Genomic DNA, 56,717 nt, shown 5'->3' with positions numbered 1-56,717 from the left:
ACAGCCGGCCGTCCGCGAAGAGCGGCGCCAGTTCGTCCCACTGGGTCTTGGTGTAGCCCGGCCGGGACATCCACCACGCACCCCACCCGGCGCCGACGACCTCGACGTTGTTCAGCAGGAGGCGGTTGACCTTGACCGTCGGGATCTCGCCGCCGGTGAAGCCGATGACCACCAGGCGTCCCGCGGGGGCGAGCGAGCGGATGCTGTCGGTGAACCGGTCGCCGCCGACGGGGTCGATCACCACGTCGACGCCCCGGCCACCCGTCAGCTCCTTGACCCGGTCGCGCCACCCGTCGACGAGCACGACGTCCGTCGCTCCCGCGGCGCGCGCGACCGCGGCCTTCTCCTCGGTGCTGACGACGGCGATGGTGCGGGACGCACCGAGCACCGGGGCCAGGCGCAGCGCGGAGGTGCCGATGCCGCCGGCGGCGCCGTGGACCAGCACGGTCTCGCCCTCGGCGAGACGTCCACGCTCGCGGAGCGAGAAGTGCACGGTGAGGTCGTTGAAGAGCACCCCGGCGCCCGCCTCGAACGAGACCCGATCCGGCAGCGGGAACACCAGATCCGGCGTCGCGAGCACCACCTCGGCCATGCCGCCGCCGATGCCGGTGAGCGCCGCCACGCGATCGCCCGCGGCGAGACCGGATCCGTCCGGAGCGGAGCGGACCACGCCGGCCACCTCGCTGCCGGGCACGAACGGCAGGTCGGGCTTGTACTGGTAGAGCCCCCGGGTGAGCAACGCGTCGGGAAACGCGACGCCGGCCGCGTGCACGTCGATCAGCACACCGTCGCCGGTCGGTTCCGCGATGTCGGCGACGGACACCGCGTCCGGCCCGTCGAGAGTGGTCACCTGTACTGCGCGCACGCCGTGGGTCCTTTCGTCGGGAACTGCTCTACGCCCTCAGACAACCACACGCGTGCCGAGCGTCACACGCGCGCCGCGTCGAGCGCCCGCACCACCGGCACCACCTCGTCGACCGGGACCGGTCGGCTGACGAAGAAGCCCTGCACCGCGTCGCATCCCCACTGCCGCAGCATCTCCAGCGACTCGGCGTTCTCGACGCCCTCGGCCACCAGGTGCAGACGCATCCGCCGCGCGAGGTCGACGGTGGAGGCGACGATCGCCCGGTCGACCTCGTCGTCGACGATCGAGGCCACCAACGACCGGTCGAGTTTCAGTTGCTGGACCGGCAGCCGCGACAGGTACGCCAGGGAGCTGTAGCCGGTGCCGAAGTCGTCGATGGACAGCGTCACGCCGAGGGCGCGCAGAGCCGTCATCGTGATCACCGAACGCGTCGGGTCGGTCATGGCGGAGGTTTCGGTGACCTCCAGAACCACCGCCGACGGCGGCACGGCGTGCCTCGCCAAGGCCTCCGAGACCTGTTCCGGCAGAGTCGAATCCACCAGGTTCCGCACGGAGAGATTGATCGCGACGTCGACATCCAGCCCCGCCGACCGCCACCCCGCGCAGTCCTCGAGAGCCCGATCGAGGACGAACGACGTCAACACCCCGATGACCGAGGTCGCTTCGGCCCCCGCGAGAAAATCGGCGGGTCCCAGGAGGCCGTCGTCCGGATGACGCCACCGCAGCAACGCCTCGAGACCCGACACCCGACCCGACCGTAGATCGAGGCGCGGTTGGTAGAACAACTCGAGCTGGCCCGACCGCATCGCCACCTCGAGCTCGCCGAGCCGGCGGACCCGGTTGGCCTGGTCGGTCTCCATGGTCCGGTCGTACACGGCGACGCGCGGGTGTCGACGTTGCGCCTCCCCGACCGCGGCGTGCGCGCGCTGGATCATGCCCTCCGCCGTTGTGATTCCTGCCCCGCCGGTCCCCGACCCGTCGCACGCACGGAGTGCGACGCCGATACTGCAGTCGACGGTGACCCGCATGTCGCGCATCTCGATCGGCGCGGTCACCGCCGCGCGCACGACGGCGGCGAGTCGGGTCGCGGACCGTTCGTCGAGCGGGCCGGCGACGACGGCGAACTCGTCGCCACCGAGACGACCGACCACCGACCCGGGCGGCACGGCGTCCGACAGTCGCGCACCGATGATCTTCAGCATGCGGTCCCCGTCGGTGTAGCCGAACGTGGCGTTGACGTCGGCGAACCCGTGCAGATCGACGAGCACCAGTCCCACCCACGGGTCGGTCGCGAGACGGCGGGACAACCGCCGCTCGAGCTCGTTGCGCGTCGCCAGGCCCGTCACCCGGTCGGTGGTCGCGGATTCGCGCAGGGCCTGGGCCTGGCGGCCCAGCAACTGCAGGAACATCCACACCCGCACGGCGCCGATCGCCACCATGATCCCGGTGGCCACCACCGCGACCGAGCCCCAGTCCGACGCCGGTACCCCGCGGGCGAGCTGCACGGTCATCGCGACCGGAGTGAGGGCCACGGCGAGGGTCATCAGCGCGAGTCGTGACAGTCCCGTGCTGCGCCGCGAGAAGGTGGGCTCGGGCGGCGGGCTCTCCGGCCGCACCGCCGCGGCGGCGAAGAGCACGTACGCCGTCAGCCACAGCATGTTCAGCACCAGGTTCAGCGCCGGTCCGGCGCTCCACACGTAGGAGCCGTAGTCGGCGATCACCATGATCGCCAGACCGACACCGAGCAGGACGAGGGTGACGGTGGTGGCTCGTCGACGCAGGAAGATCGACAGGACGACGACGAGCACGAAGACGTCGATCTCGGTGTAGAAGAGCCCGAGCCAGACCGACGTGGGAGTGTCCCCGAACTGCGCCGACACGACGACCCAGGATGCGAGGCCGATGCCGGCGGTCATCATGGCGGCGTCGAGCACGTCGACGGGGGCGACGAGACGGCCGAACAGGTCACGCGCGACCAGCAGCGCCGCCACGACCAGCACGTACCCCACGACGTAGCCGGCATCCGCCCACGACGGGAAGGGGGCACCGCCCTGCGTGTTCTCGAGAATCCCGGTGTAGACGTCACCCGCGGTCCAGGCGGTCAACCCGGCCGCCAGGAACCACCACGGTGTGGTGTCCTTCTTGAAGCCCGCCCGGATGCCAAGGACCACGGCGATCACGGACGACGCGGCGACGAGGGCATAGACGGCGCTGGCCACCGGGCCGGGGGCGAGGAGGCCGTACGAGAGCACGACGACGGCGCCCCCGATCAGGACGCGTGTGGACCAGAACGACGTCATGGACCACCTCCCGGCACCGAGCAGTGCTGCCTTCCCGTGACCTCCGACTCGTTCATTGTCACCACGAACCGCCCGTTCCGCACGTATCGGCCCCACCGAAGTTGGTGAATCGTCGTTAACCGAATACGGTACGCTGCGGATCGGGCATCGAACGAGAGGGCGACGCGGGTGGGCCAGAGGAGCGGCGGCACCGAGACCGAGCGTTCTCGCCTCAAGGCCGAACGCCGCAGCAACCTGCTCGACGCGGCCGCCGAGTTGGTCGCGGCCCGCGGCTACCACGGGCTCCGCCTCGAGGACCTGGGCGCCGCCGTCGGCATCAGCGGGCCGGCCGTGTACCGCCATTTCCCCAACAAGGAAGCCGTCCTGGTCGAACTGCTGGTCGGGGTGTCGGAGTACCTGCACCACGGTGGCCGACAGGCCGTCGGGGAGCCCGATCCCGTCGCGCGCGTCCGCGCCCTCGTCGACTTCCACCTGGAGTTCGCGCTCACCTCGCCGCGCCTGATCGAGATCCAGTTCCGCGACCTCGCCAACCTGCCCGACGACGCGCGGCACCGCGTGCGCTCCCTCCAGCGGGCCTACGTCGAGACGTGGGTCGGCGCGCTCCGCGACCTCGACCCGTCGCGGTCCGAGGAGGACGCCCGCATTCGTGCGCACGCCGCCTTCGGCCTGCTCAACTCCACCCCGCACTCCGTGGGTCGCGTCCCGACCCCGGTTCTGGAACAGACCCTGTCCACCATGTCGTTGACAGCCCTGGGCGTAACCGGCACCACGCCCCCGGCCACCGCGCACCCCACCGCCCCACCCCCATCAGAAGCGAGGACCACGCCATGACCGCACCGACTTCCCCCACCTCCGTCATCGTGGCGGGCGCCCGCACGCCGGTCGGTCGGCTGCTCGGATCGCTGTCCACCCTCTCCGGGTCCGACCTCGGCGGCGTCGCCATCGCGGGCGCGCTCGAGAAGGCCGGCATCTCCGGCGATCAGGTGCAGTACGTGATCATGGGCCAGGTCCTCACCGCCGGCGCCGGCCAGATCCCCGCCCGCCAGGCCGCCCACGCCGGCGGCATTCCGCTCACCGTGCCTGCCCTGACCATCAACAAGGTGTGCCTGTCCGGCGTCGACGCCATCGCCCTCGCCGACCAGCTCATCCGCGCCGGCGAGTTCGACATCGTCGTCGCCGGTGGTCAGGAGTCGATGTCGCAGGCCCCGCACATGCTGTCCAGGAGCCGCACCGGCTTCAAGTACGGCGACGTCACCCTCGCCGACCACATGGCCTACGACGGACTGCACGACATCTTCACCGACCAGGCCATGGGCGCCCTCACCGAGGACCGCAACGCCGACGAGAAGTTCGTCTCCCGCGAGGACCAGGACGCCTTCGCCGCTGCCTCGCACCAGCGCGCCGCCGCCGCGTGGAAGAACGGCGTCTTCGACGACGAGGTCGTCCCCGTCACCATCCCCCAGCGCAAGGGCGACCCGATCGTCGTCACCGAGGACGAGGGCATCCGCCCCGACACCTCTGCCGAGTCCCTCGCGCGCCTGAAACCGTCGTTCGACCGGAACGGGACCATCACCGCCGGGTCCGCGTCGCAGATCTCCGACGGCGCCGCCGCCGTCGTGGTGATGAGCCGCGCCAAGGCAGAGGAGCTCGGCCTGACCTGGCTCGCCGAGATCGGCGCCCACGGCGTCGTCGCCGGCCCCGACTCCTCGCTGCAGTCCCAGCCGGCCAATGCCATCGCCGCTGCCTGCGCGAAGGACGGCATCGCCCCCACCGACCTCGACCTCGTCGAGATCAACGAGGCCTTCGCCGCCGTCGGCATCGCCTCCACCCGCGAACTGGGCCTGGACCCGGAGAAGGTCAACGTCAACGGCGGCGCCATCGCCATCGGACATCCCCTCGGCGCCTCGGGTGCCCGCATCGCCCTGCACCTCGCCCTCGAGCTGCAGCGCCGCGGCGGCGGCACCGGTGCGGCCGCACTCTGCGGCGGCGGCGGCCAGGGCGACGCCCTCATCCTCCGCGTTCCCGCCAACTGACGCCCCCTGCGGGGTCGGGCCGGGGGACTACTCCTCCGACTGACCCCGCAGGTACCGGCCGAAGTGCGGGACGGTGAACCCGATGGACCCCCGCTCGGCGGAGTAGATCAGGCCCTTCTTGATCAACCCGTCGCGCGCGGGGGACAGCGACGCCGGTTTGCGACCGAGTTCGACGGCGATGCTCGCCGTCGACACCGGCCCGTCGTCGCCGGACAGTTCGGCCATCGCCCGCATGTACTCGCGCTCGGCGGGCGTCGCACGCTCGTAGCGCGACCCGAAGAAGCCGACGGCCAGTTCGTCCTCCGCGGTCGGGGCGGCCACGCGGACGTCGTCGGCGGTGATGGGACTGTCCGCGGCGTGATCCCAGGTGGCCTTGCCGTAGGCCTGCACGAAGTAGGGGTAGCCGTCGGCCGCCGCGTACAGCGCGTCGAGTGCCTCCGCGGTGTACTCGACGTCCTCGCGCTCGGCCGGGGCGATCAGGGCCAGATCGGCCGACGCGCGATCGAGTCGGTCGATGCGGTGGTACCCGAACAGCCTCTCGGAGTAGCTCTTCGACGCCGACAGCACGGCGGGCAGATGCGGCAGTCCGGCCCCGACGACGATCAACGGAGCCGCGTCCTGACTGAGTTCGTGGCAGGCGCCGCAGATGGCGGAGATGTCGGCGGCGCCGAGGTCCTGCATCTCGTCGATGAAGATCGCGATACCGACGCCGACGTCCCGGGCCAACGACGCCGCGTCGAGCAGCAGTTCGACGAGGTCGATCTCGATGTCACCGGTGTCCGCGCGCCCCTTCACCGCCGGCGCGTCGATGCCGGGCTGCCACTTGTCCCGCATGCCCTTGTCCTGCGAGGCCCGCAGAGCGAACGACTTGAGCACGCCGAGGAACTGCTCGACGCGGTCCGGATCCCGATGCGCGACAGCGATTTCTCGAACAGCCATGTGCAGCGCGGACGAGAGCGGACGGCGCAGCTCCTGGTCCGGCCGCGCCTCGATCTTGCCGGTCCCCCACCGCCGCGAGATCGCCGCGGATCGAAGGTGGTTGAGCAGCACGGTCTTTCCCACACCGCGCAGTCCGGTGAGCATCACACTGCGTTCGGGGCGACCCCGTGCGATGCGTTCGAGCACCACGTCGAACGCATCGAGTTGCTTCCCGCGCCCGGCGAGCTCGGGCGGGCGCTGGCCGGCACCGGGGGCGTAGGGGTTCCGCACGGGGTCCATGGCGTGACGGTAGCAACCTCGGCAGGTCTTTCTGGCTCTCTCTAGCGCGTGTCCTAGAACCGTCGATAATCGGCAAGCGAGGGCGCGCCTCTATCCTGCGGGCATGGAGTGGGTACTGGTCGCAGCCGGATTGGTGCTGTTGACGGGCGCGGGAGACCTTCTCGTGCGCGGGGCGGTCGGCCTGTCGCTGCGCCTGGGGGTGTCCGCCCTGCTCGTGTCCCTGACCGTCGTCTCGCTCGGCACCGCCGCGCCGGAACTGGTGGTGACCATCGAGGCGGTCCTGCTCGGCACACCCGAACTCGCGCTGGGCAACGTCGTCGGATCGAACATCGCCAACGTGCTGCTCGTCCTGGGTGTCCCCGCCGTGATCGCCGTGATCCGCCCCGCCGGCCGCGAGGCGCGGACGAGCTACGGCCAGATGGTCCTCGCCACGATCGTGTTCGTCGCACTCTGCGCGATGGGATCGTTGACCCTGCTCGGCGGCGTCGTACTCCTTCTCGGACTGGTGGTGGTGGTCACCGCGCAGATCCGGTCGGCGCGTCGCGGACCGACCGACCCGTCGGACGGCGACTCCGCCGAGGACGCCGTCCGCTCCGGACGGCGGTTGGCGGTGTACATCGTCGCCGGACTCGTGGGGCTTCCCATCGGTGCGAACCTGCTGCTCGACGGAGCCACGTCCATCGCGCGCGAGGCAGGTCTGTCCGACAGCGTCATCGGCCTGACGCTCGTCGCCGCGGGGACATCGCTTCCCGAGCTGGCCACCACCGTCGCGGCTGCGGTTCGCGGCCGCTCGGACGTCGTGATCGGCAGCGTCGTCGGCTCCAACCTGGTGAACATCGTGCTGATCGGCGGAACCGTGGCCGCCGCCGGTTCGCTGGCGGCGGGGTCGGTCCCGGTCGATCTCCATCTATTGCGGCTGGACCTCTGGGTCATGCTCGCGGCGGCCGTCCTGCTGATCCCGTTCGTCCTGCTCGGCCGGAACCTCACCCGCACGTGGGGAGTGACGATGACCGGCGCCTACGTCGCCTATCTGGTGGTCCTGCTCTAGGGCCCTGCCCGTCACGGCGGATGTTCCGACGAATTTCCCTTGCCGTCCATCCCGCGTCAGACCTACCATCGGGGTATGTCGCGCATGCTCGTAGTTCGCCGCCGCAGCGGGGTCTGATTCGGACCGACCCCTCGCTGCGGGTCGAACGAGCGCCCGGTCGGTCCACCTCCCTCTCTCGGAAGTGAACCGATTCCCATGAGCATCAGCGCAGACATCCCCGGCATCGCCTTCGCCACGTCGTCCCACTCGGGGACGCACAACGCCCCCACGGCCGTCCGTTTCGGCTCGCTGCAGATCTCCGGCCGCCGCGCCGGCCGCGCCGACTACACCCTGACTCTCGCCGTCGGCGACGCCATCCTGCGGGACACCGTGCGGACCCACGGGCCGGCCGACGCCGTCACCACGCTGCTGTACCGCGCCGGTATCCGGCTCGAGATCCACGAGTTCCACCAGCGCACCACCGCGGCGGGCGTCGTCACCGATCTGCGCGCCCAGCAGAATCGCCGCACGGAATGGGCCACCGGCATCGGACCGGACTCGGCGGAGTCGACGGCTCGTGCTCTCGTCGCGGCCGCCAACCTCACGGCGTAGTTCTCAGCCTCACGGCGTAGTTCTCAGCGCCCCTCCGCGAACAGTCGGGCGAGGGCCTCGTCCCACTCGCGATCTCGGCGTTCGGCGTAGCGGCGGGTCGCGGCCCCGCGGATCGTGAGAAGGACGATGCCGGCGGCGGTGAGCACGAGCACGGTCAGGAACGCCCCGGCGACGACGGTGTCGGCGTGGCTCGGGGGCGGGGCCACGCGGTTGCCGGCGGCGTCGACCGTGATGGAGACGTCGGTGCCGGTCGGCGTCCGGGGCGGCACCGCGACCGTGCCCTCGTGCTCGCGGCCGTCGAGCGTCCACGTCGCGGGCGTCGCCAGCGAACTCGAGGCGCCCGAGGTGACGTCGGCTGCGGTCGTTGCCGACGGCGCTTCCGCGGTGGTGGTGGCCTCGACGGTGCGCAGGTTCGCGGCGGCGGCGTCGGCCGACCGAGCCAGTTGGCCGTAGCCGAAGACACCGAGAACGACGGCGAACGGTACGACCAGCAGGAACAACGTCAGCGTCGTGCGGTGCACGCGGGCCTCGGCTCGGTCCACGGGCCGGACCAGAGGATTGTCGGCGGCGTGCACCGGGCGCATCTGTCGGCTCCTGCGCTTCTGCATGTCGCTCATGGTGGTTCCCTTTCCCCTCCGCCGACCCCCGAGCCGCCTTTACCTTGACCTTCGGTGTTCCCCCTACGTTCGGTGTGCAGTCCCCCCGCGGACTGTGGAGTCGCACACGCTGCGGGACCGATAACTGTTACCGTGTGTCATAGGAAATGCTCGACGAACGAGAGTCCACGGAAAGGTTCCGCGATGCCGGCCACCGAGCGATCGACCGTCTCCCGCCCCGGCGTCGACCTGGCGGTGTTCGTCACCGGTCGCCGCGACGGCCCGACCGTCGTCCTCATGCACGGGTGGCCGGACACCCACGAGTTGTGGACGCACGTCGTCCCGCTGCTCGCCGATCGGTTCCGGGTCGTCACCTACGACGCCCGCGGCGCCGGCGCGTCGACCACCCCGCCGCGCACGCGTGACTTCCGCCTGCCCGAACTCGCCGCCGACCTCCGGGCCGTGATCGACCACGTCTCACCGACCGCCCCCGTGCACGTCCTGGCGCACGACTGGGGCGCCGTCGAAGCCTGGGAAGCCGTCGCCGAGGCGGACGCGCCGACCCGCATCGCGTCGTACACCTCCGTGTCCGGGCCCAACCTGGACCACCTCGGCCGATGGACGCGATCCCGGCTGCGCAGGCCCCGCCCCCGCGGCGTCCTGCAGGTGCTCGCCCAGATCCGCGCCTCCTGGTACACGGCCACCTTCCACGTGCCGCCGCTGGCGCGGGTGCGGATGTGGCGGATGAAGCGGAAGGGCTGGACCCGGTTCATCGGGGAGTTCTCCGGCGTGCCGGCGTCGATGGCGGTCGAGTCACCGACCCTGCTCGACGACGCCTGGAACGGGCTGCGTCGCTACCGCGCCAACCTGATCCCGCGCCTGCTCCGCCCGCGGCGCCGGTACGTCGACGTCCCCGTCCACCTGATCGTGAACATGCGGGACGCCGCCGTGCGCCCGTTCCACTACGACGACACCCATCTCTGGGTCCGCGACCTCTCCCGCACGGACCTCGACGCCGGCCACTGGTCGCCGCTCTCCCACCCGCGAGACATCGCCCGCATCACCACGACGTTCGTCGACAGTGTCGAGAGCGCGTCGACCGCAGGTCGCCGAGCGGAGCCGGCGAGACTCGCCTCCCGCTAGGCCCCGTCGACGTAGACCCAGCGCCCGTCGACGCGGGTGAAGGTGCTGGTCTCCGTCAGCCGACCGGACCGTCGGCCGTCGCGAAAGTCGGCCTCGAACTGCACCGTGCCCTCGGTGTGGAACGGGCCCCCGGCCGTCGTCGAGAGGACGTCGAGCGACGTCCACACCCGACCGTCGTCGAGATCCAGCGTTCTCGGCCGGGTCGACGGATGCCACGTCGCCAACAGGTGCGCGACGTTCCCCGTCGCGAAGGCGGTGAAGCGCGACCGCATGAGCCGCTCGGCCGTGGGTGCGGCGCGCGGGTCGGCGAGGACCGGGCCGCAGCACGCGGACATCGGCCGACCCGAGGTGCAGGGGCAGGGCTCGGGCGGGCCGTTCACGGACGCCATCCTAAAGACTCGATGCGGTGGGTCGGGCAGGACCACAGGTCGATATATCAATTTCTCGGACGAGGACTAGAGTCCGGTATACGGCCCGACAGACCCCGGGGCCCCGACTACAGTGGCGCCATGACGCTGTCGGACAGTTGGGCCAGCAAACAGGCCACGGTCACCCGAGTGGGGGCCGCCGAGGCCGTGCTGCGCGAGCTGCGCTCGGCCATCGAGGGCGGTGAGCTCGGTGTCGGCACCCGCCTGCCGTCGGAGGCCTCCCTGGCCACCCGGTTCGGCGTCAGCCGCTCGGTCGTGCGCGAGGCACTGCGCTCCACCACCGCCCTCGGGCTGACCGAAACCCATACCGGCAAGGGCACATTCGTGGTCTCGACGCGTGTCGAGGCGGACGCCGTCTTCGGCAATCACTCCGCCGAATCCCTGCGCGAGGCCCGCCCGCACATCGAGATCCCCGCCGCCGCGCTGGCCGCCGAACGCCGTTCGGACGACGACGTCGACGCGTTGCGCGAACTGCTGCGGCGCATGGAACGTGAGGCCGACCCCAAGGAGTGGGTGCGCCTCGACGGCGAGCTGCATCTGCGCATCGCCACCGCGAGCGGGAACGACGTCTTCTCCGCCGTGCTCGCCGAGATCCGCGAAGCACTCGCGGGCCAGTCCGAGCGCGTCAACCTGCTCCCCGACCGGGTGACCGCCTCGAACGCCGAACACCGCGACATCGTCGACGCCATCGCGGCGGGGTCGGCCGATGCCGCGTCGGCCGCGATGAGCCGACACCTGCGGCGGGTGCAGGACGCGTTGGGGCAGCTCAGCACACGCTGATCGGCCGGGTTGACGTGATACCCCTGGGGGGTACCCTGGAGGCATGACCACCACGAGCATCACCGTCACCGGCATGACCTGCCAACACTGCGTGAACGCCGTGACCGAGGAGGTCGGCGCCCTCGACGGCGTCACCGGAGTCACCGTCGATCTCGCCACCGGCCGGGTCGACGTCGAATCCGCCGCCCCCGTGCCGGCCGACGCTCTCGCCGCCGCCGTCGACGAGGCCGGGTACGAGATCGCGCCGTCGTGACGACGACGCCGACGTCCCCGGCCGTCGCGCCCGTGATCCGCCTCGACATCGGCGGCATGACCTGCGCGTCCTGCGCCGCTCGGATCGAGAAGAAGCTCAACCGACTCGACGGCGTGACGGCGACGGTCAACTACGCCACCGAGCAGGCCGTCGTCGAGACCGCCACCGCGACCACCGACGAGTTGGTCGCCACCGTCGAGAAGGCCGGTTACACGGCGACCGTGCCGTCGCCCGATCCCGAGCCGGACGCCGAGTCCGAATCCGCGTCCCCGCCGGCGGCCGACCCTCTCCGGACGCGCCTGGTGGTCTCCACCTGGCTCACCGTGCCCGTCGTCGCCATGGCGATGGTTCCCGCGCTGCAATTCGAGTACTGGCAGTGGCTGTCGCTGACGTTGGCCGCACCCGTCGTCGTGTGGGGCGGCCTGCCGTTCCACCGCGCCGCCTGGACCAACCTCCGCCACGGCGCCACCACCATGGACACCCTGGTGTCGGTGGGCACTCTCGCCGCCTTCGGCTGGTCTCTCTACGCGCTGTTCCTCGGACACGCCGGGATGCCGGGGATGACCCACGCCTTCCGGTTCACCGTCGAGCGGTCCGACGGTGCGGGCAACATCTACCTCGAGGCCGCCGCGGGCGTGACCACCTTCCTGCTCGCCGGTCGCTACCTGGAGGCGCGCTCGAAGCGCAGCGCCGGCGCGGCCCTGCGCGCCCTGCTCGACGTCGGGTCCAAGAACGCCACCGTCCTGCGTGACGGGCGCGAGACCACCGTCCGCGCCGACGACCTGGTGGTCGGCGACGTCCTGGTGGTGCGTCCCGGCGAGAAGATCGCGGCCGACGGCGTCGTCGCGGTGGGCACGTCGTCGATCGACGCGTCGGCGATCACCGGCGAGTCCGTCCCCGTGACGGTCGAGCCCGGCGACGCCGTCACCGGCGGCACCGTCAACGTGGGCAACGCGCTCGAGGTCACGGCCACCCGCGTCGGAGCCGACACGGCCCTGGCCCACATGGCGCGCATCGTCGAGGACGCGCAGAACGGGAAGGCCGACGCGCAACGGTTGGCCGACCGGGTCTCCGCCGTGTTCGTTCCCGTCGTCATCGCGATCGCCGCGGCCACGCTGCTCGGGTGGATGCTGCTGGACGGCAGCTGGTCCGCCGCGTTCACCGCGGCCGTCGCGGTGCTGATCATCGCGTGCCCGTGTGCCCTGGGTCTGGCGACGCCGACCGCCCTGCTCGTCGGCACTGGGCGCGGTGCCCAGCTCGGCGTGCTCATCAAGGGTCCGGAGGTCCTCGAGCAGACGCGCCGGGTGGACACCGTGGTGCTCGACAAGACCGGCACGGTCACCACGGGCGTCATGACGGTGCGGTCGGTGGTCACGGACGACTCCCTCGGCCTCGACTCGGCGGCGGCCCTGCGCCTGGCCGCCGGAGCCGAGTCGCGCTCCGAGCATCCCGTGGCGCGTGCGATCGTGCGCGCCGCCCGGACCGTGCCGGCCGCGACGAACGTGGAGAACCTGCCCGGCCTCGGTGTCCGCGCGACGGTGGACGGTCGCCGAGTCACCGTCGGTCGGCCCGACCTGGTCGGCGGGCTGCCCTCGACCCTCGCCGACGCCGTCGCCGCAGCCGAGACCGCCGGCGCGACGGCCGTCGTCGTCGCGGTGGACGATCGGCCGACGGCCGTCGTCGCCGTGGCCGACACGGTGAAGGACACCTCGGCCGACGCGATCCGCGGACTGCGAGATCTCGGCCTCGAGCCGATCCTCCTGACCGGTGACAACGCGGCCGCCGCGCAAGACGTCGCCACGCGCGTGGGCATCGACCGCGTGCTGGCAGGGGTTCTGCCGGAGGGCAAGGTGTCGGCGATCGCCGATCTGCAGCGCGAAGGCCGGGTCGTCGCGATGGTCGGCGACGGCGTCAACGACGCGGCGGCTCTGGCGACGGCGGATCTGGGGTTGTCGATGGGCACCGGCACCGACGCCGCCATCGAAGCGGGGGATCTCACGCTGGTGCGCGGCGATCTGCGCACCGCCGTCGACGCCGTCCGCCTGTCCCGCGCGACCCTGCGGACCATCAGGACCAACCTGTTCTGGGCGTTCGCCTACAACGTCGCCGCGATTCCGCTGGCCGCGGCGGGCATGTTGAATCCCATGTTCGCCGGTGCGGCCATGGCACTGAGTTCCGTGTTCGTGGTGACCAATTCGCTGCGCCTGCGCCGATTCCGATCCGCGGTGACCGAGCGGTCCGTTCCCCCGGCGGAGGGTCCGACACGGGACTAGTCTCTCGCGCATGACCGTGATGCAGGACGGTGCGCGGCGAGCCGCGGCACCCGGCCGAGCCGACGAGTTCATGACCCTCGCCGAGCCGCACCGGCGCGAGCTGCTGGCGCACTGCTACCGCATGACGGGGTCGATCCACGACGCCGAGGATCTGGTGCAGGACACGTTCGTCCGCGGATGGAAGGCGTACGGAAACTTCAAGGGCGACTCGTCGCTACGCACCTGGCTGTACCGCATCGCCACCAACACCTGCCTGACGTCGCTCGAGGGTCGCTCCCGCCGTCCCCTGCCGTCCGGACTGGGCGCGCCCTCGTCCGACCCGTCGGACGAGTTGGTCGAACGTCACGAGATCGCCTGGCTCGAGCCGTTCCCCAGCCGGGATTCCGACGACGATCCGGCCACGGCGGCGGTCACCCGCGATTCCGTGCGGCTGGCCTTCGTCGCTGCGCTGCAACACCTCTCGGCTCGGCAGCGCGCGGTGCTGGTGCTGCGCGAGGTGCTGCAGTGGAAGGCGGCGGAGGTGGCCGAGCTGCTGGGCACCTCCACTGCGGCGGTCAACAGCCTGCTCCAGCGTGCCCGCGGCCAGATCGAGCAGATCATGCCCAGCGAGGACGACGTCGACGAGCCGGAATCACCGGAGACGCGCGAACTCCTGCAGCGCTACGTCGAGGGCTTCGAGACCTACGACATCGACGGCATCGTGAAGCTCTTCGCCGCCGAAGCGGTCTGGGAGATGCCGCCGTTCACGGGCTGGTACCGCGGGCCGACCGACATCGGCGGACTCATCTCCACCAAGTGCCCGGCCACGGGGCCCGAGTCGATGCGCATGGTCGAGACCGTCGCCAACGGTCAGCCGGCCTTCGGGCTCTACATGCTCGGCGAGGACGGGGTCCACCGCGCGTTCCAGCTGCACGTCCTCGAGATCGTCGACGGGCAGGTCGCGCACGTGACGTGCTTCTTCGACCTCGACCTGTTCGAGCGTTTCGGGCTGCCCGCCACCTACCCGGGCTGACCGTTGGACCCGGGTCTCAGGCCACTGCGGCGTGCAGATGCTCCTGCGCGAGCAGGCGGTACGAGGCGAGACGCTCCTCGGTGTCGTCGATGCCGCTGGCCACGATGACCTCGTCCACTCCGTAGCGGTCCGCGAACTGCGTGATGTAGCTCGACGCCTCGGCCGGCGTACCGACGGCGGTGAACTTGGTCATCCCCTGGATCTGCCGCCCGGCCGGCGAGTCCATGATGAGGTCGACCTCCTCCGGCGTGAAGGTCTGCCCGCGGCCGACCATCTGCACCACGCGTCGGCGGATGCCCTGCTCGAGCAACTCGTGGGCCCGCGCGGCGCTCTCGGAGACCACGGCGTTGACGCCGGCGATGACGTAGGGCTCGGCCAGGCTCGCCGACGGGCGGAACGTCTCCCGGTACACCGAGACGGCCTCGCCCAGAGAATCCGGGGCGAAGTGCGACGCGTTGGCGTAGGGGAGGCCGAGGTGAGCCGCGAGCTGCGCGCCGAACAACGACGAGCCGAGGATGTAGAGGGGGACGTTCGTCCCGGCTCCGGGGACGGCCGCGACGCCCGGGACCCGGCTCGTGCCCGCGAGGTACGCCTGGAGTTCGATGACGTCCTGCGGGAAGGTGTCGGCCGACGAGGGATCCCGGCGCAACGCCCGCATGGTGTTCTGGTCCGATCCCGGTGCGCGGCCGAGACCGAGGTCGATGCGGCCCGGATGCAGGGTCTCCAGAGTCCCGAACTGCTCGGCGATGGTCAGCGGGGAATGATTCGGCAGCATCACACCGCCGGCGCCCAGGCGGATGGTCGACGTGTGCGCGGCGACGTGTGCGATGACCACCGACGTCGCCGACGAGGCGATCGAGGGCATGTTGTGGTGCTCGGCGTACCAGACCCGGCGATAACCCGATTCCTCCGCCGCCTGCGCCAGCGCCACGCTGGCCGCGAAACTGTCGGCGGCCGTGCGGCCCTCGGCGATATGGGCGAGATCCAGAACGGACAGCGACACGACCACGGCGATACACCTTTCGATAGCGACTTCTCGGGGTTGCAACCGCGGGGGTGTCTCCGTTGTTCCCCGGACCTACCGCTCGGTTCCGACGCCCCCGAATCGCCGACGACAAACCCGCTCTCGCATTGTTCCGGGCAGCATGGATAAACTCCGGGTCGGAACCGTATTCCACCCGACCCGTCCGACCTGTCGGCCCGTCGTGGTCGGTCTCGGTCGGGGAGTTTCCATCACGTCGAACAGAAGGGCCGTCATGGCGAAGCAGGTCTACGTGGAATTGGTCGACGACATCGACGGTTCGCCCATCAAATCAGGCAAAGGGGAAACCATCGGATTCGCCGTCGACGGCGTCGATTACGAAATCGATCTCGGCACCAAGAATGCCAAGGAATTCCGGAAGCAGCTCGATTACTGGACCGGCTACGCCACCAAGTTGAACGGGCGCACGAAGAAGGCGAGCGCGAAGAAGGCGGCGTCCACCACGTCGACCCGAGATCCGTTGCAGACCAAGGCCATCCGGGAATGGGCGAGCCAGAACGGATACACCGTCTCGGCACGCGGCCGCATTCCCGCCGACGTCGAAGAGGCCTACAACGCGGCTCAGTAACCTCGGCGACTCCGCCGGTGCCGCAGAACGAGGACGCGTCCGATCAGCCCGAGGGTGACCACGGCCGTGCCCGTCGCGACGGAGGCCGGCGGCAACGTCACCACCAGCGCACCGCAGCCGAGCAGCCCCACCCCCTGGAGAATGCGGGGATACCGCCGCGCCGTGCCGCGTTGCCGCGCCGCAGCGATATTGGCCACCGCGTAGTAGAGCAGCACCCCGAACGACGAGAATCCGATCATCTCGCGAATATCGACCGTCGCCGCGAGAATCACGATCACCGCTGCGATCGCCAGGGTGGCCGCCCGCGGTGTCGATCGCGCGTCGTCGATGCGCGCCAGCCGTGCCGGAAGGTCACCCTCCCGCGCCATGGCCAGGGTGGTCCGGGAGAGTCCGGCGAGCAGCGCCAGCAACGCACCCGAGGACGCGAGGACCGCGGCGCCCCGCACCGCCGCGTCCAGCGCCGGGTGGCCGAGCTCGGCGACGGCGGCCGCGAGCGGAGCCGGGGACCCGGCCACACCGTCGGCCCCGAGAATGCCGAGCACGGTCACCGCGACGGCCGTGTACGCGATGATCACGACCACGAAGGCGATCACGACGGCCCGCGGGATGGTTCGCGCCGGATCACGCACCTCCTCACCGAGGGTGGCGATGCGGGCGTATCCCGCGAAGGCGAAGAACAGAATCCCTGCCGCCCCCAGCAGCCCGGCGGGGCTCGGGCCGCCCGTCGGGACGACGGCGGCCAGGTCGGGTGACGACGACGCTCCGGCCACCACCGCGGCCAGCAGGACGGCGCCCACCACCGCCACCACGACGCGTGTGGCGAAGGCCGTGCGCGTGATGCCGGCGAGGTCGATGGCGGTCACCACGACGACCACCAGGACGGCGACCGGCCGCGCGTGGTCGGGCCAGGCGTAGGCGCCGACGGTCCAGGCCATCGCGGCGCAGCTCGCGGTCTTGCCCACCAGGAAGCACCAGCCCGCGGCGAACCCCCACCAGTCGTCCAGTTCGGCCCGGCCGTAGGCGTACACACCGCCCGACGTCGGATGCTGCGCGGCCAACTGGGCCGTGGACGTCGCGTTGCAGAAGGCCACCACGGCGGCAACCGCCAGGGCGGGCAGCAACCAGGACCCGGCAGCCGCCGCGGCCGGACCCAGCGCGGCGAAGATCCCCGCCCCGATCATCGATCCCACCCCGATGGCCACCGCGTCGAACGTTCCGAGTCGTCTCGCGAGCGGCACGGCGGTCACTCTAGGCGGCCGGCGCGCGACGAGCATTTCGATGAATGACGATTAACCGAAACCGGCCCGCTGTGGGGTGCGCTGCGTTAGCGTCGGGCGCACCGACCGCCCACCCACCCCGGAGGATCCCGTGCCCGAGCCGTCCCTGTCCGCCGGTGAGACCACCACACCGCTGCTCACCGACACGATCGGTGACGACTTCGACCGCACCGTCGCCCGCGTCGGGTCGAACGACGCACTGATCGACGTCGCGTCGGGACGCCGCTGGACGTACGACGAGCTGCGTCGCGACGTCGACGCCGTCGCCCGCGGACTGATGGCCGACGGGGTCGCGGTGGGGGACCGCGTCGCTGTCTGGGCACCCAACCGGCCCGAGTGGACGATCCTGCAGTACGCCACCGCCAAGATCGGCGCGGTGCTGGTCACCGTCAACCCGGCCTACCGCGCGCGAGAGCTGCAGTACGTGCTGACGCAGGCGCAGGTGTCGATCCTGGTGGCCGTCACCGCCCACGCGTCCAGTGACTACGCCGCGATGATCGAGGAGGTCCGCGGCGACTGCCCCGAGCTGCGCCGCGTGGTGTTCATGGACACCGACGACTGGGCCTCGGTCGCGCAGGCGGGGGAGGCCGTGTCGGCGGAGACGTTGGCGGCCCGCTCGGCCGAGCTGACAGCGGACGACCCGATCAACATCCAGTACACCTCGGGCACCACCGGGTTCCCGAAGGGCGCCACCCTGAGCCACCGGAACATCCTCAACAACGGCTATTTCGTCGGTGAGCTCTGCCATTACACGGAGCAGGATCGCGTCTGCATTCCGGTGCCGTTCTATCACTGCTTCGGCATGGTGATGGGCAATCTCGCCTGCACCTCGCACGGTGCGGCCATGGTGATTCCGGGCCCGTCGTTCGACCCCGCGGCGGTGCTGCGGGCCGTGTCGGCGGAGCGATGCACCTCGCTCTACGGCGTGCCGACCATGTTCATCGCCGTCCTCGCGGCCCTCGGCGACAGTGCCGCCGAGGACGAGAGCGGCACCGCCGCGGGCTACGACCTCGGCACCCTCCGCACCGGCATCATGGCCGGCTCGCCGTGCCCCACCGAGGTGATGAAGCAGGTGATCGAGGTCCTCGGGATGACCGAGGTGTCCATCGCGTACGGAATGACGGAGACGTCACCGGTCTCCCTGCAGACTCGCTCCGACGACACCCTCGAGCAGCGGGTGTCCACGGTCGGCCGCGTCGGCCCGCACCTCGAGGTGAAGATCGTCGATCCCGTCACGGGGGAGACGGTGCCGCGCGGCGAGCCGGGCGAGCTGTGCACCCGCGGCTACTCCGTGATGATCGGCTACTGGAACAACCCGGAGAAGACCGCCGAGGCCATCGACGACGAGCGATGGATGCACACCGGCGACATCGGCGTCATGGACGACGACGGCTACGTCGCGGTCACCGGGCGCATCAAGGACATGGTGATCCGGGGCGGGGAGAACATCTACCCGCGCGAGATCGAGGAGTTCCTCTACACCCATCCCGACATCCTCGACGCGCAGGTGGTCGGCATTCCCGACTCGAAGTACGGCGAGGAGCTGCTGGCCTGCGTGCGGCTGCGCGACGGGGCGGCAAACCTCACCGCGGACGACCTGCGGGAGTTCTGCCGAGGCAAGTTGGCGCACTACAAGATTCCGCGGTACGTCGAGGTGCTCGACGAGTTCCCGATGACCGTGACCGGCAAGGTGCGCAAGGTGGAGCTGCGGGAGCGGTTCGCGCGGTAGTCGGGACTCGTCAAGCTCGGAAGAGCATGGTCTCGGCCGTGAGGCCGGGACCGAACGCCATCGCGCACCCCCGCCCGGTGTCGCCGCGGTCCATCATCTCCTTCAGCACGAAGAGCACGGTGGCCGAGGACATGTTGCCGTAGTCGTCCAGGACCGTCCGGGACGCCGACAACCGGTCCGGTGTCAGCTCGAGGGCGCCCTCCACCGCGTCGAGAATGGACCGTCCTCCGGGGTGGATCGCCCAGAGGTCGATCGACGACGGCTCCGCGCCCGCGAGCACCGTCTTCATCGTGGGTGCGTCGAGCGCGCGTGACAGCGAGCCCGGCACCTTGCCGGACAACACCATGTCGAAGCCCATCCCGCCGATCCGCCACGTGATCAGCTCGCGAGAATCCTCGATCATCAGCGCCTGGAACGACTCGAGGGCGAGACCCTGTTCGTCGGCCGTCACCAGCACCGCCGCCGCGCCGTCGCCGAACACGAGGAACGAGAGCATCGTCTCGAGGTCCTGCGTGGACTGCATGTGCAGCGAGCACAGCTCCACACTGACCACCAGGACACGCGCGGTCGGCTCGGACCGGACGATGTGGTGCGCCAGCTTGAGACCGTTGATGCCGGCGAAGCAGCCCATGAAGCCCACCTGGGTGCGCTCGACGGTGGTCGGGACGCCGCAGCGACGCATGATCTCGAAATCGATACCGGGGGAATAGAACCCGGTGCAGGTCAACACGATCAGATGGGTGACGTCGGCCGCGGCGGGGCCCAGTCCCAGCCCGTCCACCGCGCGCACCGCCAGGTCCGGTGCGCTGCGCTCGAACTCGATCATGCGCGTCTCGGTGTCGACGGCATTGGGATCGTCGCCGTAGAAACTCGCGACGGACGGGAACGCCGCCCACCGGTGCGAGATCTGGGCACGCTCGGCCATCCGACGGAAGAGCAGATGCTTGCGCCGCTCGTCGAAGGAGTTCTGGGCGTACTCGACGAAGTCGTCGTGCACGTCGTACTCGGGTACCGCGGTGGAGATCGCGTTGACGTAGGCGGTGGTGGGACTCACCCCACCGGGGTTCCCGCCCACCGCATCGCCAACCACCGCGACAATGGCGGGCATGCGCATCGAAGATCGTGACTGGGTGGAGAACGCGCTGCGGATCGTCGAGGCCGACGCCAACCGCAGCGCGGACACCCACCTGCACCCGTTCCCCCTGCCCGCGTCGTGGGGGATCGACCTCTACCTCAAGGACGAGTCGGTGCACCCCACCGGCTCGCTCAAGCATCGCCTGGCGCGCTCGCTCTTCCTGTTCGGGCTCGCCAACGGCGACATCGGCCCGGACACCACCCTGGTGGAGGCGTCGTCCGGCTCGACCGCGGTGTCCGAGGCCTACTTCGCTCGACTGATCGGGCTGGAATTCGTCGCCGTGATGCCGGCGTCCACCTCGCCCGCCAAGATTGCCCTCATCGAGCGGTACGGCGGCATCTGTCGCCTGGTCGAGTCCTCGGGCGCGGTGTACGACGTCGCGGAAGAGCTGGGCGCACAGGAGAACTGGTTGTACCTCGATCAGTTCACCAACGCCTCGGTGGTCACCGACTGGCGCGGGAACAACTCCATCGCGGCCTCCATCTTCGATCAGATGTCCCTGGAACGGTTCCCCGTCCCCTCGTGGGTCGTGGTCGGCGCGGGCACCGGCGGGACGTCGGCCACCATCGGCCGGTACGTGCGCTACCGCCGCGTCCCGACGCGCGTCTGCGTCGTCGATCCCGAGGGCTCGGCCTTCCACGACGCCTGGCTCACCGGCCGTCGCGACGTCGTCGGCACCGGATCCCGCATCGAGGGCATCGGTCGCCCGCGCGTCGAGCCGTCGTTCGTCCCCGCGGTCATCGAACGGATGGAGCGCGTGCCGGACGCCGCGTCGGTCGCCGCCGCGCGCATGCTCGGCCGGGTCACCGGACTCCATGCCGGCGGGTCGACGGGAACCAACCTGATCGGCGCGTTCCGCCTGATCTCGGAGATGCGCGCGGCGGGGGAGCGGGGCAGCATCGTCACCCTGCTCTGCGACGGCGGGGAGCGGTACGAGCACACCTACTACGACGACGCGTGGGTGGCCGAGCGTGGGTGGGACCTCGCCGCCGAGCACGACCGCATCGACCGGTTCCTCGCCACGGGCGAGTTCTCCGGCGCGTCGTGAGCGCGGACTAGCCTGGCGTCATGGCCGAGAACGAGAATTCTTCCTCAACTGCGTCGTCCGAGCCCACGTCGTCCGAACCCAAGGGCGGCCGTCCGGGTCCGGCGGACCAGGGCGGCGCCGGCGGCATGGCGACCCGGGAGAACGCGCCCGAGGTGGCCGAGACCGAAGCGCGCGAAGGCACCGACTGACGTGGTCCCCATCGGCCGGGCGACGGTCCGGGACGCCGATCCTGCTGTGCTGTACCGCATTCTGCGTCTGCGGACACAGGTGTTCGTCCACGAGCAGCGCATCGTGGACGAGGAGGAGATCGACGGTCGGGACCTCGAGGACACCACCACCTTGTTCTGGGTGGAGGAGAACGGGGAGGTCCTGGCCACCCTCCGCCTGCTCCAGGACGACCTGCCGGCGCATGTCGGCCGCGTGGCGACGGCGCAGCAGGCCCGCGGTCGCGGTCTCGCGGCCGACCTGGTGCGGGCCGCGCTGGAGCACGCGGGAACCGACGTCGCCATCTCCGCACAGGCCTACCTCGAGGGCTGGTACGGGCGCCTGGGGTTCGTCCGGACGGGGGAGAACTACCTCGAGGCGGGCATAGACCACGTGCCCATGCTGTTCACGCGACCGTGACCGGTCAGGAGCGAGGCCAGTCGGCGAGATCCGCGGCGACGGCCGCGGTGCTGCGCAGGAACTCCAGCAGCAGTGCGTCGGGATCCTCGGCCCGACGGACGTCGGCGTAGGGCAGGACGAACTCGCCCAGCGCCGCGTCCCAGTGGGCGGCGGCCGGGGTCACGGCGGCCTCGGCGAACCCCTCGGGCTGCGGATAGGCGTAGGAGTAGAACACCCCTTCCGACGCGCCGCCGGGCCAGTAGCCGGCGCTGGAAAGTTCGGCGCGGTAGGCCTCGTGCATCACCCAGTCGGGGCAGTTCGGGATGCCGCCGGGATGGGTCGGCGCCGGCCGCCCCGAGAACCGCGTGACCGCCAGATCGAAAGCACCCCAGAAGAAGTGCGACGGGCTGGACTTGCCGTCGAACTCGGCGCGGAACCGGGAGAAGACCCGATCCGCGGAGACCAGGGATCGCCAGAAGCGGTGCGCCGCCTCGGCGTCGTAACTCGCGTGGACGGTGTCGTCGGCGAACGGAATCGCGGTCTCCAGTTCGACGGGCACGGGCAGATACGTCACCCGGACGTCGAGTGCCCCCAGCATCGCGTCGAACTCTCGATGGAAGTCGGCCACGGACATGGGCCGCAGATCGACGCGGCGGGTGTCGCCGCGCGTCGTCGTGGCGATCAGGGCGTGCTCGACGAAGTCGAACCGGATCTCGAGGCCGCCGTCCCGGTAGGGCATCAGCGACGTCGTCAAGCCCGTGGCGTCGACGTAGAGCGTGACGCCCCACCAGTGATTGACCGGCGGCGCGAGCGCCATCCGCACCTTGCCGACGATCTGCGTCCAGAGATGCAGGGTGTCACGGGTGTCCTGCCAGGACTCCACCTCGAGCGCAGGCCAGAATTCGTGCGTCACACCACGAATCCAATCACGGTTCGGTGCAGAAATCCCCCGTGAGCGTGGAGAACTGCACCGAAAATGCCGGCCGGTCCGCTAGCGTCGGGCGGGTGACGGACGAGTCGGTGACGGTGCTGGTCTACAGCAGTCGCGCCGACACGCGCGCCCTCGTGCACGCCGCCCTCGGCACCCGTCCGCATCCCGACCTGCCGCCCGTGACGTATCTCGACGTCGCGACGGGCCCCATGGTGGTCCGCCATCTCGACGCCGGCACCGTGGACCTCGCGATCCTCGACGGTGAGGCGGCCCCGGTGGGCGGCATGGGCCTGGCCAAGCAGGTGCGCGACGAGGTCGAGGTCTGCCCGCCGCTCCTGGTCCTCACCGGTCGGCCGCAGGACGCCTGGCTGGCGGACTGGTCGCGGGCGGACGCGATCGTCTCGCACCCCATCGACCCGTTCGAGCTCGGCCGCGCGGTCACCGCGCTCCTGCGACAGCACAGCTGACCCGCGAGGTCGCGCGGGGATCACGATCCGACACCGCCGCGAACCCGAGTGTCGAAACCGGACCGCCCGCGACGGGAACGTCCTAGTGTGTGACTCGGATCACGTGAGAAGAGGTCACCACCTTCGACACGGGCAGGAGTGAGCGGTGAACGCCGACGCATACGTTCCGATTCTGGTTCTCGGTGCGATAGCCGTTGCGTTCGCGGTGTTCTCGGTATTCGTGGCGTCCGCGGTGGGCCCGAGGCGCTACAACCGAGCGAAGCTCGAGGCGTACGAATGCGGCGTCGCGCCCACCCCGCAGCGCCCCGGTGGCGGCCGCTTTCCGGTCAAGTTCTACCTGACCGCAATGCTTTTCATCATCTTCGACATCGAGATCGTCTTTCTCTACCCCTGGGCGGTGCACTACGAGGCGCTCGGCGTGTTCGGGCTGCTCGCCATGGGGCTGTTCATCGTCAACGTCTCCGTCGCCTACGCGTACGAGTGGCGACGCGGAGGGCTCAGCTGGGAGTGATCGACCGGACGCGGGTCCCGACGACCCGCGAGAGGTGAGGTGCGCATGGGCGTCGAGGAGAAGCTGCCGAGCGGCTTCCTGCTGACCACCGTCGAGGGGCTGGCGGGCTTCGCTCGCAAGGGCTCGCTGTGGCCCGCGACCTTCGGACTCGCCTGCTGCGCCATCGAGATGATGTCGACCACCTCGGGCCGGTTCGACCTCGCGCGGTTCGGCATGGAGGCGTTCCGCGCGTCGCCGCGGCAGGCGGACCTCATGATCGTGGCCGGACGCGTCAGTCAGAAGATGGCGCCGGTGCTGCGGCAGGTGTACGACCAGATGGCGGAGCCGAAATGGGTTCTGGCCATGGGGGTCTGCGCGTCCTCCGGCGGGATGTTCAACAACTACGCCGTGGTGCAGGGTGTCGACCACGTGGTGCCCGTGGACATCTATCTCCCCGGCTGCCCGCCGCGTCCGGAGATGCTCATCAACGCGATCCTCACCCTGCACGCGTCGATCGCCCGCATGCCCCTGGGTGTCGACCGCGAGCGGGCGGTGCGGGAGGCGGAGGCTGCGGCTCTCTCGGTGCCCGGCACGGACCCGACGTTCCTCGACCTGCCGGCGGTGCCGCGGTGACGGGGCCGACCGACCCCACGGTGCCGCGGGGCATGTTCGGTGTGCGCGGCTCCGGCGACACGTCCGGGTACGGCCGCCTCGCCCCACCGATAGCCCGGTCCGACACCGCGTCCCGGCCGTACGGCGAGCCGTTCGACACCGTGATGGACGCCCTCGATGACGCGCTGGGACCCACGGCGACCGACGCCGTCGAACGGGTGGTGATCCACCGCGGCGAACTCACCGTCCACGTCGCCCGGGACCGTCTGCCGGCGGTGCTGTCGGCGCTGCGGGACACCGAGTCCCTGCGCTTCGAGCTCTGCCTCGGAGTCAGCGGCGTGCACGTTCCCGCCGACACGAGCCGCGAGCTGCACGCGGTGTACCACCTGTCCTCCCTCACGCACGGACGGCGGATCCGCGTGGAGGTCTCGGTCCCGGATTCCGATCCGCACGTGCCGTCGTCTTGCGGTATCTACCCGACCAACGACTGGCACGAGCGCGAGACGTACGACTTCTTCGGGATCCTGTTCGACGGTCATCCGTCGCTGACCCGCATCGAGATGCCCGACGACTGGGAGGGGCATCCCCAGCGCAAGGACTATCCGTTGGGCGGCATCCCCGTTCAGTTCCACGGCGCCACCATTCCACCCCCCGACCAGCGGAGGTCCTACTCCTGATGACACCGCACCAGCAGGTCACCGACGCGCCCGTCGAACCCCGGGTCTACACCGCGGGCGGGCAGGACTGGGACGAGATCGCGGACCTTGCGAGTGCCGCCGGGGACGAACGCATCATCGTCAACATGGGCCCGCAGCACCCCTCCACGCACGGCGTGCTCCGCCTGATCCTCGAGATCGAGGGCGAGACGGTGACCGAGGCCCGGTGCGGAATCGGCTACCTGCACACCGGTATCGAGAAGAACCTCGAGTTCCGCACCTGGACGCAGGCGGTCACCTTCGTCACGCGCATGGACTATCTGTCCCCGTTCTTCAACGAGACGGCCTACTGCCTCGGGGTCGAGAAATTGCTCGGCATCACCGACGACATCCCCGAGCGGGCGTCGGTGATCCGCGTTCTGTTGATGGAGCTGAACAGGATCTCCTCGCACCTCGTCGCCCTCGCCACGGGCGGTATGGAACTCGGCGCGGTCACGGCCATGCTCTTCGGATTCCGCGAGCGCGAGCTGATCCTCGACATCTTCGAGACGATCACCGGTCTGCGCATGAACCACGCGTACATTCGCCCCGGCGGTGTCGCGATGGACCTGCCGAGCGACGCCGTCCCGAAGATCCGAGAACTGCTCCAGCTGTTGCCGGTTCGGCTCCGCGACATGAGCGCCATGCTCGACGACAACCCCATCTGGAAGGGCCGCACCCGCGGGATCGGCTTCCTCGACCTCACCGGATGCGTGGCGCTGGGGGTCACCGGGCCGTGCCTGCGCGCGACGGGTCTGCCGCACGACCTGCGTCGGGCGGAACCCTACTGCGGCTACGAGAACTACGAGTTCGACGTGATCACCGAGACCGAGTCCGACTGCTACGCCCGCTATCTCATCCGCGTCGACGAGATGGCGGAGTCGCTGAAGATCGTCGAGCAGTGTCTGGACGCGCTGCACCCGGGGCCGGTGACGATCGCCGATCGCAAGACGGCCTGGCCGGCGAACCTGGTGTCCGAGGCGGACGGGCTGGGTCAGTCCCGCGATCACGTCCGCACCATCATGGCCGGCTCCATGGAATCGCTGATCCACCACTTCAAGCTGGTGACGGAGGGCATCCGCGTCCCGGCCGGCCAGGTGTACTCCGCGGTGGAGTCACCGCGGGGCGAGCTGGGGGTACATCTGGTGTCCGACGGCGGAACCCGGCCCTACCGAGTGCATTTCCGCGATCCGTCGTTCACCAACCTGCAGGCGGTCGCGGCCATGTGCGAAGGCGGCATGGTCTCCGACGTGATCGCCGCGGTGGCGAGCATCGATCCCGTCATGGGCGGGGTGGACCGATGAGCGCGCGCGAACCGGTGCTGGTGCCGTTCGGCCCGGCCCCCGAGGAGCGGGTCCAGCTGGTGCAGCCCGGTGCTCGTCGGACGTACCCGGCCGTGGTCCGGGAGCGGCTCGAACGAGACGCGGCGACCGTCGTCGCCCGCTACCCGCGGCCCCGCTCGGCCATCATCCCGCTCCTGCATCTTCTCCAGGCGGAGGACGGCTACCTCACCCCCGCCGCCGTCGACTTCGTCTCGCACACCCTCGATCTCACCGGAGCCGAGGTGGCCGCCGTCGCCACGTTCTACTCGATGTACCGACGCGAGCCCACGGGCGACTACCTCGTGGGCGTGTGCACCAACACCCTGTGTGCGGTGATGGGCGGCGACGCGATCCACGCCGCGCTCACCGAGCATCTGGCCGACGATCCGGGGTCGGTCACCCTCGAACACATCGAGTGCAACGCGGCCTGCGACTACGCGCCGGTGGTCATGGTCAACTGGGAGTTCTTCGACAACCAGACGCCGGAGTCGGCGCGCACCCTGGTCGACGACCTGCGGTCCGGACACCCGGTCACTCCCACCCGCGGCACCACACTGTGCACGTTTCGCGAGACCTCGCGCATCCTGGCCGGATTCCCGGACCCCCGGCCGGGTGCCAACGACGCCGCCACGGCGGGCGACGCGACGCTGGCCGGTCTGCGCGCCGCACGCGAAACCGGCTCCACGGCAACCGATCCGAGCTCGGCCGAGGAGACGACGACCGGGGTCCCCGACGTCCCGACCGACTCCACTCCCGACGAGCCGGCGCCCGCGCCGTCCGCCGACGTTCCCGGGAAGGAACCGCGATGACGCTCACTCCGGTGCTCAGCCGGTACTGGGACCACCCCCGGTCCTGGACGCTCGAGACCTACCGCGACCACGGCGGCTACGACGGGCTGGCCGCGGCTCTCGCACGGACGCCCGACGAGGTGATCGGGCTCGTGAAGGACGCCGGACTACGGGGTCGCGGCGGGGCGGGGTTCCCCACCGGCGTCAAGTGGAGCTTCATCCCGCAGGACGGACCGACGCCGGCGGACCAGTCGGTGCCCCACTACCTGGTGGTGAACGCCGACGAGTCCGAGCCCGGGACCTGCAAGGACATGCCGCTGCTCATGGCGACGCCGCACGCACTGGTCGAGGGCATGATCATCGCGGCGTACGCCATCCGGTCCGCGCGCGCGTTCGTGTACCTGCGCGGCGAGGTGGTGCCGGTCCTGCGTCGCCTGCAGACCGCCGTGGCGGAGGCGTACGACGCCGGGTACCTGGGCACCGACGTCCTCGGATCCGGGTTCGATCTCGAGCTCGTGGTCCATGCGGGCGCGGGCGCCTACATCTGCGGTGAGGAGACCGCGCTGCTCGACTCGCTCGAGGGTCGACGCGGCCAGCCGAGGTTGCGCCCACCGTTTCCCGCGGTCGCCGGCCTGTACGCCGGACCGACGGTGGTCAACAACGTCGAGTCCATCGCGAGCGTGCCGTCGATCCTGGCGAACGGCGTGGACTGGTTCCGCTCGATGGGCAGCGAGAAGTCGCCCGGGTTCACCCTCTACTCCCTCTCGGGACACGTCGAACGGCCCGGCCAGTACGAGGCGCCGCTCGGTATCACCCTGCGCGAGTTGCTGACTCACGCCGGGGGAGTGCGCGCCGGCCACGAGTTGAAGTTCTGGACGCCCGGCGGGTCGTCGACGCCGATCTTCACCGCGGAGCACCTCGACGTCCCGCTCGACTACGAAGGGGTCGCCGCGGCCGGGTCGATGCTGGGCACCAAGGCACTGCAGATCTTCGACGAGACCACCTGCGTCGTGCGCGCGGTCCGTCGGTGGAGCGAGTTCTACGCCCACGAATCGTGCGGCAAGTGCACTCCGTGTCGGGAGGGCACCTACTGGCTGGTGCAGATCCTCGCCCGGATGGAGGAGGGCACGGCGTCCGAGGACGACCTGCAGAAGCTGCTGGACGTAGCCGACAGCATCCTCGGAAAGTCGTTCTGCGCGTTGGGCGACGGCGCGTCCAGCCCCATCGTGTCGTCGGTGAGGTTCTTCCGGGAGGAGTACCTCGAGCACGTGCGCGGCGGTGGGTGCCCGTTCGACCCCCACGCCTCGACTCTGATGGCCGGAGCGCTCGCATGACGGCCGCGCCGGAGACCCGGACGGTGGACCTGACCATCGACGGGATCCCGATCAGTGTCCCCGCGGGCACCCTCGTCATCCGCGCCGCCGAGATGCTGGGCATCACCGTGCCGCGGTTCTGCGACCACCCGCTGCTCGACCCGGTCGGGGCGTGCCGACAGTGCCTCGTGGACGTCGAAGGACAGCGAAAGCCGTTGGCCTCCTGCACCACCACGGTCAGCGACGGCATGGTCGTCCGGACCCAGCACAGCTCCGAGGTCGCCGAGAAGGCACAGCGCGGCGTGATGGAACTCCTGCTCATCAACCACCCGCTGGACTGCCCGGTCTGCGACAAGGGCGGCGAGTGCCCCCTGCAGAACCAGGCGATGTCGACCGGCCGCACGGAGTCCCGCTTCACCGAGACCAAGCGGACGTACCCCAAGCCGATCCCGCTCTCCACCGAGGTCCTGCTCGACCGCGAGCGGTGCGTGCTCTGCGCGCGCTGCACGCGGTTCTCCGAGCAGGTGGCGGGCGATCCGTTCATCGATCTACTCGAACGCGGTGCGCTGCAACAGGTCGGCATCTACGGCGCGGAGCCGTTCCGATCCTACTTCTCGGGCAACACCGTGCAGATCTGCCCAGTCGGGGCGCTCACCAACACCGCGTACCGGTTCCGGGCGCGGCCGTTCGATCTGGTGTCCACGCCCAGTGCGTGCGAGCACTGCGCCGGAGGCTGCGCGCAGCGCACGGACCACCGTCGCGGGGTGGTCCTGCGTCGCCTCGCGGGCGACGATCCCGAGGTCAACGAGGAGTGGAACTGCGACAAGGGCCGGTGGGCGTTCGCCTACCTCACCGAGCCCGACCGTCTCACCACCCCGCTGATACGCGGGCCGGAGGGTGAGCTCGTCCCCGCGTCGTGGCCCGAGGCCCTGGCCGTCGCCGCACGCGGCCTGACCGCGGCCCGCGGCAACGCGGGCGTGCTGGTGGGCGGACGCTCCACCGTCGAGGACGCCTACGCGTACGCGAAGTTCGCGCGGGTCGCGTTGGATACCAACGACGTCGACTTTCGAATGCGCGCGGTCTCGGAGGAGGAATCGGACTTCCTCGCCGCCCGCGTCGCGGGGCGCGGGCTCGGAGTCACCTACGCCGACCTCGCCGCCGCGCCGATCGTCCTCCTCCTCGCACTCGAACCCGAGGAGGAGAGCCCGATGATCTTCCTCCGCCTGCGGAAAGCGGTGCGCACCGGCCGAACTCGCGTCGTCGCCGTGGCGTCGCACCGGTCCGACGGGGCGCGCAAACTGTCCGCCGACGTCGTGCAGGCCGTGCCCGGGTCCGAGGCCGACGCCCTGCGGTCGCTTCCCGACGACGTCCGGGCGCTGCTGGCGACACCGGGTGCGGTGATCCTGATCGGCGAGCGCGCCGCCGGCCGTCCCGGCCTGCTGACCGCGGCCGCCGAGACGGCCGACGCCACCGGGGCGTCGTCGGCCTGGGTCCCCCGTCGGGCCGGCGATCGCGGCGCACTCGATGCGGGCGCGCTGCCCACCCTGCTGCCCGGTGGTCGACGGGTCGACGACGACGACGCGCGTCGAGCGGTGGCCGAGGCGTGGGGAGTGGCGGACCTGCCGTCGGCTCCCGGCCGGGACGTCGCCGCGATGGCGGACGTGTCGTACGCCGCCCTGGTCGTGGGCGGGGTGGACGCCGTCGACGCACCCGATCCCGACGCCCTCCGCGGTGCGGTGGATCGAGCGAACTTCGTGGTGGCGCTGAACATTCGCCGCTCGGAGCTGACCGATCGGGCCGACGTCGTCATCCCCGTCGCGGCGGTGACCGGGAAGGCCGGCACCTACGTGGACTGGGAAGGACGACGGCGTACCTTCCCCGCGGCGCTGCCCACGGCGTCGCTGCTTCCCGACGGCCGCGTGCTCGATGCGCTGGCGGACGCGATGGGCCACGCGCTGGGGACGAGCGATCCGGTGACGACTCTCGCCGAGCTCGACCGCCTGGGGTCGGACCCCGGCGACCGACCGATGGTCGCCCCCGTGGTGTCCCCGCGTCCGACCGTCGCGGCCGGCAGCGCCGTGCTCGACGGGTGGCGGGTGCTGCTCGACGGCGGCAGCCTGCAGGACGGGGAGGACGCCCTCGCCGGCACCGCGCGCACCCCGGTCGTGCGGCTGTCGGAGGCCACGGCCGCCGAGGTGGGCGTCGCCGACGGCGATCCGGTGACGTTGTCCACCGACCACGGTGCGGTGACGTTCCCCCTGGAGATCGCGGACCTGCCGGACCGCGTGGTGTGGGCGCCGTTGCATGCCCCCGGTGCGGCGCTGTCGGAGCATCTCGGCGTCGGACCGGGTGCGACGGTTCGGGTGGCGGGAGGCGCCCGATGACCCCCGAGGCTCCCGATCTGTCGCTGTTCGGAACGGACCCGATCTGGCTGATCGTCGCGAAGGCGCTGGCGGTCTTCGTGTTCCTCGTGCTGACCCCGCTGCTGTGTATCCTCGCCGAGCGCAAGGTCATGGCGTGGATGCAGATGCGGGTGGGGCCCAACCGCACCGGGCCGTTCGGGCTGCTGCAGTCCCTGGCCGACGGCATCAAACTGGCGCTGAAGGAAGGCCTGGTGCCCGCCGGCGTCGATCGCCCGATCTACCTGCTGGCGCCGGTGATCTCGGTGGTCCCGGCCTTCATGGCGTTCGCCGTCATCCCCTTCGGTCCGACCGTGTCGGTGTTCGGCCATGTCACGCCGCTGCAGTTGACCGACATGCCGGTCGCGGTGCTCTACGTGCTCGCGGTGACGTCGATCGGGGTCTACGGCATCGTGCTCGCCGGGTGGTCGTCGGGGTCGACCTACCCGCTGCTCGGGGCCCTGCGCTCGACCGCGCAGGTGATCTCCTACGAGGTCGCGATGGGTCTGAGCTTCGCGGCGGTGTTCCTGCTTGCCGGCACCATGTCCACGTCCGGCATCGTCTCCGCTCAGGAGCGCCTGTGGTTCGTGGTGATGCTGCTGCCGTCGTTCCTCATCTACGTGGTGTCGATGGTCGGCGAGACCAACCGCGCCCCGTTCGACCTGCCGGAGGCGGAGGGCGAACTGGTGGGCGGCTTCCACACCGAGTACTCCTCCTTGCGCTTCGCGATGTTCATGCTCGCCGAGTACGTCAACATGGTCACCGTCTCCGCCCTGGCCACCACCCTCTTCCTCGGCGGGTGGCGCGCGCCGTTCCCCGTCAGCTGGTGGGAGGGGGCGAACCAGGGCTGGTGGCCGGTGCTGTGGTTCACGATCAAGGTCTGGATGTTCCTGTTCGTCTTCATCTGGCTGCGCAGCACCCTTCCGCGCCTGCGTTACGACCAGTTCATGGCCTTCGGCTGGAAGGTCCTCATCCCGGCCGCCCTGCTCTGGGTGATGGTGGTCGCCGCGGTGCGGGTCCTGCTCGTGGACTCGCCGCACGTGCGACCGGCCACCGTCGTGGTGTCCCTCGTCTTCACCCTCGCCCTGGCTCTGGTGCTCCGCGCCCGAGTGCGCCGGGCGCGGCTGCCCCGGACGGTGGCCGGCACCGTCGCCGTCGAGGACACACACCTCGCCGACGGGGGTTTCCCGGTGCCGCCCTTGCCCTCTCGCACGGCCCGACCCACGGCGTCCCGAACCACCGCAACCCGATCCGAGGAGCGAGCAGATGCCCCCTGACGGACCCGGCCCGCTCGCGGGATTCGGCGTGACCTTCTCGACGATGTTCAAGAAGGCGCACACCGAGTCGTACCCGGAGGAGAAGCGCCCCACCGCCACCCGCTATCACGGGCGGCATCAGCTGAACCGCTACGCGGACGGACTCGAGAAGTGCATCGGGTGCGAACTCTGCGCCTGGGCGTGTCCGGCCGACGCGATCCACGTCGAGGGCGCGGACAACACCGAGGCGCAACGCTTCTCGCCCGGTGAGAGGTACGGGCGGGTGTACCAGATCAACTACCTCCGGTGCATCGGCTGCGGCCTCTGCATCGAGGCCTGCCCCACCCGCGCGTTGACGATGACCAACGACTACGAGATGGCGGACGACAACCGCGAGGACCTGATCTACGGCAAGGACAAGCTGCTCGCCCCGCTCGCCGACGGCATGGAGGCACCGCCGCACCCGATGGCCGACGGTGCCACCGACGACGACTACTACCGCGGGACCGTGCGGTGACCGGCGAGGCGGTGGTCTTCTGGATTCTGGCTCCCCTCACCGTGATCGCCGCGCTCGGAGTGGTCGCGTCCGCGAAGGCGGTGTACTCGGCGCTGTTCCTGGCCTCGACCATGGTGATGCTCGCGGTGTTCTACATCGTTCAGGGCGCAGTCTTCCTCGGCGTGGTGCAGATCGTCGTCTACACCGGCGCGGTGATGATGCTGTTCCTCTTCGTGCTCATGCTCGTGGGCGTCGACACCTCGGACACGTTGACCGAGAATCTGCGCGGGCACCGCGCCGCGGCGGTGGTGATCGGGCTCGGGTTCGGGTTCTTGCTCATCGGCGGCCTGGGCAACGCGTCGTTGACCGGGTTCACCGGGTTCACCGGGGACGCCGTGGCGGGCGCCGGCACGGTGGAGGCCCTGGCCGAGCTGATCTTCGTGCGCTACGTCTGGGCGTTCCAGCTCACCGGCGCCCTGTTGATCACCGCCACCATCGGGGCGATGGTGCTGACGCACCGGGACCAGGTGGGCGCCGCGAAGACGCAGAAGCAGTTGTCGCAGGAGCGATTCCGGCGCGGTGACCGCGTGACGCCCCTGCCGAGCCCCGGCGTCTACGCCCGGCACAACGGGGTGGATCGGCCCGCGCGGCTGCCCGACGGCGCTCCGGCTCCCACGTCGGTGGGGCGCCAGTTCCGCACGTCCCCCGAGACGCCGGCGGAGAAGACCGACGGGGGGTTGCCGTGAACCCCGACCACTATCTGTACCTCGCCGCGGCGCTCTTCACCATCGGTGCGTCCGGAGTATTGTTGCGGCGCAACGCCATCGTGGTGTTCATGTGCGTCGAGCTCATGCTCAACGCGGCCAACCTGGCCTTCGTCACGGTGGCCCGCACCCGGAGCGAGGTCGACGGTCAGGTCTTCGCCTTCTTCACCATGGTGGTCGCGGCCGCCGAGGTAGTGGTGGGCCTGGCAATCATCATGGCTATTTTCCGATCCCGTCGATCCGTCTCGGTCGACGACGACAGTCTGCTGAAGTTCTGACGTGGGCACCACGCTCGCTCTGCTCCCCGGCCTGCCGCTGCTCGGCGCCGCGGCGCTGCTGCTCGGCGGTCGCCGCACCGACCGGTGGGGACACGTCCTCGCCACCGCGCTGGTGTTCGCGTCCTTCGGCGTCGCGGTGGCCGCGTTCGTCTCGATGCTGGACCGACCGGTCGACGAACGCCGCGTCGGCTCCGTCCTGTTCTCCTGGGTCCCCGCACCGGAGCTGTCGGTCGACTTCGGTCTGGCCCTCGACCCACTGTCGATCTGCTTCGTCCTGCTCATCACCGGCGTCGGCGGCCTCGTGCACGTCTACTCCATGGCCTACATGCGCGACGACCCGCACCGGCGCCGGTTCTTCGCGTACCTCAATCTGTTCGTCGCGGCCATGCTCGTCCTGGTCATGGCCGACAACTTCCTCGGCCTCTACCTCGGGTGGGAAGGGGTCGGGCTCGCGTCGTACCTGCTCATCGGGTTCTGGTCACACAAGCCGTCGGCGGCGACGGCGGCGCGGAAGGCCTTCGTCGTCAACCGGGTCGGCGACATCGGCCTGGCCGTCGCCCTCATGATCATGGTGGCCGAGGTCGGGTCGGTGTCCTACGACGCGGTGTTCGCCGCTGCCGGCATCGAACTCGGGCAGGGCACCACGACGGCGCTCGGGTTGCTTCTGCTCCTCGCCGCGTGCGGCAAGTCGGCCCAGGTTCCACTGCAGTCCTGGCTCGGTGACGCGATGGAGGGCCCCACCCCGGTGTCCGCCCTGATCCACGCGGCCACGATGGTGACGGCCGGGGTTTACCTGATCGTCCGGTCCGGCGCGATCTTCGAGGCCGCGCCCGCGGCGCAGACGGCCGTGGTGGCCGTCGGCGCGGTGACGCTGCTGGTCGGCGCGATCATCGGCTGCGCGAAGGACGACATCAAGAAGGCGCTCGCGGCGTCGACGATGAGCCAGATCGGCTACATGGTCCTCGCCGCCGGCCTCGGCCCCGCCGGGTACGCCGTCGCGATCATGCACCTGCTGACGCACGGCTTCTTCAAAGCAGGACTGTTCCTCGGCGCCGGTTCGGTGATGCACGCGATGAACGACGAGACCGACATGCGACGGTACGGCGGGCTCGCACGCGTACTTCCCGTCACCGCGGTCACGTTCGGTCTGGCCTACCTCGCCATCATCGGCGTGCCCCCGTTCGCCGGGTTCTGGTCGAAGGACGGCATCATCGAGGCGGCGTTGGACGAGGGCGGGGTGCGCGGCGTCCTGCTCGGCGGCGCCACCATCCTCGGCGCCGGCATCACGGCGTTCTACATGACGCGGGTCATGATCCTCACCTTCGGTGGCCGCCCCCGCTGGGACGCCGCCGAGGTACATCCGCACGAGGCGCCGGTGTCGATGACCGCGCCGATGGTGATCCTCGCGATCGGATCGGTCGGCGCGGGAGCCGTTCTGGCCGTGGGAGATCGGCTTTCGGGCTGGCTGGCCCCGGTGGTCGGCGAGCACGAGCCCGCGCATCTCGTTCCCGTGTGGGTGGTGACGCCCGTCGTGCTCGCCACCGTGGCGGTCGGCGTCGGTCTTGCCGTCCGGCAGTACGCCCGACGCGAGGTGCCGCTGGTGGCCCCGGCCGGAAGCCGCCTCACCCGCGCGGCACGACGGGATCTCTACGGCGACGACCTCAACGAGGCGATCGCCATGCGCCCCGGTCAGCGCCTCACGGCCGGAATCGTCCGTCTCGACGAGGTCGGCGTGGACGGGGCGGTCGGTGCGGTGGCGACCACAGTGCGCTCCGCCTCGGACCGACTTCGACTGCTGCAGAACGGGTTCGTCCGCACCTACGCCCTGTCGATGTTCGGCGGCGCCGTCCTGGTCCTCGCCGTCACGCTCGCACTCGGATCGGGGTCCTGACATGCTGACCGCTCTCTGGGTCCTGCCCCTGCTCGGCGCCGTGGCCGCCCTGATCGCCCCGCGCGGGTCCGCCTCCGCGGCCAGGGTGGTCGCGCTGCTGGCCTCCCTCGCCGCGTTCGCCCTGTCCGTGGTGGTCGCCGTGCGCTTCGTACCCGGCGCCATGGGTTACCAGTTCGTCGAATCCGCAACGTGGATCCCGCGATTCGGCGCCGGGTACGTCCTCGGTGTCGACGGTGTCGCGCTCACCCTGGTGCTGCTGACCACGGTTCTGGTGCCGCTGCTGCTGCTCGCCGGGTGGCGAGACGTCGAAGGCCGCGGCGCGGCGTCACGCCGCCCGCACACCTACGTGGCGCTGATCCTCGTGGTCGAGTCGATGGTGCTGGTCTCCCTGCTCTCCCTCGACATCCTGCTGTTCTACGTGTTCTTCGAAGCCATGCTGGTGCCGATGTACTTCCTCATCGGCGGCTTCGGTCCGCGCGTCGGTGCTGCACGCGCAGCGGCGGTGAAGTTCCTGCTCTACAACCTCGCCGGTGGTCTGGTGATGCTCGCGGCCGTCATCGGCCTGTACGCCGTCACCGCCGCCGAGGCATCACCGTTCTCGGCCGGGACGTTCGACGTGCGGGCGATCGCCGACGCGGCCGCCACCGGCGACCTCGGCGCGAGCCCCGCCGTGATCAACGCGATCTTCCTCGGCTTCCTGGTCGCCTTCGCGGTCAAGGCGCCGCTCTGGCCCCTGCACACCTGGTTGCCGGGCGCGGCCGTCGAATCCACCCCGGCCACTGCGGTTCTCATGATGGCGATCGTCGACAAGGTGGGGACGTTCGGCATGCTGCGGTACTGCCTGCAGCTCTTCCCCGACGCGTCGGCCACGTTCGCACCGTGGATCGTCGGGCTCGCGGTGATCGGCATCGTCTACGGGGCGATCCTCGCGATCGGCTCGACGGACATGATGCGCCTCATCGCCTACACGTCGATCTCGCACTTCGGGTTCATCGTGCTCGGCATCTTCGCCCTCACCGCGCAGGCCCAGGCCGGGTCGACGCTGTACATGCTCAACCACGGCATCGCCACGGCCGCACTGTTCCTCGTGGCCGGCTTCCTGGTCGCTCGTCGGGGCACCGCCGAGATCGCCGACTACGGCGGGGTCGGCCGCACCGCGCCCGTGCTGGCCGGCACGTTCCTGATCGCCGGCCTGGCCACCCTGTCCCTGCCGGGACTCGCCCCGTTCGTCAGCGAATTCCTGGTCCTGGTGGGCACGTACGCCCGGTACGAGGTCGCGGCGGTGGTCGCCGCCGTCGCGCTGGTCCTGTCCGCGGTGTACATCCTCTGGCTATACCAACGGGTCATGACGGGACCGACCACCGAGGCCGACCGCCGCATCCGCGATCTGGTCCCGCGTGAACTCGTCGTCGTCGCACCGCTTCTCGTGCTCGTGGTGGGACTCGGCGTCTACCCGAAGCCGATGCTCGACGTCATCACCCCCGCCGTGGACCGGACCTCGGTCCAACCGGTGGAGCAAGGAGTGGCAGCACCGTGACCGTTCCGACTCCGTCCGTCGAGTACGCCCTCCTGTCCCCCATGATCATCGTGCTCGCCGCCGCGGTGATCGCGGTGCTCGTCGAGGCCTTCGTCCCCGCCGAGGCGCGGCGCCGGACCCAACTCGTCCTCTCCCTCGGCGCGCTCGCCGCGGCGCTCGCAGCCGTCGTCGCGCTGGCCGGCGCCGAGGACCTCGTCGTCGCGGGAGCGCTCGCCGTGGACGGCGTCACGCTGGCGCTGCAGGGCAGCATCCTGGTCGTCACCGCCGGCGCCGTCGCGCTGGTCGCGCACCGAACCCTCGACCACCCGGAAGCCGAGCGGGTGGACGCGTTCACACCGCAGGCGTCCGTCGTCCCCGGCAGCCTCGCCGAGGCGCGCGCGGTGACCGCCCGGCTCACCCGTACCGAGGTCTATCCGCTCACCCTCTTCGCCGCCGGCGGCATGATGGTGCTGCCCGCCTCCGCCGATCTGCTGACGATGTTCGTGGCCCTCGAGGTGCTCTCGCTGCCTCTCTACCTGCTCTGCGGACTGGCGCGGCGACGACGGCTGCTCTCCCAGGAGGCGTCGCTCAAGTACTTCCTGCTCGGGGCGTTCTCGTCGGCGTTCTTCCTCTTCGGGGTGGCCCTGCTCTACGGGTACGCGGGGACGGTCGATCTCGCGGGCATCGCCGAGGCGAGTGCGACCGGATCCGCCACCGACCCACTGCTCGGGGTCATGGGCGTCGGGCTCGTGGCCGTCGGGCTGCTGTTCAAAGTCGGTGCGGTGCCGTTCCATTCGTGGGTTCCCGACGTGTACCAGGGCGCGCCGATTCCCGTCACCGCGTTCATGGCGGCGGCCACCAAGGTGGCGGCGTTCGGCGCCCTCGTCCGCGTCCTCGTCGTCGCCGCGCCCGCCCTCGAGGATCAGATCCGGCCGATGCTGTGGGCGGTGGCGATCGCGACGATGGTGGTGGGCGCCGTCGTCGCCGTCACCCAGACCGACGTGGTGCGCATGCTGGCGTACTCGTCCGTCGCACACGCAGGGTTCCTGCTGACCGGCGTCGTCGCAGGGAACGCGGGCATCGCCGCGACGCTGTTCTACCTGGCGGCGTACTCCGTCAGCACGCTCGGCGCGTTCGCGGTGGTGTGCGCCGTGCGCGACGACGGCGGCCCGGCCACCACCCTCTCCCGCTGGGCGGGCCTCGGCAGCCGGTCCCCGCTCCTGGCCGGTGCGTTCGCCCTGTTCCTGCTGGCCTTCGCCGGCATCCCGCTCACGAGCGGCTTCACCAGCAAGTTCGCGGTGTTCGAGGCCGCGCTCTCGGAGGGCGGCGCCGCGCTCGTGGTGGTCGGCGTCCTCTCCAGCGCCGTCGCCGCGTCGTTCTACGTGCGCGTGATCGTGGTGCTCTTCTTCACCCCGGCGGAGGGGTCCCCGCCCACCGTCGACGCCGGGCCGGGGGTCACCGTGGTCGTGGGTGTGGCCGCCGTCGTCACCATCGTTCTCGGCATCGTCCCGCAGCCCCTGTTGGACCTGATGGATCACGCGGCGGCGCTGCTCGCGACGTGACAGGCTGCCGGCCATGACCGTTCGATCACCGCACCGCGACCGGTACGACGCGACCGCGTTGCGCACCGCGTTCGCCGCCCGGCTCTCCGCGCTGTACGGCCGGGAGGTACCTGCGTACACGACGCTGGTCGACGTGGCCCGCGAGGTCAACGCCGACGTCCTGGCAACGCACGGCGAGGACGCGGAGCGGCTCGGGTCGATCGAGCGGGTGACGGCCGAGCGGCACGGCGCGATCCGGGTGGGCACGCCGGCCGAACTCGCCGCCGTGGCCACCGTCTTCGGCGCTCTCGGCATGTACCCGGTGGGGTTCTACTACCTGCGCGAGACCGCCGCGGCGGTGCCGGTGGTCTCCACTGCGTTCCGGCCGGTGGATCGAGACGAGCTGGCCCGCAACCCGTTCCGGGTGTTCACCTCGATGCTCGTCGTCGACGATCGGCGGTTCTTCACCCCCGACCTCGCCGCGCGGTTGAGCGAATTCCTCTCCCGCCGAACGCTGTTCCCTCCCTCGCTGCTCACGCTCGCCGACCGCGCGAGCAGGGAGGGCGGACTGGACGGGGACGACGCCGAGGCGTTCCTGACCGCCGCCACCGCCGCGTTCGCCCTGTCCCCCGAGCCGGTCGATCGGAACTGGTACGCCGAACTCTCCCGCGTCTCCTCGGTGGCCGCCGACATCGGCGGTGTCACCAGCACCCACATCAACCACCTGACGCCGCGCGTGCTCGACATCGACGGGCTCTACACGCGGATGCAGGCCCGCGGCATCGAAATGATCGACACCGTGCAGGGTCCCCCGCGCTGGGGCGGGCCGGACCTGCTGCTCCGCCAGACGTCCTTCCGCGCCCTGGCCGAACCACGACGCTTCCGCGAGCCGGACGGCCGCATCACCGACGACACGCTGCGGGTGCGCTTCGGCGAGGTGGAGGCACGAGGACTGGCCGCGACGCCGCGCGGACGGGAACTTTACGACCGCCTGCTCGTCCAACCCGGTGACGCAGCGGCGAACTGGCGGGCTGCCGCTCCCGCCACCGAGCGCGGGATGCTCGACGCCGACCTCGCCTACTTCACCGTCGCACCCACCGACGAGCGCCCGGACGGTCCACCACCGTCCACCGTGGCCGAGCTGCTCGACGGCGGGTGGGCCACCGCCACGCCCGTCGTGTACGAAGATTTCCTCCCGGCCTCCGCCGCCGGCATCTTCCGCTCCAACCTCACCGGCAGCAGCCGTCGTGACGACGACTCCGACGGTGCTGCAGTCGATCTCGCGTGGCTCGAGGGGGCCGTCGACCGCCCGATTCACGACCCCTACGCGCTGTACGGCGCCGGGCGCGCCGCCTCGCTCGACGCCGTCGTCGCGCACTGGACGCTTCCGACCAGGCCGACATGGTAAGCGCGAGTTCTGCCACAGGATCGACCGCGAACTCGCGGATCCGCGAAATCCGCCGTGATCGTGTGGGGAAACTCGCGCACCGAGGCCTAGCCGAGCGCAGCCACCACCCGTTCGGCCAGCGGAGCGGTCGACGCGGGGTTCTGGCCGGTGTAGACGGTGCGGTCCACCACGACGTGCGGCGACCACGCCTCGCCGGAGGAGAACGACGCGCCGCCCTCCCGCAGGCGGGTCTCGAGCAGCCACGGTGCCTTGTCGGCGAGCCCGGCCTGCTCCTCCTCGGTGTTGGTGAAGCCGGTGAGCTCGTAGCCGGCGAAAGGCCACGAGCCGTCGTCACGTGTCGCGGCGAGCAGCGCGGCGGGCGCGTGGCAGACGGCCGAGACCACCTTGCCGCTGTCGAGGAACTCGGTGACCAACGACCCGAACTCCGGGGAGACGGCCAGGTCCTCCATCGGGCCGTGCCCACCGGGCACGAACACCACGTCGAACGACGACGCCGTCTGCTCCTCGAGCTTCGCCGGTGCGGCGAGCACGTCCTCGATGTCGGCGAGGTACTGCTTCAACTCCGCGACCTTGGTCTCGTCACCGCCGTTGGCGTCGACGGCGAGCGAGCCCTGGTCGACCGTCGGGCGCACCCCGCCCGGAGTGGCCACGACGACGTCCCAGCCGGCGCCGACGAAGGTGCGGTGCGAGGCGACCAGTTCCTCCGCCCAGTAACCGGTGGGGTGCGTCGATCCGTCCTTCAAGGTCCAGTGGTCGGCGCCGGTCACCACGAACAGCAACGTCGTCATGAGAGAAGTCCTCGATCCGTCGAGAATGGAGAAGCAGGGTCCGCACATCACATACCCGGAATCGGCCGAGGGGAACCGCGGGAGGGTCGGCGGACGTTGATCGGGGAAGAACGGCAGATCCCGATCCCCCCGAGAGGTGCACCATGAGCGGCAACGGACAGTTCGGATTCGACCCGGAGGACTTCGAGCGCGTCGCCCGCGAGGCGAGCGAGGGCCTGCGTGATCTCTTCGGGCAGGCGATGCGGAACGCCGACACCGGCGGGAACCCGCTGGGCAACCTCGTCGGCATGTTCACCGCCGCCCCGACACGGACGCCGACCCCGGCCCCCGCACCGGCCACGACGGGCGAGAAGGGCGACGGCGTGTGGGTGATCTACACGATCGACGACGACGGGTCGGCCGGCATCGACCAGGTCTTCGCCACCGAGCTCGACGCGCTGCGGGCGCACCGGGACAACGTCGACCCGCGTCGCAAGGTCCGCTTCCTTCCCTACGGTGTGTCGGTGGGCGTGCTCGCGGCGGGGATCGAGCCGACCTCGGACTGAATCGACCGCGCCGGTCGGCCCATCAGCCACACCGAGAGCTGCACCAGGGGGCCGATCGCGAGCGCGTAGAGCACCGTGCCCACGCCGACGGTGCCGCCCAGGAGCCACCCCACCGCGAGCACCGACACCTCGATGCCGGTGCGGATGACTCGCACGGACCACCCGGTGCGCCCGACGATGCCCGTCATGAGACCGTCGCGCGGCCCGGGGCCCATGCCCGCCGAGATGTACATCGCGGTGGCGGCGGCGTTGATCACCACACCGCCGATGAGGAGAGCCGAGCGGACCGGGAGCGAGGCGTCGTCGGGCAGCCAGGCGGACGCCAGGTCGACGGACACGGCGATGACCAGGATGTTCGCGACGGTGCCGACGCCGGGCCGCTGCCGCAGCGGGATCCAGAGCAGAAGAACGACGGCCCCCACGCAGGCGGTGATCGTCCCGAAGCTCGCGCCGGTCCGGTGTGCGAGACCCTGGTGCAGGACGTCCCACGGGTTCAGCCCGAGCCCGCCGGCGATCATCATCGCCATCGAGAATCCGTACAGGAACAGACCGACGATCAGCAATGTCAGGCGAGTCGGCAACGACCCCGTCGAGATGTGCATACCGCTCAGTGTCAGCGTCCTCGACGGTCCCGTGTGCAGGCCACCCGGCGAGAGTGGACCGGTGCTGCGCAGTCGTGAATACTGTGCGGGACCACAACGGCTGAGCTGGGAACAATTCACCCGTCACCAGTGACGGGCGGGTACCGGGGGTTCCTTCTCGATCGAAGGACTCCCGATGTCTGCGCCGGAGGTGCCGAAGGTGCCGCGACCACCCCTACCGCGATCGATTCTCGATCCGGCGTCGGTGGCGGTCGTCGTCTTCCTGGTCGCCCTCCTCGGGATCCATACCCGCCCTCCCGGACTCCTGGCGTCGATCTGGTTCGCCAACGCCGTCGCGCTCGCCCTCGTCGTCCGCTGGCCGCGCCACCTCCGGGCGTCGTCGGTGTTCGCTCTTTTCGTCGGGTGCGTGGCCGCGGATCTGGTGAGCGGGACCGAGCCCTACGCGGCCGCCGTGCTCAACACCGCCAACGCCGTCGGCGTCGTCGCGGGAGCGCTGACCATTCGCTGGCGCCGCCCCGAGCCGCTCCTGCTGACCGGTTCTCCCGCGTTCGCCCGCCTCTCGGTCGGGATCGTCGTGGCCTCGGTCGTGTCGGCCACCGTCGCGACCTGCCTGTCGGGACTGCTGGTCGACGTGACGCCCGCCGTGTCTCCCACGGCGTGGTTCTCGTCGGAGTTCGTCAGCTATCTCCTTCTGACGACGATCCTGCTGTCCATCCGGGCGGGCGGTCCGTGGCGCCCGCCCACCCCGCGATACTTCGACTCGGTCCGGTGGACCGTGACCGTTCCCGTCCTGGTCGCCGTCACGCTGATGATCGCCGGGATGGTCGCCGACGGGCCGCTGCTGGTCGCCCTCCCCCTGCCGGCGCTGCTGTGGTGCGCCACCAGAATTCCGTTTTCCGGGACGGCCCTCCTCACCGCGTGCTGGGCCGGATGGAACCTGTTGATCGCGGGACGGGTCGGTGTGCTCGGCGCCGGGGAGGCCACGCAGAGTCCCGTCGCCACCCTCTCCGTCGCCTTGGTCGCGCTCGGCCCCCTGCTCGTCGCGGCGGTGACGTTCGACCGGATGGCGGTGCAGAACAAGCTGCACCAGGCCCTCGAGTACGACAGCCTCACCGGCACCCTGTCGCGTGCCGCCTTCCTCCGACGCAGCCAGCGTCGCCTGAACACCCTCGTCGACGCCTCGCAGCCGGTGGCGTTGCTCATGCTCGATCTCGACGACTTCAAGACGATCAACGACACCATGGGACACGCGGCGGGCGACGTCGCCCTGGTCCGCTCGGCCGGCTGCATTCTCTCCGCCCTGCCCCACGGCGCCGTCGCCGGACGCATCGGCGGCGAGGAGTTCGCGGTTCTGCTCCCGATGGCCGACCACGAGGACGCCACCGCCGTCGCCGACACGATTCGCCGCGACCACGAACGCCTTCACCTGCTCAGCACCCGCACCGCCACGGTGAGCATCGGTCTCGCCTGGGCGCCCGCGGCGCCGGCGTCGGTGTCACCGCTGCTCGACACCGCCGACCGCGCGCTCTACGAGGCCAAGCGCGGCGGCCGCAACACTGTCGTCGCGGTGACCCTGGCCTGACGTCCGCTACCCGGCCAGAGCCGCGAGTGCCTCCTCCAGACCGATCACGTCGGCGTACTTGGCGCGGAGGTCGAGCAGGTTCGCCTCGTGCATGCCGCCCGCCCGGTCACCGCACGCGTCGGCCACGACCCGCGGGCGAAAGCCGTGTTGCAGCGCGTCGGTCGCACTCGCCCGCACGCAGCCGCTGGTGGTCAGCCCGCAGAGGTAGAGCGTGTCGATGCCGTCCGCGGTCAGCGTGGCGGCCAGCGACGTACCGAAGAAGGCGCTGGCGTACTGCTTGGTCACCACCACCTCGCCGGGGAGCGGGGCGGGTTCCGCCGGGAAGTCCGCGAGCGCCGAGCCGTCCTCGAAGACGCTGAGCGACGGGATCTTCCGAGTGAACAGACCCCCGTCGACCCCGCCCTTGCCGTAGCTCACCCGCGTGAAGACGACGGGCACGTCGTGCGCCCGGGCCGCCTCCACCAGGCGGGCCGCCGCGGCCACCGCGTCGTCCACCGGCGCTCGCAGCGGCGACGAGTCCACCAGGTAGGCCTGGACGACGTCGATCACCAGCACTGCGGCGCGTCGACCCGGGCCGAGCTCACCACCGAAGCCCGACGCGCGGTAGGACTCCATCGGTTCGCTCACGCGCGCAGCGCTTTCCGCACGTTCACCGGCGGGCGCGGGGCGGGCAGGCCCGTTTCCTCCTCGCAGCGCGCGAGGATGTCGGCGATGTCGGGGCCCTTGTCGAACACCGTGGTCTCACCGCGCGCCTCGACCAGCTCGGCACGACGCGTCGTGGTCGCCTCGACGTCGACGGTGCCGGCCGCGTCGCACACGACGCCGTAACCCGACGCCGCACCGTCCGGGGTGATCAGGCCACGACGGACCTCGAGGGCGACGAGCTCCGGATCCCGTTCGGTGGGGTCGCCCCACCCGCCGCCGCCCCACGTCACGAAGTGCAGGACGTCGCCACGCGCCACCGGGACGTCGTGCACCTTGCTGGCGAGGATCTCGGTGGTGCCGTCGGCCCGTTCGATCCACTTGCGCCCGCGCGCACCGGGTTTGCCACCGTTGACGCCCCACGGATAGGTGAGCCAACGGTCGTCGTGGATGGCGATGGTGCCCGGTTCGTCGAAGCGGTAGGCGACGTCGACACCGTTGCCGCCGCGGTGCAGGCCCGCGCCGCCGGTGTCGGCGATGGTCTCCCACCGCTCGATCCGCAAGGGGTAGTACGACTCCAGATACTCGCACGGAATGTTGACGAACGACGGCCACAGCGAATGCCCGTCCGGACCGTCGCCCATCGGCCGGCCCGGGATGCCGCCGAATCCGATGGAGTACAGCTGGAACCACTCCCCGTCGCGCGGACCGCCGTCGTAGTGACCCGAGTACATGAAGTGCGGGGACGACGAGAAGCCGGCCGCGTTGAGGATGCTGGGATTGTTCTTGCCCAGCAGCCCGCCGAAGAGGTCGAAGACGCGTCCGATGCCGTGGTTGCGGCCGTTGAGCGCCGCCGGATACCGGGGTTTCCAGAACGAGTCCTCCGGAATGGTGACGTCGATCAACGGGTAGAAGCCGTCGTTCCACAGAATCTGCGGATCGGCCACGGTGATCACGTAGATGCCGAAGAACATCCGCACGAGGTTCTCGTTGATGAAGTAGTTGATCGGCCCGACGGCCTGCGGTGCGTTCTTGGAGAAGTCGAGGTGGATCTTCTCGCCGTGCCGGGTCAGCTCGATGGTGAGTTCGTAGGGCCCGTATCCACATCCGTCGTCGCAGATGAAGTCGGAGAACTCGATGGTCTCGCCGTCGACGAACAGCGTGGCCAGCAGCACCTTCATCGCCTGGTAGTTCCGCTCGAGCAGCGCGTCGAGGGCGGAGAGGTAGACGTCGACGCCGAAACGATCGCACAGCTCGACGATGCGCCGGGCGGCCGTGCTGCACGCCGCCACGAGCCCGTTGAGGTCCGCCCGGTTCCAGTCGGGCTTGCGCACCTGGTTGAGGATGATGTCGAGCGCGGTGTCGTTCATCTCGCCGCCGCTGTAGAGCTTGAACGGCGGAATGATCACGCCCTCTTCGTAGATGGTGTGCGCGTCGGTCGGCATGGACGACGGCGTCTTGCCGCCCACGTCGGACATGTGCCCGAACATCGAGGACCAGCCGACCACCCGGCCGCTGTGGAAGATCGGCATGACGATCAGCCAGTCGTTGGCGTGACTGATGGCTGCGCCGCACGCGTACGGGTCCGAGGTGAGGAGGATGTCACCCTCGCCGACGGTGCCGTCGAAGTTGTCCAGGAAGTCCGGGACGGACAATCCGAACTGACCGACGACCATCTTGCCGCTGGGGTCGGCGATGAGCGGGAACTCGTCGTGCTGCTCACGGATGCCGGGGGAGAGCGCGGTGCGGAAGAGCACCTCGTCCATCTCCGCCCGGGCGTTGCGGAGGGCGTTCTCGATGATGTCGAGGGTGATGGGATCGACGGGAACGGTGGTGAACGGTGTCTGCGAGGTCTCGACGATGGTGGCCATGGTGGATGCTCCTGATCGGGTTGCGACTCAGCGCGATTCGGGTCCGGCGTGGTCCACCGGGGCGAGGAGAAGGCTGCCGCTGGCGTGCACGGTGGCGGCGTGTCCGGACAGCACCAAGGTGGTCGAGTCCATCTCGGTGATCACGGCGGGACCCGTGACGACGTGACCGGCGAGCAGGTCGCCGCGGTCGTACACCGGAGCGGTGACGACGGCGCCGTCCATCCAGACCTCGCTGGTGGACACCGGTTCCGGGTCACCGGTGGCCTCCGCGAGCGGCGCCACCGTCACGTCCGGGCGCGGCCCGCTGACCGTGACGCGGAGGTTGATCACCTCGCGCTCGTTCTTCAGCAGGAAGGAGAAGAGTCGCTGGTGTTCGGCGTCGAAGGCCTCGCCGAGGGTCGTCAGCAACCCCGGACCGTCGAGAGCGTCGGCGTCCAGATCGACGGGGATCTCGAAACCCTGCCCTTGATACCGCAAGTCGACCTGATACTTCGCCGTCTGCTGATCCGTCGGCACGCCGTCCGCCGAGAGTCGATCCGACGCCGTTCGCGCGAGGTCACGCAGGGCGGACGACAGGTCGTCGTCGCTCAGGTCGGCGAACGCCCGGATCATGGTGCGCGCGCTCTCGTCTCGCACACACGTCGTCGCGTCGCCGTAGGCGCAGAGCACGCCCGGCGACGGCGGCACGATCACCGGCCACGAGCCGGTGAGGCGGCCGAGGGCGTTGGCGTGCAACGGACCGGCCCCGCCGAAGGACACCAACGCGAAGTCGCGGGGGTCGTAGCCCTGCTGCACGCTCACCAGGCGCAGGGCGCCGAACATGTTCTCGTTGACGATGTCGACGATGCCCGATGCAGCCGCCTCGGGGCTCTCCAGTCCCATCGCATCGGCGATGGTGGCGACGGCGCGGCGGCTGGCCTCGACGTCGAGCGCGACCTCGCCGCCCGCGAGCGCGCCGGGCAGGTACCCCAGCACGACGTTGGCGTCGGTCACCGTGGGCGCGGTACCGCCGTTCCCGTACGCGGCGGGGCCGGGATCGGCACCGGCCGACTGCGGTCCCACGCGCAGGGCCTTCGTCAGCTCCGGGACGTGGGCGATGGATCCGCCGCCCGCACCGACGGTCCGCACGTCGACGCTGGTCGCGCGGACCGCGAGATCACCGACCTTGGTTTCCCGCCCGATCCGGGGTTCGCCACCGAGCACCAGCGCGACGTCCGTCGACGTCCCGCCCATGTCGAACGTGAGGAAGTCGGTGTAGCCGGCCTGCTCGGCGAACCACACGACGCCCGTCACGCCACCCGCCGGACCCGAGAGCAGCAGGGAGACCGGATCTTCCGCCGCCTTCGCGGACTGCACGAGGCCGCCGTCGCTCCGCAGGATCGACAGGGGAGCGGTGATGCCGCGGTCCTGCAGCGAGGTGTCCAGGTTGCGAACGTAGCGCGAGACCTCGGGCTGGACGTAGCTGTTGGCGACGGTGGTGAGCGTGCGCTCGTACTCCCGCATCTCGGGCAGGACGTGGCTGGACAGCGAGACCGGAATGCCCGGCAGCTCCTCCGCCGCCCACGCCGCGACCTGCTTCTCGTGCGTGTCGTTGGCGTAGGCGTTGATGAGCGAGACGGTCAGGGCCTCGATGCCGGCGCCCGCGAGGGTGCGCAGCTGCGCCCGCGCCTGCTGTTCGTCGAGGGCGGTCACCTCGCTGCCGTCCGCGGCGATGCGGCCGACCACCTCGACCGTGTTCTCCAGGGCCGCCAGGGGTTCCGGCTTGGGCCAGATGATCCACCCGGCCAGCCCGCCCGGGACGAACGACCGCGCGATCTGCAGGACCTGACCGAAGCCGTCGGTGGTGACGAGCCCCACCCGCGCGCCGCGTCCTTCGAGGATCGCGTTGGTGGCGACGGTGGTGCCGTGCAGGACCTGGCCGACGTCGGACGGGTCGATGCCCGCCTCGTCGCAGACCTTCGCGATGCCGTTGAGCACCCCGACGGACTGGTCCGACGGCGTCGACGCCGTCTTGGCACGGTAGGTGGTACCGGTGGATTCTTCGAGCAGGAGCACGTCGGTGAAGGTGCCGCCGACGTCGACGCCGAGTCGATAGCGCATGGGGTTCTCCCGGTTTCCGGTCTCGGGGTGGTCAGATGGTGCCGCGGGCGGCAAGAGCGTCGCGGTCGGCGTCGGACAGGCCGAGCAGGCGGCCGTAGACGTCGGAATTGTGTTCGCCCAGTTCGGGTCCCGCGTGCCGGACCGAACCGGGGGTGTCGCTGAGCTTCGGCACCACCCCGGCCATGGGAATGTCGCCGAGTTCGGGGTGGGCGAGACGGACGATCGCCTCGCGCGCGGCGAAGTGCGGATCGGCGAACATGTCTCGCGCGGTGTAGATCCGGCCGGCGGGCACCCCGGCCTCGTGGAGGATCTCGAGCACCTCGTCGGTCTTCTGCGCCGCGGTCCACTCCCCGATCAGGCCGTCGAGTTCCTCCATGTTCACACCGCGCGAGGCGTGGTCGCGGTACCGCGGGTCCTCGATCAGGTCGGTCCGTCCCATGGCGGCCGCGAGCCTGGAGAACACCGAATCCTGGTTCGCCGCCACGAGAATCATTTCGCCGCCGGCGGTGGGATAGACGTTGCTGGGGGCGATGTTCGGCAAAACCGAGCCCGTGCGCTCACGCTGGTACCCCCCGATATCCCATTCGGGCAGAAGCGATTCCATCATCGCCAGGACGGCCTCGTAGATCGCGGAGTCCACCAGCTGACCACGCCCGCTGTTCTCCCGATGATGCAACGCGGACAGGACGCCGATCGTCGCGAACACCGCCGCCAGGGAGTCCCCCAGCGAGATACCTGCACGCGACGGCGGTTGATCGGGATTGCCGGTGACGTAGCGGATTCCGCCCATGGCCTCGCCGATGGAGCCGAAGCCGGCGCGCGGAGCGTAGGGGCCGTTCTGGCCGTAGCCCGTCACCCGCGCCATGATCAGACGAGGGTTGATCTCCCGCAGTTGCTCGAAGCCGAGTCCCCACCGCTCGAGCGTGCCGGGACGAAAGTTCTCGACGACGATATCCGCGTCGGCGATGATACGACGCGCCAGGTCCTGGCCCTCCTCGCTGCGGAGATTGCAGGTGACCGATTTCTTGCCGCGCGCCACCACCGGCCACCAGAGCGACCGGCCGTGCGGCTTCTCGCGGCCCCACTGGCGCATGGGGTCACCGATACCGGGTGCTTCGAGCTTGATCACTTCGGCGCCGAAGTCGGCGAGCAACTGGCCGCAGAACGGACCGGCGAGGAGTTGACCCATCTCCACCACGCGGAGGTCGGACAGGGGGCCGGGGGAGGGTTCGGTCATCGTCGGGGCTCCTGGGTGTCGTCGGGTTTCTCGGGGTTCGCGTCGCTCGGGGGTGCGAGGGACTGCAGCAGCACGTGTTTCGCGGCGCGGACGTGCGCACGCATCACCGAGTCGGCCCACGTCTCGTCACGGGCGCGCAGCGCCGCCACCAGGTCGCGGTGGTGGGCGTGACTCCGGGCCAGGTCCGCCGGCGCGTAGCGATGGAACGTCCGCATCACCAGCGGCAGCTGAATCACCGAGCCCAGCATCGTCAGCAATCGGCTGCTCGCCGCGGCGGTGCGCACGATGGCGTGGAACTCGTCGTTCAGCTGAGCCATGAGATCGAGCCGCTGCTCGGCGCCCTGCGCGGCCGCGGCCTCCATGAGGTCGCAGAGTTCGGCGAGCCGGTCGAGGTCCTTGCCGTCGATGCGACGCGCCGCGCGGGAGGCCGCCATCGCCTCGAGGTTCATGCGGAGGTCGTAGATCTCGTCGAGGTCGTCGGCGGTCCAGGACCGCACCCGCGCCCCGCGGTGGGGGAGCACCTCGACCAGGCTTTCCATCTCCAGGCGGCGCAGCGCCTCCCGGACGGGGGTGCGGGACGTGGCCGTGAGCTCGGCGATCTCGACTTCTCCGAGGCGCGACCCGGGCTCGTACGAGCCCGCGATGATGCCGTCCCGCAGGTGCGCGTACACCCTGTCCACTGCCCTGGTCATCGAGCGGTCCCGCCTTCGGATCGGTGAATTGTTCACAATGTAGGTCTCGATGCCGCTTCTGTCCCGGCAAGTAGCGAAATTGCTTCCCCTATTGCATGCAACGGAGAGCCAGTGGACCATCGACGCATGACTGCGGTGGAACTGGTGGAAGTCGGCCCGCGCGACGGGCTCCAGAACGAGAGGACCGTGCTCTCGGTCGAGCAGAAGATCGAGCTGATCGTGCGCGCGCTGGACGCCGGCGTCCGCCGCGTCGAGGCCGTGAGCTTCGTCAATCCCGCCCGCGTGCCCCAGATGGCGGGCGCCGAGGACGTGATGGCCGGACTCCCTCGCGACCGGGGGGCGTCGTACATCGGGTTGGTGCTCAACCGGCGCGGACTCGACCGCGCGCTCGCCGCCGCCGTCGACGAGGTCAACGTGGTCGTGGTGTCCACCGAGGAGTTCAGCCGTCGCAACCAGGGGTGCTCGGTCGACGAGGGCATCGCGGCAGCCGTCGACATCGTGCGCGACGCCCGAGCCGCCGGGGTGTTCACCACCGTCACCGTGGCGGCGTCGTTCGGCTGCCCCTTCTCCGGCGAGGTCGATCCCGCGCACATCGGCCGGATCCTCGCCCGGGTCGCGGAGGCCGAGCCGTCGGAGATCGCCATTGCCGACACCATCGGCGTCGGCGTCCCCGCTCAGGTCCGCGCGTTGGCCGACGTCGCGTCGGCGAACGCACCCGGAATTCCGCAGCGCTGGCACTTCCACAACACCCGGAACACCGGCTACGCCAACGCCCTCACCGCGCTCGAGACGGGAGCCGCAGCGTTGGACGCCTCGATCGGCGGGTTCGGCGGCTGCCCCTTCGCCCCCGCGGCGACGGGCAACATTGCCTCCGAGGACCTCATCTACGCGCTCGACCGGTCCAGAGTGCGGACCGGAGTCGACATGGCCCGGCTTGTGGACGCCGCCGGCTGGCTCGGGTCGGCCCTCGGCGAGGGTGTGCCCGCGCTGCTCGGCCGGGCGGGCGGCTTCCCGCGCGCCCTCGAGTAGTCCTGGCTCCGCGTGGCTACAGTCCGAAGATGACCGACACGCGGACCCTCCGAGCCTCCGATGACAACGTCCTGGAAGTACGGACCGGCGTCACCGGCAAGGCGTCGTCGATGGGGCATCGGTTGACTCTGCTGATGCGGGAGTGGACCGCGACCGTGTCCGAGAAGGCCGGCGAGCTGATCGGCGTGGACGTGACGGTGGAGGTGGACTCGCTGACCGTCACCGACGGCGAGGGCGGGGTCACACCGATGTTCGGGCCGGAGAAGGCCATGGCCCGATCCAACGCGCTGAAGACGCTGCACAGCAGGGACTTCCCCACCATCCGGTACGTCAGCACCGACGTGACGGGCACTGACGAGGGCTACCGGCTGACCGGGACGCTCACCGTCCACGGCACCGAGCGTCCCCACACCGTCGACCTGCGGGTGGCACGGGTGCAGGAGCAGTGGCGGGCGTCCTTCGAGACCACCGTGACTCAGACCGACTTCGGCATCGAGCCCTACTCGCAGATGTTCGGCGCCGTGAAGGTGGTCGACGACGTCGTGGTCACCTTCGACGCGGGGTTGTGAGGGTGCTGCGCGGATAGTGGGTTCCGGGCCCCGCTTTCCCGGTGCGCGGATTTTGTAATCCGGCTGTCGACACGACAGCGGACTTCAGAAATGGCTCCCGGAAAAGATTACCCAGGACAAAGTACGAAACGGCGCACGAGCTAGGCTTGTAGTCCGGCTGGCATAATCAATTTTGATGTTCGCGACATCGAAGGTCGTTCAAAGCTCGGAATCGAAGGCCCACGTGGCGTCGAACAAACGCATTCGATACTGCGAACACGCTCAGCGCTCGCGCCTATCAAATGGATCGAGTAATGCTGCGCAACTACTCATTTTCGTCCAGAGACGGCATTCGTTGCTTGAGTGCGCTTGATTCTCACATGAGTCTTATATTCATCCCGAATCGCATCAAAGCGTTGGTCCGGAATCGAACTCAAATAGGAAATGGCCGCCCCCGACCAAACATGACTGGCCACATTGCTATGCTTCCAGGAATACTTCGCATTCTCACGCAAAGACTCTTTCCAGCATATTACTTGAAGGTCGTAACTACTGAGCGCCCGCCCTTTGCGCCTCTTGTTCACGCGTTCGATCAACTCAGTAGCACTGTAGGGATGAGTTAGGTTCGGGTCGGTCTTCTGGATTGCGATCTGTCCGCTGGCCGTCGAAGATACCGCCACCACGAGATCAGCGCTGGACATCTTTTTCTGCGACTGTAGGTGAATGTCGTAGACGACTGCCAAGCGGCTCATATCGGCACCCGAAGCTTCCGCGCTATCCATCAGACCCCGGAGTTCGTTGATGAAGTCCTCGACCTCGGCGACCATCGTCGAACTCTTGTCGGCTTTCATAAACTGCACGGCATCGGCCGGAGCAGTCGCGCCGAGCGGTAAGAGCTGCCAGGTCATGGAGTCGGCGAGATCCTTCCGAAACCTGGCGAGTACAAAGTCACGGTAGTTCAGGACGTTCTGCTGCAGGAATGGGTGGATAACTGCGCCGAGTCCCCGAGCGTTGTACAGGTGGATGGCCCGATCTCGGTACTCAGTCAGCGCCTTAATATTGACGGTCGTTGCCGCGCCGTCGACGCCTACCGGCCACGACTTCCCCGCATTTACTCGGGCAAGGGCATCATCGATCGAAAGCGAGAGATAGCGCTGGCCAGGCTTTTTCGGGTAGAAAATTGACTGCCTCTGCTGCCTCAACGTCGCCTTCAGCGCCAACTCCCAGGCATTGACCACAAGCATGACAGCGACCTCATCGCGATATGTCATCTGCGGTTTATTGTAGACCTCGACGGCCGCGAGCATGGCGGCTAGAGAATTGTCGACTAGTCGCCTGATCGACACATAGGGCGCGCTCACGGCACCCCCTGTCGGGTCGCGGGCTTGGCACCGCCTGTGCCGAGGAGATTTGTATCGAGACCCGACGAGCCAGCTCCCGGTGGACCCGAATGATTGGGGAGCGGGATCATCGCACAATCAGAAACGGTTCGGATGTCGACTGAGAGGCTAGTCGAACTAGCGTCCGTTCCGTCGAATACGTAGAGGATCGGCACGGTCGCAACTCACCCCCGCGCCATGTCCACGAACCGCGACAGGTGCAGCTGGTGGGCCACGGTGATGGTGGCCGTCGGTCCGTTACGGTGCTTGCCCAGGATCAGGTCGGCTTCACCGCCACGCGGATCGTCGCGTTCGGTGGCGTCGGGACGGTAGAGCAGGATGACCATGTCGGCGTCCTGCTCCAGGGAGCCGGACTCACGGAGGTCGGACACCATCGGCTTCTTGTCGGTGCGCTGCTCAGGACCACGGTTGAGCTGACAGATCGCCACCACGGGGACCATGAGTTCCTTGGCCAGCAGCTTGAGCGAACGCGAGAAGTCCGAGACCTCCTGCTGGCGCGACTCGACCTTCTTGCCGGACGACATCAGCTGGAGGTAGTCGATGACGATCAGCTTGAGGTCGTGCCGTTGCTTGAGCCGTCGGGCCTTCGCTCGGATCTCCATCATCGTGAGGTTCGGTGAATCGTCCACGAACAGCGGCGCTTCACTGATCTCGCTCATGCGTCGGGCGAGGCGCGTCCAGTCGTCGTCGGTCATCTTGCCCGAGCGCATGTCTCCCAGCTTGATCTTCGCCTCGGCCGAGAGCAGGCGCATCACGATCTCCGTGCGGCTCATCTCGAGGGAGAACATGACGCTGGCCATGCCGTGCTTGATGGAGCACGAGCGCATGAAATCCATGCCGAGAGTGGAGTTGTGCGTCGGCACCATCGACCGGCCCGCGAGGTACAGGTGGTCGGCGTTGTCGACCTCCACGCAGCGCACCGGGACCGACTCGATCTTCCGGACGGCCGTGATCATGCGACTCGACGACCGAGCGGTACCGACCGCCTTGCGACGCTGCTTGTGCAGCACGTCCTTCCGCGTCAGCCCGAAGACCTGCTCGTCCGTCGAGAAGGTGAGCGTGAACGCGGTCGACGAGGACTCCCGTCGTCCCTTCACCGCCTTCGTCGCCAACTGAACGCGATACCCGAGACTGACGATCAGCTCGGCGACGTCCATCGCGAGCCGCTCGTGAGTGACGCTGAATTGCACGCTCCCACCGCCGGTCACGGTTCCGTCCGTGTCCAGCAAGCCGGCCAGCAGTGCACGACGCTGCGACTCGGACGCCCGGAGATACGCGGTCGGAATGTGCTTGTTGTTCAGGACCCCGACGGTGCGCAGGCGCGCCTGCACCGTCCCGACCCGATCGCGGCATCGCTGGCACATCTGCAACCCGGTGCACAGCTCGCCGCACACCGAGCACCGCGGCTCACGCGTCGCCACCGTCGTGAAGCGCGCTTTCCCCCCGCACGACTGCCCGCACGTGCGTACGTGGAGCGGGAAGGGAACGAAGAGGGTTCCGCACACGGCGCAGGCGCGGGGGAGGACCGGCGGGGGCGGCGGCAGCTGGATCGAGTAGCGACGGTCGGCAGAACCCGATTGCACCGTCACCAACCCCTCGCTCTCGATGCGAGCGATGATCTCCGGATCGTCCGACGTGATCTGCGCGCACGCACTGGTGCCGTCGCCGAGCCAGGCACCGAGCGTGTAGGGCGGGACCAGCAGGTCGGCCTCGTCGAACTGCAGCGGCGCGGTGTTGGTCACCGAGTGGTTGGTGCGCCCGTCCTTGGTCGCGCACCGGACGGTCGCGGCAATTTCCTCGGTGGTGCGCACCTCGGCGAACGTGCGCTGGTTGCGGTAGCCGTTGTACTGCGTCGCCGCCGCCTGCGCCGACTTGCGCGACGCACGGGTGTCGGTGAGCCACTGATGCTCCGCGTCGGCGACGATGACCGTCCCGTCGGAGAACTCCACCTCGTAGCAGGGGCGACCGACCATGACGTCCGTTGCAGCGACGACGCGTGTCGCGCGGCCCGACGCGTCGATCAAGTGATCGCCCACCTCGACCTCGCCCATGGTGGTCCACCCCGTCGGGGTCGGCAGGGGGGTGTCGAGCGCGAGGGCCTTTCCGACACCCGGCCTCGCCGCCACGATGATCATCTGCCCCGGGTGCAGACCGTTGGTCACCTCGTCGAGCTCGGTGAAGCCGGTGGGGACACCGTTGGACATGCCACCGCGGCTGGCGATGGAGTCGATCTCGTCCATCGTGGGCTGCAGCAGCTCCTCGAGCTGAACGAAGTCCTCGGCGGTGCGGCGCTCGGTGACTTCGTACACCTCGGCCTGGGCGCGGTCGACCACCTCGGAGACGTCCTGGCCGTCGGCGCCGGCGTAGCCGAACTGCACGATGCGCGTGCCGGCCTCCACCAGCCGCCGCAGGATCGCCTTCTCGACGACGATCTCGGCGTAGAACGAGGCGTTGGCCGCCGTCGGCACCGTCTGCGTCAGCGTGACCAGATAGGGCGGCCCACCGATGCGCTTGAGTTCCCCGCGCCGCTCGAGCTCGGCCGAGACCGTCACCGGGTCGGCCGGATCACCGCGGCCGTAGAGGTCGAGGATCGCGTCGTAGACCATCTGGTGGGCCGGACGGTAAAAGTCGCCGGGCCGCAGGATCTCGAGCACGTCGGCGATCGCGTCCTTGCTCAGCAGCATGCCGCCGAGCACGGACTGCTCCGCCGCCATGTCCTGCGGTGGCTGGCGGCCGAAGTCCTCACCGGGCGGCTCGGACGGGCCGGAGTAGTCGCTCGACCCGCGATCGTCCACCACAGCCACAGAAATTCGCCGCCTTCTCGTTCGGGTCGACGGCCGCATCCGGACCGCCGGTGTCGCGGGGTGTTCCCCCGAGACTGTGTACCTCGACGCACCGACACGACGAGCCGATTCAGCGGCCTCGAGATCGGTGCCGGAGGGACGTTAGGGGCTCGAATACGGCTTCGCAAAAGGGCGTGTGGACCGACCCGGGGATAGATTGTGCAAACGGCAGGACACGGTGTTGACCATCTGTGGACAGCCTGGGGAGCAGCAGGAAAGTTTCGGTGGAAACACCAGGTCAGAGGCTGTTCATGAATTTTCTTACCTGGGGATCGACTCGCCGTCGGCGTGTCCCGAGGGGTTGACAACTCGGGCGTGTCCCCTCGCATCGGACCGAAGTTATCAACATGACCGGGCTCACACTTACGCGAACCGGGGCGAGCGCCACGTTTTCGGAACCCAGTCCGAACACGACGACGCCCCGGCCCGCCGAGAAGGCGGACCGGGGCGTCGCGTCGCGCTGGACGCCGATCAGGAAGCGGTGACCTCGAGATCGAACGCGGCGGTGACGTCGGGGTGCAGCGCGACCGTGATGCGGTGCTTGCCGACGGACTTGATGTGGGACTTCGGCAGCTCGACGCTGCGCTTGTCGACGGTGGGGCCACCGGCCGACTTGAGCGCGGCGGCGACGTCGGCGGCGGTGACCGAGCCGAAGAGCTTGCCCGAATCGCCGGCGGTACGCACCGTCAGCGACACGGAATCGAGGCCCTCGATGGCCTGCTTGAGCTC

General features: G+C 69.9%; 53 protein-coding genes (2 of these 53 only partly in view). 34 read left to right on the top strand and 19 right to left on the bottom strand.

Annotated features, from left to right (window positions below):
- Positions 1-865: the 5' portion of an NADPH:quinone oxidoreductase family protein gene (locus tag BMZ18_RS09600; protein WP_068366066.1), read on the bottom strand. The gene continues 104 nt to the left of window position 1, outside the view; the window shows 865 of its 969 coding nt (coding positions 1-865); it begins with the start codon at positions 863-865; its stop codon lies off the left edge, out of view.
- A 62-nt stretch (positions 866-927) separates the two neighbouring features.
- Positions 928-3,165 carry a putative bifunctional diguanylate cyclase/phosphodiesterase gene (locus tag BMZ18_RS09595; RefSeq protein ID WP_068366065.1) on the bottom strand — a complete coding sequence of 746 codons (2,238 nt, stop codon included), beginning with the start codon at positions 3,163-3,165 and terminating at the stop codon, positions 928-930.
- Between the two features lie 168 nt (positions 3,166-3,333).
- Here BMZ18_RS09595 and BMZ18_RS09590 point away from each other — a divergent pair, with 168 nt between their 5' ends.
- Positions 3,334-3,996 (top strand): TetR/AcrR family transcriptional regulator, encoded by a 663-nt coding sequence (locus BMZ18_RS09590; RefSeq protein ID WP_068366063.1) that lies wholly within the window; start codon positions 3,334-3,336, stop codon positions 3,994-3,996.
- A complete protein-coding gene (locus BMZ18_RS09585) occupies positions 3,993-5,198 on the top strand; it encodes an acetyl-CoA C-acetyltransferase (protein WP_074922121.1) in 1,206 nt (401 codons plus the stop codon). Before BMZ18_RS09590 ends, BMZ18_RS09585 begins: the two co-directional genes overlap by 4 nt.
- Before the next feature lie 27 nt (positions 5,199-5,225).
- On the opposite strand, the gene BMZ18_RS09580 is transcribed toward BMZ18_RS09585, so the two are convergent.
- Entirely contained in the window at positions 5,226-6,416 is a 1,191-nt protein-coding gene (locus BMZ18_RS09580) for an ATP-binding protein (protein WP_068364755.1), read from the bottom strand.
- A 103-nt stretch (positions 6,417-6,519) separates the two neighbouring features.
- Here BMZ18_RS09580 and BMZ18_RS09575 point away from each other — a divergent pair, with 103 nt between their 5' ends.
- Both BMZ18_RS09575 and BMZ18_RS09570 read left to right on the top strand, forming a co-directional pair.
- Positions 6,520-7,464: a calcium/sodium antiporter gene (locus BMZ18_RS09575; protein WP_068364758.1), complete on the top strand. Its 945-nt coding sequence runs from the start codon at positions 6,520-6,522 to the stop codon at positions 7,462-7,464.
- Between the two features lie 195 nt (positions 7,465-7,659).
- On the top strand, positions 7,660-8,055 hold the full coding sequence (locus BMZ18_RS09570) for an alpha-isopropylmalate synthase regulatory domain-containing protein (protein WP_068364760.1): 396 nt from the start codon (positions 7,660-7,662) through the stop codon (positions 8,053-8,055).
- A 23-nt stretch (positions 8,056-8,078) separates the two neighbouring features.
- Here BMZ18_RS09570 and BMZ18_RS09565 read toward each other — a convergent pair whose 3' ends face one another.
- Positions 8,079-8,672, bottom strand: a complete 594-nt coding sequence (locus tag BMZ18_RS09565) for an Rv1733c family protein (RefSeq protein ID WP_139203896.1) — start codon at positions 8,670-8,672, stop codon at positions 8,079-8,081.
- Positions 8,673-8,855: 183 nt separating this feature from the next.
- On the opposite strand from BMZ18_RS09565, the gene BMZ18_RS09560 reads away from it, so the two are divergent.
- Positions 8,856-9,794 (top strand): alpha/beta fold hydrolase, encoded by a 939-nt coding sequence (locus BMZ18_RS09560; protein ID WP_068364766.1) that lies wholly within the window; start codon positions 8,856-8,858, stop codon positions 9,792-9,794.
- Here the strand turns inward: BMZ18_RS09560 and BMZ18_RS09555 are convergent.
- A complete protein-coding gene (locus BMZ18_RS09555; protein WP_068364769.1) occupies positions 9,791-10,183 on the bottom strand; it encodes a YchJ family protein in 393 nt (130 codons plus the stop codon). The two genes, BMZ18_RS09560 and BMZ18_RS09555, sit on opposite strands and share 4 nt — an antisense overlap.
- A gap of 120 nt (positions 10,184-10,303) precedes the next feature.
- On the opposite strand from BMZ18_RS09555, the gene BMZ18_RS09550 reads away from it, so the two are divergent.
- The 4 genes from BMZ18_RS09550 to BMZ18_RS09535 are packed head-to-tail and all read left to right on the top strand — an operon-like array spanning position 10,304 to position 14,540.
- On the top strand, positions 10,304-11,002 hold the full coding sequence (locus tag BMZ18_RS09550; protein WP_068145699.1) for a FadR/GntR family transcriptional regulator: 699 nt from the start codon (positions 10,304-10,306) through the stop codon (positions 11,000-11,002).
- Positions 11,003-11,045: 43 nt separating this feature from the next.
- Complete coding sequence (locus BMZ18_RS09545) at positions 11,046-11,255, top strand: heavy-metal-associated domain-containing protein (RefSeq protein ID WP_068104596.1); 210 nt, start codon at positions 11,046-11,048, stop codon at positions 11,253-11,255.
- A complete protein-coding gene (locus tag BMZ18_RS09540) occupies positions 11,252-13,528 on the top strand; it encodes a heavy metal translocating P-type ATPase (RefSeq protein WP_280141972.1) in 2,277 nt (758 codons plus the stop codon). Before BMZ18_RS09545 ends, BMZ18_RS09540 begins: the two co-directional genes overlap by 4 nt.
- 19 nt (positions 13,529-13,547) lie before the next feature.
- On the top strand, positions 13,548-14,540 hold the full coding sequence (locus tag BMZ18_RS09535; protein ID WP_068364783.1) for a sigma-70 family RNA polymerase sigma factor: 993 nt from the start codon (positions 13,548-13,550) through the stop codon (positions 14,538-14,540).
- Positions 14,541-14,556: 16 nt separating this feature from the next.
- Here BMZ18_RS09535 and BMZ18_RS09530 read toward each other — a convergent pair whose 3' ends face one another.
- A complete protein-coding gene (locus tag BMZ18_RS09530; RefSeq protein ID WP_068364774.1) occupies positions 14,557-15,549 on the bottom strand; it encodes an LLM class flavin-dependent oxidoreductase in 993 nt (330 codons plus the stop codon).
- 247 nt (positions 15,550-15,796) lie between these two features.
- On the opposite strand from BMZ18_RS09530, the gene BMZ18_RS09525 reads away from it, so the two are divergent.
- On the top strand, positions 15,797-16,150 hold the full coding sequence (locus BMZ18_RS09525; RefSeq protein WP_068104591.1) for a histone-like nucleoid-structuring protein Lsr2: 354 nt from the start codon (positions 15,797-15,799) through the stop codon (positions 16,148-16,150).
- Here BMZ18_RS09525 and BMZ18_RS09520 read toward each other — a convergent pair.
- A complete protein-coding gene (locus BMZ18_RS09520; protein ID WP_068364777.1) occupies positions 16,144-17,424 on the bottom strand; it encodes an APC family permease in 1,281 nt (426 codons plus the stop codon). The two genes, BMZ18_RS09525 and BMZ18_RS09520, sit on opposite strands and share 7 nt — an antisense overlap.
- A 94-nt stretch (positions 17,425-17,518) precedes the next feature.
- On the opposite strand from BMZ18_RS09520, the gene BMZ18_RS09515 reads away from it, so the two are divergent.
- A complete protein-coding gene (locus tag BMZ18_RS09515) occupies positions 17,519-19,156 on the top strand; it encodes an AMP-binding protein (protein WP_074922120.1) in 1,638 nt (545 codons plus the stop codon).
- Between the two features lie 10 nt (positions 19,157-19,166).
- Here the strand turns inward: BMZ18_RS09515 and BMZ18_RS09510 are convergent, their stop codons facing one another.
- A complete protein-coding gene (locus BMZ18_RS09510) occupies positions 19,167-20,210 on the bottom strand; it encodes a type III polyketide synthase (protein WP_068364739.1) in 1,044 nt (347 codons plus the stop codon).
- 52 nt (positions 20,211-20,262) lie between these two features.
- On the opposite strand from BMZ18_RS09510, the gene BMZ18_RS09505 reads away from it, so the two are divergent.
- From BMZ18_RS09505 to BMZ18_RS09500, 3 genes are read left to right on the top strand one after another with little or no spacing between them, the layout of a single operon-like run.
- On the top strand, positions 20,263-21,339 hold the full coding sequence (locus BMZ18_RS09505) for a PLP-dependent cysteine synthase family protein (RefSeq protein WP_068364681.1): 1,077 nt from the start codon (positions 20,263-20,265) through the stop codon (positions 21,337-21,339).
- Positions 21,340-21,359: 20 nt separating this feature from the next.
- Positions 21,360-21,527 carry a hypothetical protein gene (locus tag BMZ18_RS19665; RefSeq protein ID WP_167322373.1) on the top strand — a complete coding sequence of 56 codons (168 nt, stop codon included), beginning with the start codon at positions 21,360-21,362 and terminating at the stop codon, positions 21,525-21,527.
- 1 nt (position 21,528) lies between these two features.
- Complete coding sequence (locus BMZ18_RS09500; protein ID WP_068364684.1) at positions 21,529-21,963, top strand: GNAT family N-acetyltransferase; 435 nt, start codon at positions 21,529-21,531, stop codon at positions 21,961-21,963.
- Between the two features lie 4 nt (positions 21,964-21,967).
- Here BMZ18_RS09500 and BMZ18_RS09495 read toward each other — a convergent pair whose 3' ends face one another.
- Positions 21,968-22,855 carry a DUF5996 family protein gene (locus BMZ18_RS09495; protein WP_068364687.1) on the bottom strand — a complete coding sequence of 296 codons (888 nt, stop codon included), beginning with the start codon at positions 22,853-22,855 and terminating at the stop codon, positions 21,968-21,970.
- 92 nt (positions 22,856-22,947) lie between these two features.
- On the opposite strand from BMZ18_RS09495, the gene BMZ18_RS09490 reads away from it, so the two are divergent.
- The 16 genes from BMZ18_RS09490 (at position 22,948) to hglS (ending at position 40,109) form a co-directional block, all read left to right on the top strand.
- Positions 22,948-23,340, top strand: coding sequence for a response regulator transcription factor (locus BMZ18_RS09490; RefSeq protein ID WP_082834018.1), 393 nt, complete (start codon positions 22,948-22,950; stop codon positions 23,338-23,340).
- A 145-nt stretch (positions 23,341-23,485) separates the two neighbouring features.
- Positions 23,486-23,851, top strand: a complete 366-nt coding sequence (locus BMZ18_RS09485) for an NADH-quinone oxidoreductase subunit A (protein ID WP_068104574.1) — start codon at positions 23,486-23,488, stop codon at positions 23,849-23,851.
- A gap of 45 nt (positions 23,852-23,896) precedes the next feature.
- Positions 23,897-24,463 carry a NuoB/complex I 20 kDa subunit family protein gene (locus BMZ18_RS09480; RefSeq protein WP_068364749.1) on the top strand — a complete coding sequence of 189 codons (567 nt, stop codon included), beginning with the start codon at positions 23,897-23,899 and terminating at the stop codon, positions 24,461-24,463.
- A 32-nt stretch (positions 24,464-24,495) separates the two neighbouring features.
- A complete protein-coding gene (locus tag BMZ18_RS09475; protein WP_068364752.1) occupies positions 24,496-25,119 on the top strand; it encodes an NADH-quinone oxidoreductase subunit C in 624 nt (207 codons plus the stop codon).
- A complete protein-coding gene (gene nuoD, locus BMZ18_RS09470) occupies positions 25,119-26,441 on the top strand; it encodes an NADH dehydrogenase (quinone) subunit D (protein ID WP_068364690.1) in 1,323 nt (440 codons plus the stop codon). Before BMZ18_RS09475 ends, nuoD begins: the two co-directional genes overlap by 1 nt.
- A complete protein-coding gene (gene nuoE / locus BMZ18_RS09465; protein WP_068364694.1) occupies positions 26,438-27,268 on the top strand; it encodes an NADH-quinone oxidoreductase subunit NuoE in 831 nt (276 codons plus the stop codon). The genes nuoD and nuoE overlap by 4 nt, the downstream gene beginning before the upstream one ends.
- Complete coding sequence (gene nuoF, locus BMZ18_RS09460; protein WP_068364698.1) at positions 27,265-28,581, top strand: NADH-quinone oxidoreductase subunit NuoF; 1,317 nt, start codon at positions 27,265-27,267, stop codon at positions 28,579-28,581. The genes nuoE and nuoF overlap by 4 nt, the downstream gene beginning before the upstream one ends.
- Positions 28,578-30,944: an NADH-quinone oxidoreductase subunit G gene (locus BMZ18_RS09455; protein ID WP_068364701.1), complete on the top strand. Its 2,367-nt coding sequence runs from the start codon at positions 28,578-28,580 to the stop codon at positions 30,942-30,944. The genes nuoF and BMZ18_RS09455 overlap by 4 nt, the downstream gene beginning before the upstream one ends.
- Positions 30,941-32,236: an NADH-quinone oxidoreductase subunit NuoH gene (gene nuoH / locus BMZ18_RS09450; protein WP_068364703.1), complete on the top strand. Its 1,296-nt coding sequence runs from the start codon at positions 30,941-30,943 to the stop codon at positions 32,234-32,236. The genes BMZ18_RS09455 and nuoH overlap by 4 nt, the downstream gene beginning before the upstream one ends.
- Positions 32,226-32,732, top strand: a complete 507-nt coding sequence (gene nuoI / locus BMZ18_RS09445; protein WP_068104565.1) for an NADH-quinone oxidoreductase subunit NuoI — start codon at positions 32,226-32,228, stop codon at positions 32,730-32,732. Before nuoH ends, nuoI begins: the two co-directional genes overlap by 11 nt.
- On the top strand, positions 32,729-33,457 hold the full coding sequence (locus BMZ18_RS09440; protein ID WP_068364706.1) for an NADH-quinone oxidoreductase subunit J: 729 nt from the start codon (positions 32,729-32,731) through the stop codon (positions 33,455-33,457). The genes nuoI and BMZ18_RS09440 overlap by 4 nt, the downstream gene beginning before the upstream one ends.
- Entirely contained in the window at positions 33,454-33,753 is a 300-nt protein-coding gene (gene nuoK, locus BMZ18_RS09435) for an NADH-quinone oxidoreductase subunit NuoK (RefSeq protein ID WP_068149108.1), read from the top strand. Before BMZ18_RS09440 ends, nuoK begins: the two co-directional genes overlap by 4 nt.
- Position 33,754: 1 nt before the next feature.
- The gene (nuoL, locus tag BMZ18_RS09430) at positions 33,755-35,644 is read left to right on the top strand and encodes an NADH-quinone oxidoreductase subunit L (protein ID WP_068364709.1); all 1,890 of its coding nucleotides are present in this window, start codon (positions 33,755-33,757) and stop codon (positions 35,642-35,644) included.
- Between the two features lies 1 nt (position 35,645).
- Positions 35,646-37,181 (top strand): NADH-quinone oxidoreductase subunit M, encoded by a 1,536-nt coding sequence (locus BMZ18_RS09425; RefSeq protein WP_068364712.1) that lies wholly within the window; start codon positions 35,646-35,648, stop codon positions 37,179-37,181.
- A gap of 41 nt (positions 37,182-37,222) precedes the next feature.
- Positions 37,223-38,722: an NADH-quinone oxidoreductase subunit NuoN gene (gene nuoN, locus BMZ18_RS09420; protein ID WP_244516474.1), complete on the top strand. Its 1,500-nt coding sequence runs from the start codon at positions 37,223-37,225 to the stop codon at positions 38,720-38,722.
- Positions 38,723-38,735: 13 nt separating this feature from the next.
- The gene (gene hglS, locus BMZ18_RS09415; protein ID WP_068364718.1) at positions 38,736-40,109 is read left to right on the top strand and encodes a 2-oxoadipate dioxygenase/decarboxylase; all 1,374 of its coding nucleotides are present in this window, start codon (positions 38,736-38,738) and stop codon (positions 40,107-40,109) included.
- A gap of 86 nt (positions 40,110-40,195) precedes the next feature.
- On the opposite strand, the gene BMZ18_RS09410 is transcribed toward hglS, so the two are convergent.
- Positions 40,196-40,897, bottom strand: a complete 702-nt coding sequence (locus tag BMZ18_RS09410; RefSeq protein ID WP_068364721.1) for a type 1 glutamine amidotransferase domain-containing protein — start codon at positions 40,895-40,897, stop codon at positions 40,196-40,198.
- 143 nt (positions 40,898-41,040) lie between these two features.
- On the opposite strand from BMZ18_RS09410, the gene BMZ18_RS09405 reads away from it, so the two are divergent.
- Positions 41,041-41,442, top strand: coding sequence for an Rv0313 family protein (locus BMZ18_RS09405; RefSeq protein ID WP_068364724.1), 402 nt, complete (start codon positions 41,041-41,043; stop codon positions 41,440-41,442).
- On the opposite strand, the gene yczE is transcribed toward BMZ18_RS09405, so the two are convergent.
- Complete coding sequence (yczE, locus tag BMZ18_RS09400) at positions 41,388-42,053, bottom strand: membrane protein YczE (RefSeq protein WP_371828497.1); 666 nt, start codon at positions 42,051-42,053, stop codon at positions 41,388-41,390. The two genes, BMZ18_RS09405 and yczE, sit on opposite strands and share 55 nt — an antisense overlap.
- A gap of 166 nt (positions 42,054-42,219) precedes the next feature.
- On the opposite strand from yczE, the gene BMZ18_RS09395 reads away from it, so the two are divergent.
- Positions 42,220-43,626, top strand: a complete 1,407-nt coding sequence (locus BMZ18_RS09395; RefSeq protein ID WP_068364730.1) for a GGDEF domain-containing protein — start codon at positions 42,220-42,222, stop codon at positions 43,624-43,626.
- A 6-nt stretch (positions 43,627-43,632) separates the two neighbouring features.
- On the opposite strand, the gene BMZ18_RS09390 is transcribed toward BMZ18_RS09395, so the two are convergent.
- The 5 genes from BMZ18_RS09390 to BMZ18_RS09370 are packed head-to-tail and all read right to left on the bottom strand — an operon-like array spanning position 43,633 to position 50,168.
- Positions 43,633-44,253, bottom strand: coding sequence for an isochorismatase family protein (locus BMZ18_RS09390; RefSeq protein WP_235606368.1), 621 nt, complete (start codon positions 44,251-44,253; stop codon positions 43,633-43,635).
- Entirely contained in the window at positions 44,250-46,139 is a 1,890-nt protein-coding gene (locus tag BMZ18_RS09385) for a hydantoinase B/oxoprolinase family protein (RefSeq protein ID WP_068364733.1), read from the bottom strand. The genes BMZ18_RS09390 and BMZ18_RS09385 overlap by 4 nt, the downstream gene beginning before the upstream one ends.
- Positions 46,140-46,166: 27 nt before the next feature.
- The gene (locus BMZ18_RS09380; RefSeq protein ID WP_074922115.1) at positions 46,167-48,239 is read right to left on the bottom strand and encodes a hydantoinase/oxoprolinase family protein; all 2,073 of its coding nucleotides are present in this window, start codon (positions 48,237-48,239) and stop codon (positions 46,167-46,169) included.
- A 31-nt stretch (positions 48,240-48,270) separates the two neighbouring features.
- Positions 48,271-49,476 (bottom strand): CaiB/BaiF CoA transferase family protein, encoded by a 1,206-nt coding sequence (locus tag BMZ18_RS09375; RefSeq protein ID WP_068363466.1) that lies wholly within the window; start codon positions 49,474-49,476, stop codon positions 48,271-48,273.
- The gene (locus tag BMZ18_RS09370; protein WP_068363467.1) at positions 49,473-50,168 is read right to left on the bottom strand and encodes a GntR family transcriptional regulator; all 696 of its coding nucleotides are present in this window, start codon (positions 50,166-50,168) and stop codon (positions 49,473-49,475) included. The genes BMZ18_RS09375 and BMZ18_RS09370 overlap by 4 nt, the downstream gene beginning before the upstream one ends.
- A 126-nt stretch (positions 50,169-50,294) precedes the next feature.
- On the opposite strand from BMZ18_RS09370, the gene BMZ18_RS09365 reads away from it, so the two are divergent.
- Both BMZ18_RS09365 and BMZ18_RS09360 read left to right on the top strand, forming a co-directional pair.
- Complete coding sequence (locus tag BMZ18_RS09365; protein ID WP_068363468.1) at positions 50,295-51,197, top strand: hydroxymethylglutaryl-CoA lyase; 903 nt, start codon at positions 50,295-50,297, stop codon at positions 51,195-51,197.
- Positions 51,198-51,226: 29 nt separating this feature from the next.
- Positions 51,227-51,766, top strand: coding sequence for a YceI family protein (locus BMZ18_RS09360; protein ID WP_068363474.1), 540 nt, complete (start codon positions 51,227-51,229; stop codon positions 51,764-51,766).
- A gap of 308 nt (positions 51,767-52,074) precedes the next feature.
- Here BMZ18_RS09360 and BMZ18_RS09355 read toward each other — a convergent pair whose 3' ends face one another.
- The 3 genes from BMZ18_RS09355 to rplI all read right to left on the bottom strand — a co-directional run.
- Positions 52,075-53,106: a DUF3644 domain-containing protein gene (locus tag BMZ18_RS09355; RefSeq protein ID WP_068363478.1), complete on the bottom strand. Its 1,032-nt coding sequence runs from the start codon at positions 53,104-53,106 to the stop codon at positions 52,075-52,077.
- 203 nt (positions 53,107-53,309) lie between these two features.
- Positions 53,310-55,949: a replicative DNA helicase gene (dnaB, locus tag BMZ18_RS09350; protein ID WP_068363481.1), complete on the bottom strand. Its 2,640-nt coding sequence runs from the start codon at positions 55,947-55,949 to the stop codon at positions 53,310-53,312.
- 510 nt (positions 55,950-56,459) lie between these two features.
- Positions 56,460-56,717: the 3' portion of a 50S ribosomal protein L9 gene (gene rplI, locus BMZ18_RS09345; RefSeq protein ID WP_068104522.1), read on the bottom strand. 198 nt of this gene lie beyond the right edge of the window; 258 of the gene's 456 nt are visible here — the last part of the coding sequence; its start codon lies beyond the right edge, outside the window — the gene reads right to left on this strand; the stop codon is at positions 56,460-56,462.

This window comes from Rhodococcoides kroppenstedtii (assembly GCF_900111805.1).
GTDB lineage: Bacteria > Actinomycetota > Actinomycetes > Mycobacteriales > Mycobacteriaceae > Rhodococcoides > Rhodococcoides kroppenstedtii.
This window is presented reverse-complemented; position numbering and strand designations above follow the sequence as displayed.

Excerpts from the sequence above, each read along its gene's own strand:
- BMZ18_RS09595 (WP_068366065.1), bottom strand. The coding sequence starts at position 3,165 with ATGACGTCGTTCTGGTCCACACGCGTCCTGATCGGGGGCGCCGTCGTC.
- BMZ18_RS09585 (WP_074922121.1), top strand. The coding sequence starts at position 3,993 with ATGACCGCACCGACTTCCCCCACCTCCGTCATCGTGGCGGGCGCCCGC.
- BMZ18_RS09425 (WP_068364712.1), top strand. The coding sequence starts at position 35,646 with ATGCTGACCGCTCTCTGGGTCCTGCCCCTGCTCGGCGCCGTGGCCGCC.
- BMZ18_RS09575 (WP_068364758.1), top strand. The coding sequence starts at position 6,520 with ATGGAGTGGGTACTGGTCGCAGCCGGATTGGTGCTGTTGACGGGCGCG.
- BMZ18_RS09360 (WP_068363474.1), top strand. The coding sequence starts at position 51,227 with ATGACCGACACGCGGACCCTCCGAGCCTCCGATGACAACGTCCTGGAA.
- BMZ18_RS09545 (WP_068104596.1), top strand. The coding sequence starts at position 11,046 with ATGACCACCACGAGCATCACCGTCACCGGCATGACCTGCCAACACTGC.
- BMZ18_RS09505 (WP_068364681.1), top strand. The coding sequence starts at position 20,263 with ATGCGCATCGAAGATCGTGACTGGGTGGAGAACGCGCTGCGGATCGTC.
- BMZ18_RS09555 (WP_068364769.1), bottom strand. The coding sequence starts at position 10,183 with ATGGCGTCCGTGAACGGCCCGCCCGAGCCCTGCCCCTGCACCTCGGGT.
- BMZ18_RS09365 (WP_068363468.1), top strand. The coding sequence starts at position 50,295 with ATGACTGCGGTGGAACTGGTGGAAGTCGGCCCGCGCGACGGGCTCCAG.
- nuoI (WP_068104565.1), top strand. The coding sequence starts at position 32,226 with ATGCCCCCTGACGGACCCGGCCCGCTCGCGGGATTCGGCGTGACCTTC.
- BMZ18_RS09570 (WP_068364760.1), top strand. The coding sequence starts at position 7,660 with ATGAGCATCAGCGCAGACATCCCCGGCATCGCCTTCGCCACGTCGTCC.
- BMZ18_RS09455 (WP_068364701.1), top strand. The coding sequence starts at position 28,578 with ATGACGGCCGCGCCGGAGACCCGGACGGTGGACCTGACCATCGACGGG.
- BMZ18_RS09410 (WP_068364721.1), bottom strand. The coding sequence starts at position 40,897 with ATGACGACGTTGCTGTTCGTGGTGACCGGCGCCGACCACTGGACCTTG.
- BMZ18_RS09535 (WP_068364783.1), top strand. The coding sequence starts at position 13,548 with ATGCAGGACGGTGCGCGGCGAGCCGCGGCACCCGGCCGAGCCGACGAG.
- BMZ18_RS09580 (WP_068364755.1), bottom strand. The coding sequence starts at position 6,416 with ATGGACCCCGTGCGGAACCCCTACGCCCCCGGTGCCGGCCAGCGCCCG.
- nuoH (WP_068364703.1), top strand. The coding sequence starts at position 30,941 with ATGACCCCCGAGGCTCCCGATCTGTCGCTGTTCGGAACGGACCCGATC.
- BMZ18_RS09375 (WP_068363466.1), bottom strand. The coding sequence starts at position 49,476 with ATGACCGAACCCTCCCCCGGCCCCCTGTCCGACCTCCGCGTGGTGGAG.
- BMZ18_RS09480 (WP_068364749.1), top strand. The coding sequence starts at position 23,897 with ATGGGCGTCGAGGAGAAGCTGCCGAGCGGCTTCCTGCTGACCACCGTC.
- BMZ18_RS09405 (WP_068364724.1), top strand. The coding sequence starts at position 41,041 with ATGAGCGGCAACGGACAGTTCGGATTCGACCCGGAGGACTTCGAGCGC.
- BMZ18_RS09560 (WP_068364766.1), top strand. The coding sequence starts at position 8,856 with ATGCCGGCCACCGAGCGATCGACCGTCTCCCGCCCCGGCGTCGACCTG.
- nuoE (WP_068364694.1), top strand. The coding sequence starts at position 26,438 with ATGAGCGCGCGCGAACCGGTGCTGGTGCCGTTCGGCCCGGCCCCCGAG.
- BMZ18_RS09565 (WP_139203896.1), bottom strand. The coding sequence starts at position 8,672 with ATGAGCGACATGCAGAAGCGCAGGAGCCGACAGATGCGCCCGGTGCAC.
- BMZ18_RS09525 (WP_068104591.1), top strand. The coding sequence starts at position 15,797 with ATGGCGAAGCAGGTCTACGTGGAATTGGTCGACGACATCGACGGTTCG.
- BMZ18_RS09475 (WP_068364752.1), top strand. The coding sequence starts at position 24,496 with ATGTTCGGTGTGCGCGGCTCCGGCGACACGTCCGGGTACGGCCGCCTC.
- nuoD (WP_068364690.1), top strand. The coding sequence starts at position 25,119 with ATGACACCGCACCAGCAGGTCACCGACGCGCCCGTCGAACCCCGGGTC.
- BMZ18_RS09385 (WP_068364733.1), bottom strand. The coding sequence starts at position 46,139 with ATGGCCACCATCGTCGAGACCTCGCAGACACCGTTCACCACCGTTCCC.
- BMZ18_RS09395 (WP_068364730.1), top strand. The coding sequence starts at position 42,220 with ATGTCTGCGCCGGAGGTGCCGAAGGTGCCGCGACCACCCCTACCGCGA.
- BMZ18_RS19665 (WP_167322373.1), top strand. The coding sequence starts at position 21,360 with ATGGCCGAGAACGAGAATTCTTCCTCAACTGCGTCGTCCGAGCCCACG.
- hglS (WP_068364718.1), top strand. The coding sequence starts at position 38,736 with ATGACCGTTCGATCACCGCACCGCGACCGGTACGACGCGACCGCGTTG.
- BMZ18_RS09370 (WP_068363467.1), bottom strand. The coding sequence starts at position 50,168 with ATGACCAGGGCAGTGGACAGGGTGTACGCGCACCTGCGGGACGGCATC.
- nuoF (WP_068364698.1), top strand. The coding sequence starts at position 27,265 with ATGACGCTCACTCCGGTGCTCAGCCGGTACTGGGACCACCCCCGGTCC.
- BMZ18_RS09550 (WP_068145699.1), top strand. The coding sequence starts at position 10,304 with ATGACGCTGTCGGACAGTTGGGCCAGCAAACAGGCCACGGTCACCCGA.
- nuoN (WP_244516474.1), top strand. The coding sequence starts at position 37,223 with ATGATCATCGTGCTCGCCGCCGCGGTGATCGCGGTGCTCGTCGAGGCC.
- BMZ18_RS09520 (WP_068364777.1), bottom strand. The coding sequence starts at position 17,424 with ATGCTCGTCGCGCGCCGGCCGCCTAGAGTGACCGCCGTGCCGCTCGCG.
- BMZ18_RS09380 (WP_074922115.1), bottom strand. The coding sequence starts at position 48,239 with ATGCGCTATCGACTCGGCGTCGACGTCGGCGGCACCTTCACCGACGTG.